The organism is Burkholderia plantarii (assembly GCF_001411805.1).
GTDB classification, from domain to species: Bacteria; Pseudomonadota; Gammaproteobacteria; order Burkholderiales; family Burkholderiaceae; genus Burkholderia; species Burkholderia plantarii.
Map to the genome: position 1 here is coordinate 744934 of NZ_CP007213.1, position 57671 is coordinate 802604.

Sequence of the window (57671 nt, forward strand, 5' to 3'; positions counted from 1 at the left end):
TCGGCGCCGCCGTCGCCGAACTTGGTGAAGAAGCCCATCACCGATTCGGCCGCGTGATCGGTGCCGATCACGATGCCGCGCCGCGCGCCGGCCACCGCGTACTGCGCGATCATCCGCTCGCGCGCCTTGACGTTGCCGTGGACGAAATCCTGCTGCGCCTCGTCGCGGAACGCCTGGCCGGCGGCCGTCACGGCGCCGAGCATCGCGTCGGCGGCGGGCTTGACGTCGATCGTCAGGTTCTCGTCGGCGGCCACGAAGGCGAGCGCGCGCTGCGCGTCTTCCTCGTCGCGCTGCACGCCGTAGGGCAGCCGCACGGCGATGAAGCGCGCGTCGTAGCCGCTCGCGCGCAGCCGCTCGACGGCCAGCTGCGCGAGGCGGCCGGCCGTCGACGAATCGACGCCGCCGCTGATGCCGAGCACGTAGGTGGCCAGGCCGGTCGAGCGCAGATAGTCGGCCAGGAAGGCGACGCGGCGCTCGGCCTCGGCGGCGGCGTCGAAGCTCGGCGCCACCAGCAGTTCGGCGGCGATCGCGCGTTGCCGCGCGGCGTAGTCAGGGCGGGTCATCTCGGGGTAGCTCCGGAACGGATCAGGTCAGATCGCGCATCATAAGCGCAAACGCGCGGCTCGGCGCGCCCGCGCCAGCGTGACCCCGGCCAGCGCCACCGCGAAGCCGGCCAGCTGCAGCGCGCCGAGCGTCTCGCCGAACAGCAGGTAGCCCTGCAGCGCGGCCAGCGGCGGCGCGAGGAACATCAGCGAGGTCGCGCGCGCGGCGCCGCCACGGCGCAGCAGCCAGACCAGCAGCACGATCGCGCTGCCCGAGAGCATTGCCACGCCCCACGCGAGCGAGAACCACAGCGTGGGCGAGGCGATCCAGCGCGTCTCGCCGAGCGCGAGCGCGAAGCCGGCCGCCACGGCCGCCGCGCCGGCGTTCTGCACGGCCACGGTGGTGCGCAGGTCGGTCCGCGCGACGGCGGTTTTCTGGTAGAGCGAGCCGGCCGTGATCGAGGCGATCGCCAGCAGCGCGACGAGCACCGTGAGCGCCGACAGCCCCGACGCCGCCGCCGGCGCGGCCAGCTTCGGCGCGAGCACCAGCGCGACGCCGGCCAGGCCGAGCGCCATGCCGGCCCAGCCGCGCGCGGGCAGCCGCTCGTCGAACAGCGGCACCGCCAGCGCGGCGGTGGCGAGCGGCTGCAGCGCGCCGAGCAGCGCCATCACGCCGGCCGGCAGGCCCTGCGCGACGGCCCAGTAGCTCGCGCCGAGATAGACACCCTGCAGCAGCGCGCCCGCCAGCAGATGGCGGCCCCACTCGCGGCCGGCGGGCCAGCGCGCGCGCGTGGCGAGCGCGATCACGCCGAACAGCAGCGCGGTGCCGCCGAAGCGGGCCAGCAGATAGAGATTGGGATCGGCGTAGGGGTGGATCGCGCGGGCGACGACGAAGCCGGTGGACCAGAGCGCGACGAACGCGGCGGCGGCGAGCAAGGCGGACATGCGGGGCGGGCCGCGACGGCGGCGGAACGGGAAAGCGCGCAGTATCTGCGCAGCGGCGCCGCGCGTCTTGTCAAAACCTGCACTCGCTCGCGGGCGGCGCGATGGCGTGTCGCCGGGGCCGGGCGCGATGGCGCCGGAGCGAGGCGCCGGCGCGGCCGGGCCGAGGTGGATGAGGCGCTGGCGAGGGCGGGCGCCGCCGGCCCATCCCGTCCCGGCCGCGTGGGACTGCCCGCTTCAGCCCAGCACGAAGGTCTCGCGCGACGCCACCGCCGCGAAGCGGCCGGCCGCCTCGTCGAGCCGCGCGGCCAGTTGCGCGTGCAGCCGGCGCGCCTCGTCGAGCGTCAGGTCGATCCAGTACGGATCACCCGCGCCGTCGTTGAGGCGGTTGGCGGAAAAGCGGATTTCGAGGGCGGTACTGGCTTCGGACATCGCGGGGGCTCCACGGCTGCGGTTGCTGACGAGCCGCGAGTGTAGCAACGGCGCGGCACGCGATTCGCGTCGGCGCGTGCAACAGACCGTTACGCGCCGCGTCGCGGGCGGACGTCTCGCGCACCTTGCCGAACGCTCACGGTCCTGTCAAGGAGCCGTACTACAATAGGCCGCCCGTGCCTTCGATGCACCCCGGATCGCTTCATGCTCGCAGAACAACGTCACCAGTACATCCTGTCCGAACTGTCCCGCTCGGGCGCCCTGTCGGTCGCCGAACTCGTGCGCACGCTCGGCGTGTCGCGCGAAACCATCCGGCGCGACCTGAACGCGCTTGCCACGCGCGGGCTGGTCGTCACCACCCACGGCGGCGCGCTGGCCGCCGACCGCCGCGAGCCGAGCCTGTCCGAACGCGAGGCCGCCAACGCCGATGCCAAGCAGTCGATCGGCCGGCGCGCGGCCGACCTGGTGCCCGACGGCGCGTCGGTGCTGCTCGATTCGGGCAGCACGACCCATGCCGTCGCGCTGGCGCTGACCGACCGCCACCGCCTCACGATCTACACCAACGACTGGCGCATCGCGTTCGCGCTCGCGCGCCGCAACGAGAACCGCGTGACGCTGCTGGGCGGCGAGCTGTCCGACGACGAGGACGCCACCTTCGGCCTCGACACGATCCAGCAGCTCGCGCAGTACCACGTCGATTTCGCGTTCGTGGGCGCCGGCGGCGTGACGCAGGACGGCGACCTGACCGACTACACGCGGATCGCCGCCGAGGTGCGCAGCCGGATGCTGGCGTCGGCCGCGACGGCCGTGGTGGTGGCCGATCATTCGAAGTTCGGTCGCGTCACGCCGGTGCGCATCAACGGCACCGAGAACACGCGCTATCTCGTCACCGACCGCATGCCCGAGAGGGCGGTGCGCCGCGCCGTGGCCTCGCGCGGGATCGAGCTGATCGTCTGCGAGGCGTGAGTCTCGTGCGCCGGAGGCGGGGCTGACCCGATCCGGCGGATGGCCCTGGCGGACTTGCCGCGCGCCTGAACCGGGTGCGCGCCGAGTCCACCGCCGATGGCGGCGGCGCCGCGAATCGCCATGCGCTTTCATGTCGACGACACGAAAACGTCACGTCCGCGTCATCCCGCTGGCAAGCGCGCCGCCGACACTGGACGCTCCACCCGAGCCGAGGAGCGAGCCGATGTCCGTCACCGTGCGCAGTTACCTGTCCCCGACCCTGGTCCTGCTGGCGTTCGACTGGCCGCCGGCGGCGAGCCGCGACGATTTCCTCGGCTTCGCGATCCGCCGCACGCCGGGCTTCCACAGTGCCGACGGCAAGACGCGCGCGGCCAGCAGCTGGCTGCCGAACCGGCTGACCTTCGACGGCCCGGTGGCCGACCCGCAGCGCGACGCGCCCACCGATCAGGCGCCGATCCAGAAGTTCATGTGGTGGGACGCGCGCATCGATCCGCCCGATCGCGGCCAGTCGTTCCGCTACGACGTGCTCCCGGTGGTCGGCCGTCCCGACTCACTGCAGGTGCTCGACGGCGAGGCCGGTCATTGCGCGCTGACGCTGCCCGATCACGTGGTGGACGGCGTGGGCACCTGGTTCAACCGCGCGGTGGTCAGCTCGCAGGCGTTCGCGCGGCAGGTGGCGGCATTCGGCATCGGCGAGCACGACACGCCCACCGCCGCGCAGGCGCTCGCGCTGCGCACCTGGCTCGCCAACGACCTGCAGCAGGTGTTCGACCTGATGCTCGCGCCGGCCACGCGCGCGGTGTCGGCCGTCTACCACCTGACCGACACGCTGTGGGCGCTGCCTGCCTTCGAGGCGTTCGGCAGGCGGCACGGCGCCGATGCGCTCGCGATCGTCTACGACTCGCACGAGACCCGACGCACCGGCAAGCCGCCGCTGCCCTCGCCGAACCAGCCGGCCGTGGACGCGCTGCAGGGCCTCGCCACGCTCGCGCCGCGCGACCGCACGCGGATCATGCACGACAAGTTCATCGTGACCGACGACCAGGCCGTCGATCCGCATCCGGCCGTGCTGCTGACCGGCTCGGCGAACTTCACGACCGAGGGCCTCACCGAGCAGGCCAACGTGCTGCACAGCTTCGACTCGGCGATCCTCGCTGGGCTCTACAACGATCGCGCCCGCGCGCTGGCCGCGAACCCGTCGATCGCCGACACCGCGAAGCTCGCGAGCGGCTGGTCGGAACCGGTGCGGGTCGGCAGCGCGAGCGTGCGCGTGGCGTTCTCGCCCGAGCCCGGCAAGCGCCGCATCGAGATCGACACGATCGTCGCGGCGATCCAGGCGGCCCGGCATTCGGTGGTGTTCTGCCTGTTCATGCCGACCGACGCGGAACTGCGCGAGGCCTGCTTCGCGGCCGGCGACGCGGGGCGCATGATGTTCGGGCTGGTGAACCGGATCAGCGTGAAGCGCGCCGGGCAGGCCGACGCGGACCGGCGCAACGGCAAGCCGATCAACACCACGCAGCTGGCGAACCTCGAGCTCTATCACCGCAGCCGCGACAACCGCGACGTGATCGACGCCGAGTACTTCTCGCCGGCCACCGTGCCGAAGGGTTTCGAACCGGAGCTGCGGCTGTTTCCGGGCGAGCCCGCGCCGTCGTATCCGCCCGTCGTGATCCACCACAAGTTCATCGTGATCGACGCGGAAGGCGAGAACCCGATCGTCTATACGGGCTCGGCGAACATGAGCGCGAATTCCGAGCACGACAACGACGAGAACCTGCTCGAGATCCGCGACCGGCGCCTGGCCGGCACCTATCTCGCCGAGTTCCTGCGGCTCTACGAGCACTATCGCGCGCGGGCGCTCGCGATCGAGGCCGCGCGCGGCGGCAAGGTCAATGCCGACGCGCATCCGGCGCTCGCGCTGCGGCCCGATTCGCGCTGGACGAAGAAGTATTTCGTGGCGGGCAGCCCCGAGGAGAAGGCGCGCGTTGCGCTGGCGACGCCGGAGCCGCGGGCCTGACGAAGCGGGAAGGCGGGAGGGCGGGAGGGCGGGAACCCGGAAGACGGGCGCGCGCGGAACGGGGCCCGGGCGCGGCGCCCCGGCCCCGTTCAGCGCGCGATGTAGCCGAGCACGCTGTCGGCGATCATGGTCCGGTGGCGCACGCGCAGACGCGGCGCCGACGGATCGCGGCCGAACGCGGCGCCGAACGTGTAGCGGTTCGACACGCGGTGGAAGCAGAACGAGCTGATCATCAGGTGCAGGTCGAACGCGTCGATGTCGGTGCGGAATTCGCCGGCCTCGGCGCCGCGCACGAGCAGTTCCTCGATCGTCTTGATGATGCTGACGTTGCGGTTCTTGAACGACTTCAGCTGTTCGAGATATTTCGCGCCGTGGATGTTCTCGATCGAGACGAGCCGCACGAAGTCGCGATGCTTGTCGTGATAGTCGAACGTGAACTCGACGAGGCGGCGCATGCCCTCGGTGGGCGTCAGCTCGCCGATGTTCAGCTCGAGCTCGAGCGTGCGGATGTCGCCGTACACCTTCTCCAGCACCGCCTCGTACAGCCCTTCCTTGCTGTCGAAGTAGTAATAGAGCATCCGCTTGGTGGTGTTGGTGCGCTCGGCGATCGCATCGACGCGCGCGCCCGCGAGGCCCATCGCGGAGAACTCCTGGGTCGCGACCTCCAGGATGTTGCGCTTGGTCTGCTCCGGGTCGTACTTGCGCCGCGACTCGTCGCGGCGGCTGCCTCGGGCCGGCGTCGCGCCGTCGGGCGCATCGGCGTTGCTACCTTGTTTCATGGGGTCGTGTCGGCGGCTGGATCGGCGCATTCTAGCATGCGGGTTCGGGGCTTCCGGGCACGCCGAAAGCGTGCCGCGCGCCACGCTGCGGGCCATGCCGAAAGCGCTGCCGGCCGGGCGCGGCGGCGGGCGATGCTCGGGATCCCGAAGGTCTTTTTGTTCTGCGCGACGGCGCCGCGCGCCGGTCGCGCCGATCCCGGGTTCGGCCCGATCGCGCCGGCTCTGGTATCGTCTGCCGACATGCAGCGCCATCCGGGCCGTCCGCGCGGCGTGCCGCGTACCCCGCGGCGCCGGCGGCCGCCCGCGCCGTCCCGCGTTGCGCGCCGGCCGCCCGATCGGCGGCGCCGCGCGGTCCTTCGCGAACCTTCATCCATGGCCAACCCATCATGACTTCCCCGCTGAATTCCGCGCCGACCGCCGCGTCATCCGTCTCCTCCCTGCTCGCCGGGCTCGGCGTCGATCTGGCCGCCCGGCGCGGCGAGGCGCTGACCGCGCGCTCGCCGCTCGACGGCGCCGTGCTGGCCACGCTCGCGGCCGACAGCGCCGCCGACGCGGCACGCAAGATCGACGCCGCCCACGCCGCGTTCCTGCGCTGGCGCACGGTACCCGCGCCGCTGCGCGGCGAACTGGTGCGCGGCTTCGGCAACGTGCTGCGCGAGCACAAGGCCGCGCTCGGCCGCCTCGTCACGCTGGAGGCCGGCAAGATCGCCTCGGAGGGGCTCGGCGAGGTGCAGGAGATGATCGACATCTGCGACTTCGCGGTCGGGCTGTCGCGCCAGCTGTACGGCCTGACCATCGCGTCCGAGCGCCCTGGCCACCGGATGATGGAGACCTGGCATCCGCTCGGCGTCTGCGGCGTGATCTCGGCGTTCAACTTCCCGGTGGCGGTGTGGTCGTGGAACGCGGCGCTCGCGCTGGTGTGCGGCGATCCGGTGGTGTGGAAGCCGTCCGAGAAGACGCCGCTCACGGCGCTGGCCTGCGATGCGCTGCTCGCCAGGGCGATCCGCGCGTTCGACGCGGCCCACCCCGGCGTGGCGCCGGCCGAACTGAACCAGCTGCTGATCGGCGGGCGCGAGCTGGGCGAGGCGCTGGCCGCGTCGCCGCGGGTGCCGCTCGTCAGCGCGACGGGCAGCGTGCGGATGGGCGTCGAGGTGGCGAAGGTGCTCGGCGCGCGGCTCGCGCGCGGCATCCTCGAACTGGGCGGCAACAACGGCATGATCGTCGCGCCGAGCGCGGACCTCGACCTGGTGGTGCGCGCCGTCACGTTCGCGGCGGTCGGCACGGCCGGCCAGCGCTGCACCACGCTGCGCCGGCTGATCGTGCAGCGCGGCGTGAGCGCGGCGCTGCTGCCGCGCCTGGAGACGGCGTTCGCGTCGGTGAAGGTCGGCGATCCGCTCGAAGCCGACACGCTGGTCGGCCCGCTGATCGACCGCGCCGCGTTCGAGGCGATGCAGGCCGCGCTGGCCGACGCGCGCGCGCAGGGCGGCACGGTGACGGGCGGCGAGCGCGTGGCGACGGGCGGCGCGGACGCGTTCTACGTGCGTCCGGCGATCGTGCGCATGCCGGCGCAGACGGCGGTGGTGACGCGCGAAACCTTCGCGCCGATCCTCTACGTGCTCGAATACGACACGCTCGACGAGGCGATCGCGCTGCACAACGGCGTGCCGCAGGGGCTCTCGTCGTCGATCTTCACCAACGACCTGCGCGAGGCCGAGCAGTTCATGTCGGCGGCCGGCAGCGACTGCGGGATCGTCAACGTCAACATCGGCACCAGCGGCGCCGAGATCGGCGGCGCGTTCGGCGGCGAGAAGGAGACGGGCGGCGGGCGCGAATCGGGCTCGGATGCCTGGAGGAACTACATGCGCCGCGCCACCAACACCATCAACTACAGCCGCGAGCTGCCGCTCGCGCAGGGCGTGAAGTTCGACGTCTGACGCGCGGCAACGGGCGCGGCACGCGGCCCGTTCGACGCCGGGCGTCGACGGAACCCACGCAGGGCGCTCAGGCGGACGCGGCCGCCGCGTGCGCGGCGTAATCGGTGTAGCCGCGCGCGCCGCCGCCGTAGAACGTCGAGCGGTCGTAGCCGCTGAGCGGCGCGCCGTGGCGCAGCCGCGCCGGCAGGTCCGGGTTCGAGATGAACAGCCGGCCGAACGCGACCAGATCGGCCGCGCGCCCGGCCACGGCCTGCTGCGCGCCGTGCGCGTCGAAGCCGCCGGCGGTGATCAGCGTGCCGGTGTACCAGCCGCGCACGTCGGCGGTCGAGACCGCGGCGGCGCTGCCGTCGGCATCCTCGTTGCCGCGGATGCGAGGCTCGATCGTGTGCAGGTAGGCGAGCCGGTAGTGGTCGAGCCGGCGCACGACGTGGCCGTAGGTGGCGAGCGGATCGCTGTCCGACATGGTCCCGTAGGTGCCGCTCGGCGAGAGCCGCACGCCCACGCGATTCGCGCCCCACTCGGCGACCACCGCGTCGAGCACATCGAACAGGAAGCGCGCGCGATTCTCGATCGGGCCGCCGTAGAGGTCGGTGCGATGGTTCGAGCCGTCGAGCAGGAACTGGTCGAGCAGGTAGCCGTTGGCCGCGTGCAGTTCGACGCCGTCGAAGCCGGCCAGCCGCGCGAGCGCCGCGCCGCGCCGGAATTCGTCGATCACGGCGGGAATCTCGTCGAGCGTGAGCGCGCGGGGCATCACCTGCTCGGCGTCGATCACCTGGCCGTCGCCGTCGAGGATCGCGGCCTGTTCATAGGCACGGATCGCCGACGGCGCCACCGGCGCGGCGCCGCCGATGTTGGCCGGATGCGCCTGGCGCCCCGCATGCCAGAGCTGCAGGAAGATGCGTCCGCCCTTCGCGTGGACGGCCGCCGTCACGCGCTGCCAGCCGCGCACCTGGGCGTGGCTGAAGATGCCGGGCGCGCCGGCGTAGGCGATGCCGAGCGGCGAGACGGCGGTGGCGTCGCTGATCAGCAGGCCGCCTTCGGTCGCGCGCTGCGCGTAGTACTCGACCATCAGGTCGCCGGGCACGTTGTGCGCGTCGGTGCGCATGCGCGTGAGCGGGGCGAGCACGACGCGATGTTCGAGCGGATAGGGGCCGACGCGGGTGGGAGTGAAAAGGGGGTTCATGGCGATGGCGTCACGAGTGGGTCAGGGATGCGCCATCATCGGCGCCGGGCCGCCCGCCCGGAAGCCGGCCCCGGGCGATAACTGCCATTCCGCGCGGGAATGGCGGCGGTGCCGCGCGGCCATCGGCGCCGCAATCGCGCGTTGCAGCGAGGCCATGAAACGCCGACACGAGCGAAACGACATCACGACGCCAGCCGCGCGAAATCGAAGCGTGCATCGACGCCATGCAATCTCGGCCGCGCGACCCGCCATGCCGCAAGAGCGGCGCGGCAGGCGCAGGCCGGCCCGGTACAATGCGCGACGAACCTGCCGCCGTGCCGCGCGGCGGCGGGCTCGCCGCGACAGCACATCACGACAAAACAGATGGAGACAGCCGACATGGCCACCGAAGACCGACTCACGACCGCTGCCGACGCCGCGCCGCCCGATGCCGGCGCGATCGCGGCGCGCCTGGACCGCCTGCCGCCGACCCGCACCGTCTGGAAGCTCGTGGTGCTGCTGAGCCTCGGCTTCTTCTTCGAACTCTACGACCTGCTTTACAGCGGTTACGTGGCGCCGGGCCTCGTGAAGGGCGGCATCCTGAGCGCGACCACGCACGGGCTGTTCGGCACCACCGGCGTGGCGAGCTTCATCGCCGCGCTGTTCGCGGGCCTGTTCATCGGCACGCTCGCCTGCGGGTTCCTCGCCGACCGCTTCGGGCGGCGCGGCGTGTTCACCTGGTCGCTGCTCTGGTACACGGCGGCCAACGTCGTGATGGCGTTCCAGGACACGGCGGGCGGCCTCAACTTCTGGCGCTTCGTGGTGGGCCTCGGGCTCGGCGTCGAGATGGTGACGATCGGCACGTACATCTCGGAGCTGGTGCCCAAGCAGATCCGCGGCCGCGCGTTCGCCTGCGAGCAGGCGGTGGGCTTCTGCGCGGTGCCGGTGGTCGCGTTCCTGGCCTACCTGCTGGTGCCGCGCGCGCCGTTCGGCCTCGACGGCTGGCGCTGGGTGGTGCTGATCGGCGCGCATGGCGCGATCTTCGTCTGGTGGATTCGCCGCGCGCTGCCGGAGAGCCCGCGCTGGCTCGCGCAGCAGGGCCGGCTCGACGAGGCGGACCGCGTGATGCGCGCGCTCGAGGCCAAGGTGGCCGCCGAATACGGCCGGCCGCTGCCGCCGCCGGGGCCGGCCGAGCCGGTGGCCGCGCGCGGCCGCTTCGCCGACATGTGGGTGGCGCCGTACCGCAAGCGCGCCGTGATGATGACGATCTTCAACGTGTTCCAGACGGTGGGCTTCTACGGCTTCGCGAACTGGGTGCCGACGCTGCTGATCAAGCAGGGCATCACGATCACCACCAGCCTGATGTATTCGAGCGTGATCGCGCTGGCCGCGCCGGTCGGGCCGCTGATCGGCCTCGCGATCGGCGACCGCTTCGAGCGCAAGAGCGTGATCGTGGCGATGGCGGGCGCGGCGATCGTCTGCGGGCTGCTGTTCAGCCGCAGCGGCTCCGCCACGCTGCTGGTGCTGCTGGGCATCGGCCTCACGCTCGCCAACAACATCATGTCGTACAGCTTCCACGCCTATCAGGCCGAGCTGTTCCCCACCGCGATCCGCGCCCGCGCGATCGGCTTCGTCTATTCATGGAGCCGCTTCTCGGCGATCTTCACGTCGTTCGTGATCGCCTCGGTGCTGAACGGCTTCGGCACGGCGGGCGTGTTCGCGTTCATCTCGGCCGCGATGCTGATCGTGATGGCGTCGATCGGGCTGATGGGGCCGCGCACGCGCGGCATCGCGCTGGAGAAGATCTCGCACTGAGGCCGGCGCGGGCGCCGCCCGCCGGGTTCTTGCGGTTGCGCTTCACCAACGACGACGCGCCCGGGGTTGCCCCCCGGGCGCGTCGTCGTTTACCGCTCGATTCCTGCCGCCGCGCGGCCGTCACCCGGGCTTCGAGCTGAGGCCCTTGAGCCCCTGGATCACCACCATCAGCGCGCGGCCGTGTTCGTCCGAGCCGTCCCAGGCATCGACGATCGCGTCACGCAGGCGCTCGTCGTAGCTGCCGCCGCGCGCGGGCGCGACAGGGACTTCCATTCCATAGAAAGTGCATAGCTTGATGAATGGGTCACTGCGCCTGAGCCGCTGCCCGCCGGACAGCCGAAGACGCGACACGGTGGGCTGGCTGATGCCGCAAAGCCTTGCTATTTCGCTGGACGAGCGCGGATCTGCCCGCAGCCGGTCGAGCAGGTCCTGAACCGAAAAATTGGCGTTCGGGGCTTCCATGTCATGCATTATAACTATACAGTAGCGATTATTGAAATGCCCCTCGCAAGATCGGGTGGCCGCACCCGAGAGAGTCGATGACACTGAAACACCTGCCCCCGACGTTTTGCTGGACCCGGATCGGCGCCGAGTCCGGCGAGGATCTTTCGACCACCGTGCTGCGCAAGGAGTGGGAGCGGCGGCTCGGCGGCGGGCGGTTCCTGTGGGGCATCGGGCAGTCGCTCGGCAGCAGCGTGCAGGTGGCGGCACACCGGGCGGGCTCGCTGATGGCGCTGTTCACGCCGCTGGCCGGCCGCGCGCGCGTGATGGAGCCCGGCCCGCGCGGCCTGCTGCTCTGGAACGCCTGGGTGGATGCGCTCGGGCAGGTGCGGCAGCTGCCGCCGTACACGTTCATCACGAGCCGCGCCACGCTGCCCTCGGGGCGGCGGCGCGAGCAGCACCACGCGCTGGTCTGCGCGTCGCCGGCGCCGCTCGGCGTCGGCACGCGCCTGCGCGTCGCGCCCGCGAACCTGCGCAGCGCCGGCACCGGCCGGCCGCTCGGCGCGGCTCAGGCGGCGGTGGTGGTCGACTGCGTCGCTCGCGCGGCGGAGCCGGGCGCGCGCAGCTATCCGGTGGCGCTCGCCGTCGAGCTCGACGCGCCCTACACGGTGCGGCTCGCGCAGCCGTCGGTGCTGAAGCTGCGCGACCTCGCTCGGATCGGCAAGGCCGCCCGCGAGGGCGATTTCGAAACCTACGTCGAGCTGGTCGAACGCCTGCGCGGGCGCTCGGCCGGCGCACAGTCGCGCGGCTTCACGCGCGATCTGTTCGACTTGCCGGCGGTCGAGCCGGTGGCCGTCTACACGGATTTCGTGAAGCGGCTGCGCGGCCGGCCGTCCCCCGAACATGCGCGCGGCTTCACGCGCGACCTGTTCGAACTTTCCGCGCCCGAGCCGGGGCCGGCGCCCGGCACGGCAGCCAACCCGCAAGGCAGCCTGCTGCCGTAGCGTCGGGCGGCGTGCTGGCCGCACGATCGACTCATGGCCCGGCTCGGAGGGCGTTCGCCGTGTCGCCGCGTGATGCGGCGCGGCGGCGAACGCGATTCTTGTCCGCGGGCGTTCCTTTCGTGAACGCCCGCCCCTGGCGTGCCGGGAGGCAGGCCCGAGGAGGAAGGTGCATGGCGAACATCGGTCATTCACGCGAGGCGCTGGCCGCCCAGCGTTTCTTCGAAGCGGCGCGCAACGTCGATCGCGCGTTTCGCGCGGTGCGCGGCGATCATGACGAGAGCGTCGATTCCGCCGGGCGCGCGGCCGCGCAGTCGCGGCTCGATCACGCGCTCGACGAGCTGGCGCGGGCACAGGAATTGTTCGATACCGCCGTCAGCGTGCGCGGCACCCGGCACTACTGAATCGGGCGCGGCGCGCCGTGCGTGACCATCCATGACAATTCCGGCGCGGCAGGTCGGTTAGACTGCGGCCGATGATTCATGCCGTCCGCGCGGCCGGCCTCCGCCACGGCGGCGCGGCCCCGGTGTTCCCCCGGTTCTTTCTTGCGTGAACCCACGATGACTGCCCCTGTCGATTTGAACGGCCTGCGTATCGGCGTCACCATCGGCCTGCACGAGCCGAACGAAAGCCTCTGGATCAACGGCATCAAGCAGAACGCGCTGTTCCTCGCGAAGCTGCTGATGAAATCGCCGCACGCGTACCGCGTGACGCTCGTCAACACCACCGACACGCCGCTCACCGACGCGCTGCCGTGGGACCGCCGCATCTTCGACACGCGCCCGTTCGTCGAGATGAAGGATTCGCTCGACGTGATGATCGAGCTGGGCGGCCAGATCGACGGCGAGCAGACGGCCTACCTGAAATCGCGCGGCGTGAAGATCGTCAGCTATTGCTGCGGCTTCGAGTACATCCACGCCACGCAGTCGATCCTGTTCGGCCGCAAGCTGTGGGACACGCTGTTCATCAACCGCGGCTACGACGAGATCTGGGCGATTCCGCAGATCGCACCGTCCTCGCTGCCGTTCCTGCAGTCGCTGCGGCGCTGCCCGGGCCGCGTGGTGCCGTTCGTCTGGGATCCGATGTTCCTGACCGAGCGCGCGCGGCCGCTGCGCGAGAACGGCGAGTACCGCCCCAACGGCCAGCCCGCCAAGCGGCTCACCGTGATGGAGCCGAACCACGACGTCGTGAAGTTCTGCCTCTATCCGATGCTGATCATCGACGAGGTGTTCCGCCGCGAGCCCGACGCGATCGCGTTCGCGCACGTCACGAACGCGGAGCACCTCGCGCATCACAGCCGCGAGTTCGTGCTGCTGATGAATTACCTCGAGATCGTGCGCGCCAGCAAGGCGAGCTTCGTCGGCCGCTACGACACGCCGGTGTTCCTGTCGGAATTCACCGACGTGGTGGTCTCGCACCAGTGGGAGAACCCGCTCAACTATTTCTATTTCGACGTGTGCTGGCAGGGCTATCCGCTGGTCCACAACGCGCATCTGGTGCCCGACATCGGCTATTACTACCCGGAGAACGACGTGCAGGCCGGCGCGAACGTGCTGGCGCGCGTGCTGCGCGAACACGATGCCGACTGGGAGCACTACACGAGCCGGCAGCGCGAGCTGCTGCGCCGCTATACGTCGAAGAATCCGGCGCTGGTGGCCGACTACGACCTGCTGATCGCGAACCTGGTCAACGGCGCGCGATGATGCGCGCGGCGGCGGGGCGTGCGGCGTGCCTCGTGCGTGCGGGCGCCCTGGCGATGCCGCGTCGGTTCCCTCCTTCTCCTCAAGCCCGCGTCTCGATCCCGCCCGCCCCGCGCCCCGCATCGCTGGCCGGCGGCGCGCCGAACAGGCGCTTGTAGTCGCGGCTGAACTGCGACTGGCTTTCGTACCCGACCTTCAGCCCGATCGCGCCGGCGCCTTCGCCGTCCGAGATCAGCATGCGGCGCGCCTCGCGCAGCCGGACCTGGGTGCGGTACTGGATCGGCGTCATCGAGGTCAGGTTCTTGAAGTGCCGATGGAACGAGGTCAGGCTCATGCCGGCCAGTTCGGCCAGCGCGTCGATGCGCATCGGCTCGGCGTAGTGCGCCTTGATCCACTCCGTGACGCGGCCGATCTTCGCGACGTGCGAGCTGTTCAGCGCGAATTGCGTCAGCGTCGGGCCGACGCCGCCGCGCAGCAGCCGGTAGTAGAGCTCGCGCACGATCAGCGGCGCGACGAAGCCGATGTCGGCCGGCGTGTCGAGCAGCCGGAGCAGGCGCGCGAACGGATCGAGCAGGTCGGCCGTCAGCGGCGCGGCGTCGAGCGCGGCCGGCGAGGCCGTGGCCACCGGCTCGGCCACCACGCGCGGCAGTACCTCGGCAAGCAGCGCGCGGTCCAGGCTCAGCGTCAGCGCCATGTGCGGGCGGCCGTCGGGCGTGGTCTCGATCTGGGTGGTGACGGGGATGTCGACGGTCACCACGAGGAAGTTGCCGGTCGTGACGCGAAACGCCAGATCGCCGAACCCCACCTGCTTGCCGCCCTGCACCACCAGCACCAGGCGCGGATTGTAGAGCGCGTGATTGGGCGGCGCGGCGCTGGCGATCCGGAACAGCGTCAGGCCGTCGATCGCGGTGGGTTGATACGGCGCCGCGCAATGCCGCTCGATCACGTCGCGCATCGCGTCGCGCAGCGCGTCGCCGTTCGGGTCGAAGGGGGCGGGCATCGACATCTCCGTTGAACTGAAAAAGGGAATGCGGCTGGCGCGCGAAGGCGCGGCCCGGGCGCCGCTCGCGCCCGCCTAGCGTAGGGCAGGCGGCAGGATCGTGCAATCGAACGGGCCGCTTCACCGAGGCCGGGCCAGAAGAATGGCAGGATCGCGCAAAACTTTGGCGGGATGTTGCTGGCCCGGGCCATCCTGCGACGCAACAATATCGGCAGGGCAGCAGCGGCCGCCACGCGGCCCGGCTGTCGAACCGATTTCTCCCGAGGAGTGACGATGAAGAAAGAGCGAGTCTGGTTTATCACGGGATGTTCGACCGGCTTCGGCCACGAACTGGCGCGGCTGGTGCTGGAGCAGGGCGACCGCGCGGTGCTGACGGCGCGCGACCCGGCCAAGCTGGCGGCGCTCGTGGCGCCGCACGCGGGCCGCGCGCTCGCGCTGCCGCTCGACGTGACCGACGAGGCGATGATCCGCAAGGCGGTCGCCGATGCCGAGGCGCATTTCGGCCGCATCGATGTGCTCGTCAACAACGCCGGCTACGGCTATTTCTCGGCGATCGAGGAAGGCGAGGACGAGGAAATCCGCCGCCAGTTCGAGACCAACGTGTTCGGGCTGTTCTCGCTGACGCGCCACGTGCTGCCCGGCATGCGGGCGCGCCGTGCGGGGCACGTGATCAACGTGTCGTCGATCGGCGGGCTGATGGCGTTCGCGGCCACGGGCTATTACCACGCGTCGAAACACGCCGTGGAGGGCTTCTCGGAGTCGCTGGCGGCCGAGGTGAAGCCGCTCGGCATCCACGTGACGATCGTCGAGCCGGGGCGCTTCCGCACCGACTGGGCGGGGCGCTCGGTGATCGAATCGAAGATCGTCATCGACGACTACGCCGAGACGGCCGGCAAGCGCCGCGAGCAGGCGCGCGCCTATTCGGGCACGCAGCCGGGCGATCCGGCGCGCGGCGCGGCGGCGATCATCCGCGTGGTGGAGGCCGATGCGCCGCCGCTGCGCCTGCTGCTCGGCTCCGATGCCTACCAGCTGCTGCAGACCAAGCTCGACTCGCTGCGCCGCGAAGTCGAGCAATGGAAGGAACTGACCTGCAGCACGGATTTCCCGAACGGCTGAGCGGGCATCGGGCCCGATACCGGGGCATCACGAACGGGCCGGCATGCGATTTCCGCATGCCGGCCCGTGCTTTTGCCGGTGCCGTCGCGCGTGATTTTTGCCGGTAGCCGGCGCGCGGCTTGCTACGCCTTCGGCTCGAACGGTTGCGGCACGCGGCCGGCCGACTGGCGGCTCAGCATCCAGCCCGGGTATTCGGGCGCCAGCGCGCTGACCGCGTCGAGCTGCTCGAGATCGTCGGCATCGAGCTTCAGGCTGGCCGCGCCGAGGTTCTGCTCGATCTGCTCGAGCCGCTTGCCGCCGACGATCACCGTCGTCACGAACGGCTTGGCGAGCAGGTAGGCGAGCGCGACGGCCGCCACGCTCGCGCCGTGCTTCCCGGCGATCGGCCGCATCGCCGCCACGCAGGCCCAGGCGCGATCCTTGTCGACCGGCGGGAAGTCGAAGGTGGCGCGGCGCCCGCCGGCATCGGTCGAGCCGGGGCCGTACTTGCCCGACAGCAGGCCGCCCGCGAGCGGCGACCACACCATCAGCCCGATCTTTTCCTCCTTCATCATCGGCACGAGTTCGCGTTCGAGGTCGCGGCCGGCGATCGAGTAATAGGCCTGCACCGTTTCGAAGCGCGCGAAACCGCGCCGCTCTGCGATGCCGAGCGCCTTCGCGATGCGCCAGGCCTGCCAGTTCGACACGCCGATGTAGCGCACCAGGCCGCGCGAGACCAGATCGTCGAGCGCGCGCAGCGTTTCGTCGATCGGCGTGACCGGGTCGTTCGCATGGACCTGGTAAAGATCGATGTAGTCGGTCTGCAGGCGTTGCAGGCTGGCCTCGACCGATGCCAGAATGTGGCCGCGCGACGAACCGCGATCGTTCGGGCCGCTGCCCATCGGCGCGAACACCTTGGTGGCGATCACCACCTCGGTGCGCGGCACCGCCAGGTTTTTCAGCGACTGGCCGAGCATCCGCTCCGATTCGCCGAACGAATAGACGTTGGCCGTATCGATGAAGTTGACGCCGGCCTCCAGGCTGCGCCGCACGATCGTGTCGGCCGTCGGCTGGTCCACGCCCGCGATGTCGCTCCAGATTCCGCCCTGTCCGGCATGGCCGAAGGTCATGGTGCCGAGACAGATCTCGGATACGAAGAGGCCGGTGTTGCCAAGTTGGTTGTAACGCATCGTGATCTCCGTCGGTGGGCCGACTGCGCCGGCCAGGAATCGCGTACTATGCGCTGCCGGCGCGATGCGATAAAGGGCGCCGGCTTGAATGGACCGTTATTTTCCGGCGGCACAATGCGGGCAGCCCGATTGCGATTGCGACGATCATGGTTTGCCGCCGCTCGCGGTTCGGCGGACGGGCGTATCATCGCCGTGTCGGTGCCGATTGCGGTCGGGCGTTGCAGTCGGGCATGCCGAAACGGCAATTGCCACATCGGCGTGTTTCACGGATCATTGCGCGATGAATGCCGAACCCGCACGGGTTCGAATCGCCGGGCGAAGCAACTTCGCTTGCCGAAGCGCGGCGCCGGAGCGGCAGCTGCAGCGAGCCTCAACGGTTTTCATTGACCGGATACGGGAATCAAGGGTTTATTCCGCTTCTCGAAAGGCATGCGCCGATGGTTTGAGCGCGTGTACGCGGCCTGCGCCGAATTCCGCGCGGCCATCGCACGCGATCCACCGATCGCCGCCGAGCCTGTTTCGCCGCGGGATTTCGCCGTTTTCAAACGCGATCCGGTTTCGAGTGTCGGGATATCGGCGGTAAAAAGCCGTGGCCTGTCCGCTGCGCCAACCCGGTAATGCCAGCCTTGCAGTGTATTGCGCCAGGCCGATTTTCAAGGCGATCGCCGTTCGAGCGCGCGCATTCATCACGATGATGCGCCGCGAGCGGCGTCGCCCAAATGAACAGAAATCCATGCCGGCCCATGCCGGCAACCAGCGCCGACCCGATCGGCTTCAAGGAAATGTGTTGGTGAAAGGTCTCATGAAGCAAGGGAAACCGAAACTTACCCGTCAGGACGCCGAGCGTCTGTTCTCCGGACTGCCGGCCGCGGGGGGCAGCAGTGCGAGCCGGCCGGTCAATCCGTTCGAAGCCAGCCCGTTCGACATGACGCGCCGCGCCGACGAAAAGGCCACGCTGTGGAAGGACAACCTCGTCACGCTGCCGATCGCGTTCGTGGTGCCGGCCGCGTATGCGTCGCTGGCCGTGCTGAGCCGGGCGATCGTGCAGGCCTGGCGCGTGAGGTGGGTGCGGGAGGCCGGCCACGAAATCGTGGCGGAATTCCCCGAGGGATGGAAGGCGGTGCGCCCCGCCTCCGGGCCGATCGAGCTTCGCGACCCGTCGAACGTGGTGCGGGCCGTCTACGGCTGGGCCGAGGACGCCGAGCTGCGGCTGCTGACGCGCTACCTGGTCGAAACCCAGTCGAACAGCTCGACCGGCATGAGCAGCCTGCTGATCCGCGATCGCGCCAGCGGGCAGATCCTCGAACGCTCGTCGATCTGGTCCTCGCTGTCGGGCGCCAGTCATCCGGACTGGGCGCGGCTTTCCGGCTGGCTCAACAGCCATTTCCCGCAGCATCAGGACCCGCTGCGCTACTGGGAAGACTGCGAGCGGAACCTGCGGGCCGCCGAGGCCTGAGCCGGCGGCGCGCTCGCCCGAGCGGCGGGCGCGGCATGGATTCGTTCCGCATGAAAACAGGGCGGGGATGCATGTGCATGCATCCGCCACACCGGATGGCGGCCGGCTAATCCGACAGTCGCCATGCCGCCTTGACGCCGGCTTCGAGCAGGTGCCGCGAGAGCGCCGGGTCGTCCACCGCGCGGGCCAGCACCAGCGAGCCCACCGCCAGCGCCACGGCGGCCAGCGCCGCATCGTGCCGGCGCGCGGCGTCGGCCGCCCCGTCGTCGGCCGCTCCGTGTTCGCCCTCCTTGTCGTTCACTGTATCTCTGTTCACCACGGCCTTGTTCCCCGCCGCGTCGTCCGCCACGAACCGCGCGCAGTCGATCAGCGAGGCCAGGTGTTCGGTGAAGACGCGCCGCACGGCCGCGTCGCCGCGGCCGATCTCGACGCCGAGCGCGGCCGCGGCGCAGCCGGTCTCGGGGTGATCGCGGTGCCGCTCGTTGAGGTAGGCGGCCATGAACGCGACCGGCCCCGGCAGCGAGGCGTGCCGGGCCATCCGTTCGCGCAGCCGTTTCGTGGTCTGGTCGAAGCCGATCGCGATCGCCGCGGCGATCAGCGTGTCCTTCGACTTGAAATGCGCGTAGAAGCCGCCGTGCGTGAGGCCCGCCGTTTCCATCAGGCTGGCCACGCCGACCGCGTCGATGCCTTCGCGGCGAAAGCGCGCCGAGGCCACCGCCTCGATGCGGGCGCGCGTTCTTGCTTTGTGCTCCGAATCGTATCGCATCGCCTCTCCGTCTTGCCGAGGCGCGCCGGCCGCGCGATCCGTCACGCGCGCGGTATTCAGCCGGCCAGCGCCTCCGTCAATTGATAGACCTCGTTGCTGAACGCCTGCAGGTCGCCCTTGCCGCTATGGCGCGCCAGCTCGCCCTGAGCCGCTTCCCAGTCGGGCAGGCAGACTTCGTAGAGCTTCTCGCCGGTGCGCGTGAGGCTCCACAGCCGCACGCGCTTGTCCTCGCGATCGGGCTGCGAGCGCACCAGCTTGCGCGCGCGCAGCGTGGCGAGCGTGCGGCTGAGCGTGGTCTGATCGAGCAGCAGGGCGTCCGACAGCGCGCGCATCGACACCGCGTCGACCCCGTACAGCGCCATCAGGATCGTGAACTGCGTGATGCGGATGCCGTGGGGCGCGAGCCGGGCGTCGTAGATCGACGTGACCGCGCGCGCGGCCTGTCGAAGGGTGCCGCAATGGCACGGCAGTTTCAGCGGGCCCAGGCTCATGGCTTGCTCTCCTCGTCGGATGGGGGGCGGAATATGTTGAACATATTCTATGACAAGGAAAATCCCGGAAAATCATGGTTTCGACCTGCCTGGTACCGGTTCGGACTGATTTTTCACGGCGCCTTCGCGGCCTCGCGAGGCGCCGCGGCGAGTGCGGTCGGCTGCGCCCCGGGCGGGCTCCAGCCGCCGCCGAGCGAGCGGAACGTCGCCACCGCCGCGCGCGCGTAGTCGGCATCGAGGCGGGCCTGCTCGCCGCGTGCCTCGAGCCACTGCTGGTTTTCGAGCAATACCTCTACCAGGCTCGCGTCGCCCTGTTCGTAGGCGTCGCGCGCGGCGCGGCGCGCCTGCGCCTCGGCCTCCACCTGGCGCGCGACTTCGGCGCGCTGCGCGCCGATCTGGGCCCAGTCGGTCACCGCGTTCTCGACGTCCTCGGCCGCGCGCAGCACGGTCTGCCGGTACGACGCGAGCGCCTCGGCATAGCGCCCCCTGGCCTGCGCCACCTCGGCGTCGACGCGCCCGAAATCGAACAGCCGCCAGCGCAGCCCCGCCAGCGCGCCGGGCTGGAACGCGGTCGACTTGAACAGCGGCCCGTCGAGCGCCTCGAAGCCGAGGATGCCCGACAGCGACACCTTGGGGTAATACTCGGCCAGCGCCTCGCCGATCCCGGCGTTGCCGGCCGCGAGCCGCCGCTCGGCGGCCACCACGTCGGGGCGGCGGCGCAGCAGCGCTTCGGGCAGGATCTCCGCGGGCAGCCCCGGCACCCCGAAATGCGCGCCCGGCGCCGCCAGCTCGGCGGAATAGGTGCCGGGCGCGGCGCCCATCAGGACGTCGAGCCGGTTGGTCTGGCGTGCGCTCTCGGCCACGAGCGGCGGGCGCTGCGCGCGCGTCCTGGCGAGCCGCGCCTCGGCCTCGGCCAGCTCGCGCCGCGTCGCCACGCCGTTGTGGACGCGGTCGCGCACCAGCGAGGCCAGCCGGCCGTCGGCCTCGACCTGCTGGTCGACGATGGCGATGCGCGCCTGCAGGCCGCGCAGCCGGAAGTACGCGTCGGCCGCCTCGGCCGCCACCGACACGCGCGAGCCCGCATGCAGCGCCTCGGCCGCCTGCGCCTCGGCGCTCGCGGCCTGCGCGCGGCGATGCAGGCCGCCCGCCAGGTCGATCTCCCAGCTCGCGCCGAGCCCGAGTTGCGTATAGCTCTGGTTGCGCTCGTAGCCGGGCAGCGCCGAGCCGATCCGGCCGAGCGGCGATTCGAGCGACTGCCGCTGGCGCGCGGCCGTGCCGCTGACGTCGAGCCGCGGCAGCATCTGCGCGCCGGCATCGGCGGCCGTCGCGCGCGCCTGCGCGACGCGTGCCTCGGCGGCGGCCAGATCGAGGTTCTGCGCGAGCACGCGATCGATCAGCCGCGTGAGCACCGGATCGTCGAAGCCGAGCCACCAGCTGTCGAGCGCGACCGGCGCGCCCGCGGGCTGCGCCTGCACGGTGTGGAGCGCGTCCTGGCTCGCATAGGCGGGCGCGAGCGGCGAGGCTACCGGGTGATAGTCCGGGCCGACCGTGCAGCCGCCCAGCGCGAGCAGGCCGGGCACGGCCAGCAGCGCGGTACACGAACGCGCGGCGCGCAGCGGCCGGCTCGGGGAGAGGAAAAGCTTACGGAACATGGTGGGCGCCTCAGTTGGCTGGCTTCGACGAATCGGGGGGCGGCGGCGGCACGACCTTGCGCATCAGCGGCACGATCAGCGTGGCGAACATGAAGCCGATCATGATGACGGTCAGCGCGTCGCCGTAGGCCATGGTCTGCGCCTCGCGAAACGCGATGTCGTGCAGCTCGCGCAGCGAGGCGGCGGCGCCCGCCTGCGCGGAGCCGAGCGCCGGGCCGAGCTGCGCCTGCAGCGTGCCGAGCATCTTCTGCATCGGCTGGTTGGCGGCGGTGAGCCGCGAGGCGATGTCGGTGAAATGCTCGTTGGTGCGGTTGTTGAGAATCGCGCCGACGATCGCGATGCCGACCGCGCCGCCCAGATTGCGCATCATGTTGAACAGGCCGCTCGCGTACTTGAGCCGTTCCGGCGGCAGGCTGCCGAGCCCGAGCGTGACGGCCGGCGCGATCGCGAACACCTGCGGGAAGCCGCGGATCAGCTGCGGCCAGAGCAGCTGCTGGTTGCCCCAGTCGTGCGTGATGAAGCGGAAGTCCCACATCGACAGTCCGAACATCGCCATGCCGAACATCATCAGCCAGCGCAGGTCGGTCTTGCGCGCGAAGATCACGTAGACCGGCACGCCCACCAGCGCGGCGATGCCGGTGGGCACCATCGCCACGCCGGTCTGCCAGGCGTCGTAGCCGCGCACGTAGCCGAGGAACAGCGGCGTCAGGTAGATCGACGAGAACGCGCCCACGCCGGTCAGGAACGACAGGATGCAGCCGATCGTGAAGTTGCGGTTGGCGAGCGCGCGCAGGTCGACGATCGGGTTGTCGACGCTCAGGCAGCGCGCGATGAACACGCTGCCGGCGCAGGCCGAGATCACGGCGCAGCGTCGGATCGTCGGATCGTCGAGCCAGTTCCAGCGCGCGCCTTCCTCCAGCACGTATTCGAGCGTGCCGAGGAACACCGCCATCAACGCGATGCCGAGATAGTCGGCGCCCTTGAGCAGCGACAGGTCGGGCCGGTCGATGTCGGCGCTCAGCGACACGCCGAACGCGACCAGCAGGCCCGGCACCAGGTTCACGTAGAACAGCCAGCGCCAGTTCAGGGTATCGGTGATGAAGCCGCCCACGATCGGCCCGAGCGCCGGCGCGAGCGAGGCGATGGTGCCGATCACGGCGGCCGCGATCACGCGCCGCTTGCCGTCGAAGTAGTGGAACGACGAGGTGAACACGGTGGGCACCATCGACGCGCCGAGCACGCCCTGGATCGCGCGGAACACGATCATGCTCTCGATGTTCCAGGCGAAGCCGCACATCAGGCTGGCGGCCGTGAAGCCGAGCGCCGAGCCGGTGAACAGGCGCCGCGTGGAGAACACGCGGGTGAGCCAGCCCGACATCGGGATCACGGTGATCTCGGCGATCAGGTAGGCGGTCTGCACCCAGCCGATCTGGTCCTGCGCCGCGCTCAGGCCGCCGCCGATCTCCTGCAGCGACGAAGCCACGATCTGGATGTCGAGCAGCGCGATGAACATGCCGACGCACATCACGGCGAACGGCCAGGCGGGCGGATGCGCGGCGGCCGGCGCGGCGCCCGCCGGCGCACCCGGCGGCGGCGCCGCGGGCGTGGCGTTGACGGGTTCGCTCATTGCGCGGCCCCGTGCGTGTCGACCGTCACGGTGGTGGACAGGCCAGGGCGCAGCACGCCGAGCACGCCGTCGGCCGCGTCGAACGCGATCCGTACCGGCACGCGCTGCACGATGCGCGTGAAGTTGCCGGTGGCGTTCTGCGGCGGGATCACGCTGAACACGGCGCCGGTGGCCGGCGCGAGCAGGTGGACGTGGCCCTGGAAGCACTGCGAGGCGCGCACGTCGGCACAGATCTTCGCGCTCTGCCCGGCGCGCATCCGCGCGAGCTGGTCCTCCTTGAAGTTGGCGTCGACCCACAGGCCGCTGGCCGCCACCACCGACATCAGCTGGGTGCCCGGCGTGACGTAGCTGCCGACGTGGATCGAGCGATTGCCGACGTAGCCGTCGATCGGCGCGCGCAACTCGGTGTAGCCGCTGTTCAGCTCGGCCGTGCGCCGCGTCGCGGCGGCCTGCAGGATGGTGGCGTCGGCGCCGGCGACCTCGCTGTCGAGCACCGCCACCTGCTGGCGGGCCTCGCGCAGCTTCGCCGTGGCCGCGTCGAGCTGGGCCTGGGCCTGCTTGAGCGCCGCGTTGGTGCGCTCCTCGCTCTGGCGCGTGCCGGCCTCGGTGTTGAGCAGGTTGCGGTAGCGCGTGGCGTCGATCCTCGCGAACGCCAGCGCGGCCGATTTCCCGGCCACTTCGGCACTGGCCTGGTCGATCAGGGTCTGCTGCAGCGCGCGGCGCGCCACCAGCTGCGCGCGCGCGGCCTGCATCGCGGCCTCGTTGGCCCTGGCCGCGTCGAGCGCCGCCGCGAAGTCGCCGGGCTGCAGGCGCAGCAGCGGCTGGCCGGCATGCACGCGCTGGTTGTCCTCCACCAGCAGCTCGGACACGTAGCCGGCCACGTGCGGGGAGATCACGGTGATGTTGCCGCCCACGTAGGCGTCGTCGGTGCTTTCGTAGAAGCGCGCGTGCAGCCACCAGTAGATCGCATAGCCCAGCAACACGACGATCAAGACGATCAGCACCAGCAGCACGGGCTTGCGCTTGCGTTTCGGTTTCGCGTCGGCGGTGGGCGGCAGCGCCGGCGCGCCCGATTGGTTGTCGCTCAAGTTGAGGTTCTCCTTCGCATTGGCATTGAGAGCCGTGGTGGCGTGGTTCGGATATCGCGGTCGCAACGATCGACACGATTCATGCCGGTTTCACATGCTCACCGTCATATGAAATACCCGCGATCCGGCACGCCCGAGGCGCGGGCGTGCCGGTCGTCGCGGGCCGGCGCGATCGCGCGCGGCGCCCGACGAAGCGCGGGGTGGCGCGGCGGCTCGCGCCGCGTGCCTTACCAGGTCCCGAGCAGCGAATCGACGCCGCGCAGCGCGTTGTTGCGGCGATACGGCAGCGCGTCGAGGTTGGTCAGGTGCAGGTTCGGCAGGCGCGTGTAGACCGTCTCCAGCGCGGCCGCGATCTCCAGCAGCGCGAGCCGCGCGCCGAGGCAGTAGTGCAGGCCGCCGCCGAACGAGAGCGGACGCACGTTCTCGCGGTCGATGTCGAGCGCGTTCGGGTTCTCGAACTTCTCCGGATCGCGGTTGCCGCCGCCGAGGAACACGCAGATCAGGTCGCCGCGCTGGATCGTCTGGCCTTCGAGTTCGACTTCCTCGAGCGCGACGCGCTGCGCGATCTGCACCGAGCTGTCGTAGCGCAGCGCCTCGGTGACCACCTTCGGCATGATCGAGAGGTCGGCCTTGACGCGCTCGCGCTGCTCGGGATGGTGCTGCAGCGCGATCAGCGTGTTGCCGATCATGTTCTCGGTGGTCTCGTGACCGGCCACGAACAGGAAGCAGAGGTTGGCGACGATCTCGTCGTCGGTCAGGCGCTGGCCGTCTTCCTCGGCCAGGATCATTTGCGAGATCAGGTCGTCGCCCGGCTCCTTGCGGCGCTCGGCCAGCACCTTGGCGAAGTAGGTTTCGAGTTCGATCGCCGACTTGCGCGATTCCTCGAGCTGCTCGGCGTTGAGCGGCGTGACGTTGAGCGCGCCGGCGGCACGGTCGGCGGCGCGCTTGAACATCGCGCCGTCCGACAGCGGCACGCCGAGGATCGTACACATGGTCTGCATCGGCAGCAGGAACGCGAAGCCGGTGACGAGGTCGCCTTGCGGCTCCTTCACGAGCTTGTCGATGAGCTGGTTCGAGATGGTGTAGGACGCCTCGCGGAACTTCTCGACCTGGCGCGCGTTGAACGACTTCATCAGCAGCGCGCGCAGGTTGGTGTGCTTGGGCGGGTTCAGGCCCGGCAGCATCGAGCGGAAGGTGCGGAACGGCGGCTGGTCGATCACGCCCTCGCCGTAGCGCGCCTTGACGGCCTCGACGATGCCCTTGCCGAAGCGGCGGTCGAGCAGCAGCTTCTCGCCGAACGCGTAGTGCGAGGTCGCGTAGAGCTTGGGTGCGAGCTTGACCAGCTGGCCCTCGGCGCGCATCGCCTCGAACACCGGATACGGATTCTTCAGGAATTCTGGAGTGGCAAGATCGCTGTATTGCATGATGGGGAGTCCTTGGTTCTAGGTAGATGGCAGCCGGGCTGCCGCGAAACGAAGGTCAGATCGAAACCATTTCGAAGTCGAGCTTCGGCACGTCGCATTCGGGGCAGCGCCAGTCTTCGGGCACGTCTTCCCAGCGCGTGCCGGCGGCGATGCCGGCCTTCGGATCGCCGCTGCGTTCGTCGTAGAGGTAACCGCAGATCAGGCACATCCAGGTGCGGTATTCGACAGTGAGTTCGGTCATCGTGGGCGTTCTCCGGATCAATGCTCCAGGGCGGCCGCCGCATCCGCGCCGGCGCCCTCCAGGCTCTGGTGCAGCTGCTTGCGCAGCTTGTGAAGGTCCTTGACGGTCAGCAGCGGCCGTTCCAGCAGCAGCGACAGGTTGTGCAGGATCCGTTCGGCCACGCGGTTTTCCCAGGCGCGGTCGAAGCGGATCTGCGAGTCGAGCCAGCGGCCCAGCCACTCGGGATCGGGCAGGCGGCTCTGCACCGTGTCGTTCGGAAACAGGCCGCGGTTCACGTGCAGGTTGGTCGGATGGATCGCCTTGGCGGCGCGGTTCGCGCTCGCCATCAGCGTGCCGATCTTGGCGAACGCGAGCCGCGCCTCGTCGCCGTGCCGCGCCAGCGCGCGCCGCATGTACTTCAGGTAGGCGGCCGCGTGGCGCGCCTCGTCGCGCGAGATCAGCTCGTAGATCTGCCGGATCACGGGCTCGGTGTGCCAGTGCGCGGCGCAGCGATACCAGTGGTTGAGGCGGATCTCGCCGCCGAAGTGCAGCGTCAGCGTTTCGAGCGCCGGCGCCGGATCGAACGGGAAGCGCACCGCGTGCAGCTCGTCCTCGGTGGGCGCGAGTTCGGGCCGGAAGCGCCGCAGGTACTCGATCAGCACCAGCGAGTGCTTCTGCTCCTCGTAGAACCAGATCGACATGAACGCGGAGAAGTCGCTGTCGTCGACGTTGTCGCGCAGGAACATCTCGGTGGCCGGCAGCGCCGCCCACTCCGTGATCGCGTTCATCTTGATCGACAGCGCCTGCTCGTCGGACAGCAGCGAGGCGTCGAAGCGCGACCAGTCCACGTCGTCCTGCATGTCCCAGCGCGCGCGCTCCAGGCTTCGGTACAGTTCGGGATAGAGCATGATGGTCGGCTCCTCAGTGCGTGCCAGGCTGAACGGGCCGGAGCGCCGCCGCCGGCTCGCCGCCGATCGCGAGGAACTGCGTGGCGCTTTCGATCACGCGCGCGTCCGACAGGATCCGCACGTGGCCGACCTTCTCGACGCGCTCGAAACGCACGTTCGGCAGTGCCGCCGCGATGTTCTCCGATTCGCAGATCGGCACGATCTTGTCGTTCGGCCCGTGCATCACGAAGATCCGCGTCTGCAGCCCGCGGCCCAGCGCGCCGATGTCCCAGTGCTGGGGCGGCACGCCGTTGCGGCGATGCAGCTCGGCGTACATCGCGTCCATCACGCTCGGCGTGAGCTGCAGGAAATCGCCCGACCAGCGGTCGATCACGGCCGGCAGCGTGCAGGGCGGCGCCAGCATCACCATGCCGTCGACGCTGGTCGGGCCGAGTTCGGCGATCGCGCCGGTCGAGGCGATGCTGCCCAGCGAGTGCGAAACGATGCCATGCACGCCGCCCAGCGATTCGATCGCGCCTTTCACGGCGTTCTTGAAGGCCGTCATGGTGGTGACGGTGCCGGGCGAGACGCCGTGCGCCGGCGCGTCGAACGCCGCGACGCGGAAGCCCGCCTTCTGCAGCTTCGGCACGAACGAGAACATGGTGGCGCTGTCGGCGCCCCAGCCGTGCACTAGCAGCACGGTGCGTTCGCCCTTGCCCCACAGATGCCCGTGCTTGACGCCCTCGACGCCGCGAATTTCGAAGCGGTGCGCGCCGAGCGGCGACATGTCCTTCGGCGGCGTCTTGCGGAACGTGCGCGTGTAGCCGAACAGGTCGGTGGCGCGGCGCGCGGCGGCCGCCGGCGAGACCGCGCCGAGCGTGCCGATATAGCCCTTCAGCACGCGCTTGCCGAACGACATCGGCGCGCTCGCGGCGCGGGCCGGCGCGGACGCGGCGGCTGCCGCCGCCGTGCCGTGCGGGAGGGATGATTCGGAGGTATTGGACATCGTCGGTCTCCTGGCAGGGTGGCCGATGGGTTCGTCAGATCGCCGTGTCGGCGCGCGGAGGGGTGGGCGCGGGCGGCGTCGCGACGGCCTCGAACGAGCGGTAGTAGCCATGCACCGGATCGTAGAGATGGCAGGCGCGAATCACCTTCCAGACCTCGCCGAGCGTGAACGGCTTCTGCCGGATCGCGCCGGGGTAGGCGCGCTTGAGCGCCTCACGCGCCTTGGGCAGGTTGTAGAACGGAATCACCGGCACCACGTGGTGGGCGGCGTGGACCGAGATGTTGTGCGTGAAGAAGTGCAGCCACTTCGGGTACTCGTAGTCGGTCGTCATCATCAGGCGGCTGCCGTTCAGGGTCCAGTGCTCGCGCGTGAGGAACGGGATGTCGTCCGAGATGTGATGCATCATCGTGGTGGTGCTGAACCACGCGTGGATGCCGAGCCAGGGGCCGAGGAAGTAGATCAGGAAGCCCTGCCAGCCGGTGAAGTAGATCAGCGTGGGCAGATAGATCGCCGCGAACAGCACGGTGATGATCACCGAGCGGCGCACGTCGTTGCGGGCCTCGAGCTTCGGGAACATGCTCGGCTTGAAGCCCGAGTGGCGCTGGTAGTTCACGGTGCCGAGCCAGAACAGCCAGCTGCGCGTGCTGCGATAGACGAACTTCTCCCACAGGCCCATGCGGCGGTACTGCTCCGGCAGCACGGGGCGCCAGTCGGTATCCATCTCCAGGCTGTTGGTGTTGGCGTGATGCAGGTTGTGCATGTGGCGCCAGCCATGAAACGGGTAGAGCAGCGGGAACAGCGCGATCTGGCCGAGCGCGAAGTTGAAGCGCCGGCTCCTCGAGAACGAGTTGTGCCCGCAGTCGTGCGCGATGCAGAACAGCCCCCAGCCGCCCAGGCCGGCCAGCAGCCAGAGCGGGATCCAGAGCGACCAGTGCGGCGCGTAATGGACGCCGACCACGGCGCCCACGTACAGCGCGGTGCTCGCGAAGAAGCCGAGCAGGCCGCGCGCGAGGCGCGGTTCGTAAAGCTCGCGCGGAATCGCGTCGGCCAGCCGTTCGCCCTCGATCGACTTCAGCGACTGGACGTACTCGCGAAAGCCCGGGGTTTGCTGCTGCGGTAGTTGAATCGTTGCCATCGGTTCGCTCCTTGGTGGCGTGGCGCTCAGGCCTTGATCTCGCCGGCGGCGAGTTCGGTGGCGAGGTAGCTCGCCAGGTCGTCGATGTTCTGGTGTTCGAACAGCAGCGCCGGCGAGAGGCGCTGTTCGAGCAGTTTCTCGAGGTCGCCGGCCACTTGCAGCGCGACCAGCGAATCGAGCCCGTAGGACTCGAAGCTGCGGGCCGAATCGATCTGCGCGACCGGCACGTTGAGCTGCCGGGCGAGCCGTTCGACCAGCCATTGGTGGATGCCGGCTTCGGTCAGCGGGGTGGACGAACGTTTTTCTTCCATGAAGCCGATCTTGTTGAACAGGCTCGACATGAACGCCATGATGTGTACTCCCACGTCAGGGTTGAAAGGGTGAAACGAAACGGTGCGGGCCGTGGCGGCGCGGGCGGCGGGGCCGCCTCAGGCGTTGCCGGACTCGCGCTTGCGGATGCGCTCGATCACCTCGCGGCTGGGCGAGCGCAGCTCCGAGACGATGCCGAGCCGGCCCAGCAGCGTCAGCATCCAGCCCGACAGGTCGGGCTCCCACCAGTTCACGCCATGCCGGTACCAGGCCGGAAACGCGTGATGGTTGTTCTGCAGGCCTTCGCCGAAGGTCAGGAAGGCCACGATCCAGTTGTTGGTGCTGTGGTCGCGCGTCTCGAACGGGCGGCTGCCGTAGCGGTGGCAGATCGAGCCCACGCACCAGGCGAACTGGTTGGCGATGAACATGCGCGCGAAGCCGCCGAACATCAGCCCGCACAGCGCGCCCATCCAGCTCGCGGTGAGCAGGCCGCCGGCCACCGTGGGGATCAGCAGGCCGAGCAGGACCCAGTAGAAATAGGTGCGGTTGAAGAACAGCAGCGTGCGGTCCTTCAGGATGTCCTGCGCGAAGTAGCTCCAGCTCGACATCTCGGGCGACATCATCCACGGCATGTGGGCGTGCCACAGCCCGCGCAGGCGCTCGCCGCGGCTGTCGCCGAGCAGGTTCGGCGAATGCGGGTCGCCCGGGCGGTCGCTGTAGGTGTGGTGGCGGCGATGCGTGGTGACCCAGAACAGGATCGGGCCTTGTGCCGCCATCGAGCCGCAGATCAGGATCAGCGCGCGGAACAGCGGCGAGGTCTTGAACGCGCGATGGGCGAGGAAGCGGTGATAGCCGATCGAGACGCCCGCCATGTGCAACACGTACATCACGCCGAACAGCCAGGCGTCGACGCGCGTGGCGTAGCCGGCCCATGCGAGCCATGCGGCCGCCAGCGTGCCGGCGAGCGGGATCGTCATCACGCCGAACGCGGTCCGCGCCTTGATGCGGGCGCCGCGTGCGTCGAGCACGCTGACGCCGCGCACCGGCTGGTCGTCGGGGATGATCGGTGCGGATGGGAGATCGAGGTGCGTCATGAAGAATTCTCCGGATGGCTTGCGAGGGCGCTCAGGACTGGGTGGCATCGGCGCGGCCGCGGGCGGGGCGCCGCACGTCCCACACCAGACCGAACACGGCCAGCAGTTCGATCAGGCCGCCCGACAGGTCGAGCTGCCAGAAACGCTGGCTGGTACGGGCCAAGGCGGGGAACGCGTGATGGTTGTTGTGCCAGCCGCCGCCCACCGCCGGCAGCGCCAGCCAGAACACGTTGCGGCTCTGGTCGCGCGTGGTGTTCGGGCGCGGCCCGAAGCTGTGCGCGAAGGAATTGATCGCCCAGGTGGCCTGGTCGACCAGGAAGATCCGCAGCAGGCCGCCCCACAGCAGGCCCATCAGCGCCGCGTAGGGCGTGCCGCCGATCAGCCAGCCGGCCAGCGTCGGCAACGCCAGGCCGAGCCCGATCCAGACGAAATAGAGGCGGTTCAGGCGCACGATCCAGCGATCGCGCAGCAGGTCCGGCGTGAACTGGCTCCAGTTCTGCCGGCGCAGCGTGAACAGCCAGCCGACGTGCGCATGCCAGATGCCGCGCAGGCGCCCGGAGAAATCCTCGCCGTGCAGGCGCGGCGAATGCGGATCGCCCTCCTGGTCGGTGAAGGCGTGGTGCATGCGATGCGTGGCGGCCCAGAACAGGATCGGGCCCTGCGCGGCCATCGAGCCGCAGATCGCGAACAGCGCCGTGACGATCGGGCCGGCCTTGAACGCCTGATGCGAGAAGAAGCGGTGCAGTCCGGCCTCGACGCCGAGCGCCGTGATCAGGTACATGACGGCGAGCAGGCCGATCTCGAGACGGCCGATGCCGTTGACGATCGCCAACGTCACGGCCGCGACCGCGCCGACGGCCGGGATGCCGACCGTGAGCCAGGCCAGGCGCCGCTCGGTGGCGCCGGTGCGGTCGGCGGTGGGCGCGGGCCGCGAGGGGGAGGTTTGGGTCTGGATGTCCATGATGTCCTTCGCGGGCTCAGGCGCGTGCGTTGGGGTAGCTGGCCAACGACTGCGCAAGCAGCGCCTGGCGCGTCGCATAGCGCTGGATCTTGCCGCTCGTCGTCAGGGGGATCGCGCCCATCGGCGCGAAGTGGATCAGGTGGGGCGCCGCGCCGAGCTGGCGCGTGACGCGCTCGACGATCGCCTCGCGCAGCAGCTGCAGCTCGCTCTCGGCCACGCGCTCGCCGCGCCGGAACTCGGCCACCACGGCGATCCGCTCGCTCTGGCCGTCGTCGATCGAGAACGCGGCCACCCCGTTCGGGCGGATGCGCGCGTCGGTTTCCTCGACCAGTAGTTCGATATCCTGAGGATAGAGATTGCGGCCCGCGTGGATGATCAGGTCCTTGATGCGGCCGGTCACGTAGAGCTCGCCGTCGCGCAGGAAGCCGAGATCGCCGGTGCGCATGTAGCGCTGCGGCGAGCCGGCCAGGCGCGCCTGGAACGTCTCCTCGCTGTGCCGCGGCTGGTTCCAGTAGCCGATGCCGATGTTCGGGCCGCCCACCCAGATCTCGCCGATGGCGCCGTCGGGCAGCGCGCGGCCGTCGGGGCCGACGATCCTGACGTCGTGGCCCGGCGCCGGCGCGCCGCACGAGGCCAGCGTGCGGGCCTGCGGATGATCGGCCGCGATCTCCTGCACCTCGCCGCGCGCCAGCGCCTCCTGATCGACCTCGACGAACGCGGGCGGCACGCCGTCCACCTTGCCCGACACGAACACGGTGGCTTCGGCCAGCCCGTAGCACGGGCCGAACGCGTCGGCACGGAAGCCGCAGGACGCGAAGCGCTCGGCGAAACGCTCGAAGGTGCGCCGGCGCACCGGTTCGGCGCCGCAATAGACCGCCTCGACCGAGGACAGGTCGAGCAGCGGCAGCACCTCGTCGCCGATCGAGTTGCAACACAGGTCGAACGCGAAGTTCGGCGCGATGGTGGTGGTGACGCGGTACTGCGAGAGCGCCGCGAGCCAGCGCAGCGGCTGCTGGACGAAGTGCCCCGGCGCCAGGATCACGGTGGGGAAGCCTTCGTAGATCGGCTGCAGGATGCCGCCCATCAGCCCCATGTCGTGGTACGGCGGCAACCAGGTGCAACCGACCCGCTCGCGCTGGCCGCCCATCCAGCGGCTCGCGCCGTGGCAGTTGCTAAGCAGGTTGCCGTGCGTGAGCATCACGCCCTTCGGGTCGGAGGTCGAGCCGGACGTGTACTGGAGCAGCGCGAGGGCACCCTGATCGAGCGCCGCCAGCGCTTCCGGTACCCCGTCCGGATTGCATGCATATGCATGCATGTCGGTTTGAAAAAGACCGTCGATTTCGGTCCAGGCCTGCTCCGGAAAGCCGTCGGGCAACAGTGCGAGCACCCGCTCGCGCAGCTTCGAGAAGCGCGCGTTGGTCAGGATCACCTCGGGCTGCGAATCGCGCGCGATCGCGCCGAGGCGGCCCAGCGCACGCGTGCCGACCGGCGGGAACGAGGGTACCGCCACCGCGCCGGCCATCCAGACCCCGAACAGCGCGGCGATGTAGTCGACGCCGGCCTCGAACAGCATCAGCACGCGCTTGCCGGCCACGTCGACCGACGCGAGATGGCGTGCGATGGCGGTGGCCTGCAGTTGCAACTCCGCATAGGTCACGGTACGGCTTTCGGTTTCACCGTCCACCAGGTGGATGAAGGCGGTCTGGTCCGGCAGCGTCGCGGCGCGCAGGCGCAGCACGTCGACCAGCGTGTCGACGGCGTGATCGGCCAGTGTCGCGCCCGCGCGGTGGCGCGAATCGGCGACGAGCGGTCCGGCGGCCGGCGGCTGAGCCGTTTGGTGCTCCGGCATTGCGAGTTCGGGATCTATCATGGGGTCGGCGTCCTTTCCATGTAACGCTTTGCATCGATTCGTGCCGCGCCGACTAATCACGGCAACGCACTGAACCGCTCCGTGCCACTGAAATCTAATTTCCAAACCAGTAAAACCAATACGGGTTCGATTTCCGAATTGCGTAGAATTACGTAGACGGAAATGGAAACGCTCGTTCTTCTTAATGAAACTCCCCGATTTGGCAATCGATTAACAAACCGGTTACCTCGGGAGTTCGTTTCGGCAGGCAAGCCTCGCCCATTCCGGCCGGCATCCGCAACGCCGGCACGGCGATGCAAAGCGCTGGCGATCCGGTGAAGGATCGTCAGCGTCATGAGCCCAGCTTTTTTTTCGTCAAGCCACAACAGCAGATGAGACAGGTACAACGGCCGCGTTCAAGCTTCTGCGCGCTATAGTGGGTATCAGGCCGCGCTCCTTGCACGAATGGATGAAGCGGACACGCGTGGTTCGCCGACACCAGCGAGCCGCATGCCCCGGTTCCCGCTCGGAACGGGTAGTTGAGCGTGTTGCTTAAGTGTTGCTACGCTCGGCTACTTAGTTTGCATGTATATGCACGAATGTTTGATCAATAGAAAAATATTGTCAAGCGCTTTGCAACCAACTTATCGATATTCCAATATCGAAAAGAAAATCGTCGCGCGCGGCGCGAAATGTTATCGGTAATCACAAAAAAGCGCCTGTCATTGCCGTGTATTAATTGGTTCATCGGGAATTGAATATCATCAGCTTTTTGGATTACGTCTGATGATTGCACCGAATGATGGGACAGTTTCCACGGTGCCGCTGTCATGGAAAAGCGCGACACGCGGCGGGCGCGTGATGGGAAAGAGGGAGAAAGATGCTTGCGCACACAACTGGATCGGGTCGTGGCGTAGTCGTGATGCGTTTGAGGGGAGGGTGCCGGGCGCGAGGTGAGTCGATGCCTGTCGCGCCCGGCAGCCAGGCCGCCCGGTGCCGGCAGGGCGCCGCATTGCGCGGCGCGTGGGTGACGCGTGGGTGGCGTATGGACGGCGCGTGGGCGCCGCCGGCGCGATGATTCGCCGGGCCGCCGTGTGTACCGTCAGTTGCCGGGAATCGTGCCCTGCGCGACGCGCGGCACGTAGCCGGTCAGGTGCCAGCGGCCGTCGCTCTCGAGCCGGAAGCTGACCTTTTCGTAGACGACCTTGCCCGAGGTCTGCGTGGTCGCGTAGTCGACGTTCGCGTAGAGGCCGTCCGGCACGTCCTTCGCGCCGCTGTAGATGATCCGCGTGACGGCGGCCCAGCCACGGCTCTTGATCGCGCCCACGGCCTCGCGCGACATCCGCGTGTCGTCCGCGAAGCGCTTCGGATCGTAGCGCTGCTTGACGAACGGCGCCGCGTCGTTCCACAGATCCTGATAGCGGCCCGCGTCGAGCAGTTGCAGCGCGTAGTCGGCGTCGCGCAGCAGTTCGTCGGCCGAGGTGCCGGAGTTGACGGGCGCCAGCGAGAGCGTCGGCGCGGCGGGGGCCGCCGGCGCCGGCGTCTGGGCTTGCGCGAGGCTCGCTGCGCCGGCGGCGACGCATGCGGCCGCGTATCGTGTCAGGGTCGATTTCATGTGGCCTCCTGGCTCGTTCGAAGGGAGTGGGAGCGGCGGCAGGGCCGCGCGTCAGCGATAGACGGCGGCGAGCGCTTCGGTGTAGGCCGCGACGTTGTCCGGGTTGTAGATGTCGACCGAGTGCAGCAGGCGGGCGGCGTGCCCGCGATAGGCATCGAGGTTCGCGTCGTGCTCGCGAAACGCGCGCAGCAGCTGCCGGCCGCCTTCCTGGCAGTCGAAGTCCGGATAGTAGTAGCCGCATTCGCCGAGATAGGGCGAGTTGTGGACGAGCGGATAGCCGCCGTATAGCAGCTCGTAATAGAGGTAGTTCTGCGCGTTCTCCCACGTATGCGAGACCACCGCGTCGCCGTATTGCGACATGAACTCGTAGATCGCGAAGCGGCCTTCGAAGCTCGCGAGGCTGTGATTGACGATGTCGAGGCTGCGCGCGAAATGCACGAAGGTGGTGTGGTCCTTCAGGTGCAGCGTGTTGCACACGCGCACGAACTCCACGAACGACGGCTGCGCGCGATAGGCTTCCTCGGCCACCAGCATCGGGATGATGCTCGTCTTCACCATGCAGATGTTCGGCTCGAACATCGCGATGCGCCAGCGCGACCGGCCCGGGCGATAGCCGAACGAGCGGCCTTCCTCGAGTGCGTCGCGCGCCTTGTCGAACAGCATCGGATGCCAGATGTGCGGAACGATCGTCACCTTCTGGCGCAGCCCCGTTTCGAGGTAGTGGCGGCACGAGTGCTCGAATTCCGGAATCGTCCAGACGCCGTCGTACCGCGCGCCCGAGAACAGGAAGCCCGACGGCTTGTCGAACATCGCGCGCTCGATGTCGATCACGTAGTCGTTGCCCACGCGCATCGTGACCACCTTGCCGCCGCGCTTGCGGAACACCGCGAGCCAGTCGGCGTTGAACAGTGCGCTCATCTCGATCAGCACGTCGCAGCGCGCCATCGCCTCGTCCATCGAGATCAGCGGCACGTTCCATTCGTCCAGCATCATCTGCGGATCGGCCGGCTCGGTGCCGCCGCCGTTCACCATCACCGCCTCGGCCACCAGCGGCGACTGCCGCAGCAGCAGCACCAGCAGCAGGCAGTTCTGGAAGATGCCGTTTTCCCACAGCGACTGGCCCGCGCCGCGCACGTAAAGCGAGACGCCCACCACGAGACGCTTGCCGCCGTTCTGGACGTCACGGACGGGGATATCGGACATGCAGGTTCTCCGCTGAAATCGGTCAGGCAAACAGGCGCTCGACGTAGGCGTCGAGGTTCGCCGGATTATCGATCGAGACACGCCGCAGCATCGCGTCCGCCTTCTCGCGGTAGCCGGCCAGATTCGCGTCGTGTTCGCGCCACGCTTCCAGCAGCACGCGGCCGCCCGTGGCCGAATCGAATTCCGGGTAGTAGTAGCCGGCGTCGCCGAGCATCGGCGAATTGTGGATCAGCGGATAGCCGCCGTAGAGCGCGTCGTAGTAGAGGTAGTTCTGCGGGTTCTCCCACTGGTGCGAGATCACCGCGTCCACGTGCTGCGAGAGGAACGACGGCACCTCCACGCGCGGCTCGAAGGTGGCCTTGTGGTGGCGCACCAGGTCGAGGCTGTTCGCGAAGTGCAGGAAGGTGCGATGGTCCTTCATGTGCATCGTGTTGACCACGTACAGGTGCTGCACCGAGGCCGGCTCCGCGCGATAGCATTCCTCGGCCACCAGCATCGGGTAATGGCAGCTCTTGACCACCGAGATGTTCGGTTCGAGGATCGCCAGCCGCCACGCGCCGCGGCCCGGCTGGTAGCCGAAGCGGATGCCTTGGCCGGCGAGCGCCGCGATGCGCCGGTCGATGAAGCGCGGCGACCAGATGTGCGGCATCGAATGGACCGGCACGCGCATCAGCGTGCGCAGTAGCGGCTTGGCCGTCTTGTCGTCCTTCGGCAGCATCCAGACTTCGTCGTAGGGGCCGCCGTTGAAGATGTGGCCCGAGGGCTGGTTGAAGATCGGCGTTTCGCAAAGGCCCGCGTAGACGTTGCCGACGAAGCACATGATCAGCTTCTTGCCGAGCGTCTTCATGTAGCGCAGCCAGTCCACCGGCAGCTGCGCGCCCATTTCGATCACCACGTCGAGCTCGTGCGAGACGTCGCGCGGATTCACCAGCGCGATGTCCAGATCGGCGAAATCGAGGCCGGCGGGGATCTGCTGCGCGTCCCCGCCGTTCAGGAAGACGATCCGGGCGATGCGTCCGGACTGTTTGAGCATCATCGCGAGGAACGCGATGTTCTGATGGATGCCGTTTTCCCAGATCGCCTGGCCGTCCCTCGCGAACAGCGAGATCCCGACGGTCAGGCGTCTGTCATTGCCATGGCGTGGCGTGGCATGAGAAGTATCGATCACCAGCTGTATCCATATCCGACACCATACGTCTTGTTTTGGCCCGAGACGCCGATGCCCAGTTTCAGAATGCCGTTGGTTGTCACGTGCGCGCTTGCGCCGAATGCCATGCCCGATTGGCCCGCGAACCGCGCGACGCCGACCGCGACGTTGATCGTCTTGCCCGGTTCGACCTGCGGCAGCATCGTCAGCGCGGTGGCTGCGGCGATCCCCTGGCGCGCCATCGTGTCCGTCTGCTGCAGGGCTTGCTGGGTCTGCGTGAGTTGCGTACCCAGCGTGTTGATCTGGCTCTGCTGGCCGGCGAACGATTGTGACATAGAAGTCGACAGCGCACTCAACTGGTTGACGTTGACCGCGTCCGTGCCTTCCGTGCCCGGCGCCACGTTGGTGACCTGGCGCTGCTGCGTCGAGCTGCCCACCGACACCACGTTCGAGCGCCCGTCGTCGGTCGAGCCCTGGCCGAGCGCGACCGAGTTCGAGCCGGCCGTGACCGCCGGCGCCTGGGCGCCCGGCTTCGACATGTCCGCCGCGTAGCCGCCCGAGCTGAGCGAGCGCGTGGTGTTGTTGTCGGCTGCGGAAGACAGCGAGGCCACCGCGGTGCTGACCGTGCCGAGCCCCGAGGACAGCGAGGCCACCGAGGTGTTGGTCGACGACAGGCTGGTGGACAGCGAGCCGAGGCCGGACGAGGTGGAGGTCGACAGCGACGCCACGCTGCTGCTCGTCGTGGAGAGGCCGGTGGACAGCGAGCCGGTGGTCGTCGAGGTCGAGGTGGACAGCGACGCCACGCTGCTGGTGGTGGCCGAGGCGCCCGTGGACAGCGAGCCGACCGCCGTCGAGGTGGACGACGACAGCGAACTCATCGCCGTGGACGTCGAGGTGGACAGCGAGGCCACCGAGCTCGACATGGAGTTTGCCGCGTTGTTGATGCTGGTGGACAGCGAGGCCACCGCCGCGTTGGTCTGGAACAGCTGGCTGCCGTTCACCGCGTCGGTGCTCGTTGCGGAGACGCGGCCCGCCGCGAGGCCCGTCAACTGGCGCTCGAGGCCCGGGCCGCCGATGTTGAACGTGCCGACCGGGTTGTTGCCCGCGAAGCTGCCGAACGTCATGCCGCCGACCGTGGCCGAACCCACCGGCGTGGCCACGGTGGCGACCGAGCCGCTGCCGATCGCGATCGAGTTGTCGATGTTGGCGACCGCGTTCGGGCCGATCGCGACGCTGTCCACCCCGGTGGCGATCGAATCGAGGCCCGCCGAATTGGTGTGGAAGTACCTGGCGCCGCTCGAGTTGATGCTGTCGAGCGCGGCGCCGACGTTGTCGACGTTCGCCGTGGTGCCGTTCGCCTTGTAGGTCGTGTAGCTCGGCGGTGTGATCGTGCCGGTGGCCGGATCGTAGGTCGCGCCGCCGCCGAGCGCGGCCGCCATGCCGTTGCCGACCTTGCCCGACGAGTTCGCGATCGAGCTGACCGAGGTGGACAGCGAGCTGACGCTGGACGACGTGGACGTGGACAGCGACGTCAGGTTGCTGTTCGTCGTCACCAGGCCGGTGGAGAGCGAGCCGGTGATGGTGGAAAGCGACGAGATGCTGCTGGTGGTAGTCGACAGGCCGGTGGAGAGCGAGGCGACGTTGCTGTTGGTGGTGGCCAGGCCGGTGGACAGGGAGCCGACGCTGGTGGAAGTCGAGGACGACAGCGAGCTGACGTTGCTGTTCGTGGTCGAGAGGCCGGTGGATAGCGAACCGACGCTACTGGTGGTGGTGCTCAGTCCGCTCGACAGCGACGCGACGTTGCTGTTGGTCGACGACAGTCCGGTGGACAGTGAGCCGACACTGCTGGTGGTGGTGCTCAGGCCACTCGAGAGCGAAGTGACGCTGCTGTTCGTGGTCGAAAGACCGGTAGACAGCGATCCAACGCTGGTCGAAGTCGAGGACGACAGGGACGAAATGTTGCTGTTCGTCGTGGACAGACCCGATGAGAGGGATCCCACGCTACTGTTGGTGGCGCTCAGTCCGCTCGACAGCGAGGAGACATTGCTGTTGGTCGAAGACAATCCAGTGGACAGTGAGCCGACACTGCTGTTGGTGGTGCTCAGTCCGGTGGACAGCGAAGACACGTTGCTATTTGTCGTGGACAGCCCGGTCGATACCGACGACGACAACGAGCCGACATTGCTGTCGGTAGTGCTGAGGCCTGACGACAACGACGACACGTTGCTGTTGGTTGTCGAGAGTCCAGTGGACAGCGAACCCGTTGCGGTGGAGAGCGACGAGACGCTGCTGTTGGTGGTGCTGAGGCCGGACGACAGCGACGACACGTTGCTGTTTGTCGAAGACAGACCCGTGGACAGCGAGCCAACGCTGCTGTTGGTCGTGCTCAATCCGCTCGACAGCGACGTGACGCTGCTATTCGTGGTCGAAAGACCGGTAGACAGCGATCCGACAGTGGTCGAAGTCGAGGACGACAGCGACGAGATATTGCTGTTCGTCGTAGACAATCCGGTCGATACCGACGACGACAACGAGCCGACGCTGCTATTGGTCGTGCTGAGGCCTGACGACAACGACGACACGTTGCTGTTCGTGGTCGAGAGGCCAGTGGATAGCGAACCGACGCTACTGTTGGTGGCGCTCAGTCCGCTCGAAAGCGACGTGACGCTGCTATTCGTGGTCGAAAGACCGGTAGATAGCGATCCGACGCTGGTCGAAGTCGAGGACGACAGAGACGAAACGTTGCTGTTCGTCGTGGACAGACCCGATGAGAGGGATCCCACGCTACTGTTGGTGGTACTCAGCCCGGTGGACAGCGAAGACACGTTGCTATTTGTCGTGGATAGCCCGGTCGATACCGACGACGACAACGAGCCGACATTGCTGTCGGTAGTGCTGAGGCCCGACGACAACGACGAAACGTTGCTGTTCGTGGACGAGAGGCCAGTGGACAGAGAACCGACGCTACTGTTGGTGGTGCTCAATCCGCTCGACAGCGACGTGACACTGCTATTCGTGGTCGAAAGACCGGTAGACAGCGATTCAACGCTGGTCGAAGTCGAGGACGACAAAGACGAGACGTTGCTATTGGTGCTTGAAAGCCCCGTAGACAATGAACCGACGCTACTGTTCGCGGTGCTGAGGCCGGACGACAGCGACGTGACATTGCTGTTGGTCGAAGACAGTCCGGTCGACAGCGAGCCAACACTGCTGTTGGTGGTACTCAAACCACTCGACAGCGAGGTGACGCTGCTACTCGTGGTCGAAAGACCGGTGGACAGAGATTCAACGCTGGTGGAAGTCGAGGACGACAGTGAACCAACGCTGCTGTTGGTGCTGCTGAGGCCAGAGGACAGCGACGAGACGTTGCTGTTTGTTGTCGAAAGCCCAGTCGACAACGATCCGACGCTGCTATTGGTCGTGCTGAGGCCTGAGGATAGCGACGACACATTGCTGTTGGTCGTCGAGAGTCCAGTCGACAGCGAATCCGTGGCGGTAGAGAGCGACGAGACGTTACTGTTGGTAGTGCTGAGGCCACTCGACAGCGAAGTGACGTTGCTGTTGGTGGTCGAGAGGCCGGTGGACAGCGAGCCGACGTTACTGTTGGTCGTACTGAGACCGGACGATAGCGACGAGACATTGCTGTTGGTCGTGGACAGGCCGGTGGACACCGACGATGACAGCGAACCGACACTGCTGTTGGTGGTGCTCAAGCCGCTCGACAGTGAAGAAACGTTGCTATTGGCCGTCGAAAGGCCGGTGGACAACGAGCCAACACTGGTCGACGTCGAAGACGACAGCGATGAGACATTGCTGTTGGCCGTCGACAATCCGGACGACACCGACGAGGATAGCGAACCGACATTGCTGTTTGTGGTCGATAGGCCCGTCGACAGGGATCCAACGCTGCTATTGGTGGTGCTCAACCCGCTCGACAACGAAGTGACGTTGCTGTTCGTGGTCGAGAGGCCGGTAGACAACGAGCCAACGCTGCTGTTGGTCGTGCTCAGCCCGCTCGACAGCGACGTAACGTTGCTGTTGGCCGTCGAAAGGCCAGTGGACAACGAGCCAACACTGGTCGATGTCGAAGACGACAACGACGAAACATTGCTGTTCGTTGTTGATAGGCCAGTAGAGAGTGAACCAACATTGCTGTTGGTGGTCGAGAGCCCTGTGGACAGCGAGCCAAGATTGCTGTTGGTGGTGCTCAGCCCGCTGGATAGCGACGAGACATTGCTGTTGGTCGTCGACAAGCCGGTGGACACCGACGAAGACAGCGAGGTGACGTTGCTGTTGGTCGTCGAGAGTCCGGTGGAAAGCGACCCGACGCTGGTCGAAGTTGACGACGACAGCGACGAGACGTTGCTATTGGTAGTGCTTAGCCCGCTGGAAAGAGACGACACATTGCTGTTGGTCGTCGACAAGCCGGTGGACACTGACGAAGACAGCGAAGTGACGTTGCTGTTTGTGGTGCTCAGACCGGACGACAGCGACGAAACATTGCTATTGGTCGTGGACAGTCCCGTCGACACGGAAGAGGACAGCGAGCCGACATTGCTATTGGTCGTGCTCAGGCCGCTCGACAATGATGTGACATTGCTGTTCGTGGTGGACAGCCCGGTGGACAGGGAGCCAACGCTGGTTGACGTCGATGACGACAGCGAAGAGACGTTGCTATTAGTCGTCGAGAGGCCGGTGGACAACGAACCGACGCTCGTAGAAGTTGATGACGACAGCGATGTGATGTTGCTATTCGCCGTGGAAAGACCGGTGGATAGCGAACCCACGCTGGTCGAGGTCGAGGACGACAGCGACGAGACGTTGCTGTTGGTGGTGCTCAACCCCGACGACAAGGACGAGACGTTGCTGTTGGTTGTCGAGAGCCCCGTCGACAGCGAGTCGACGTTGCTATTGGTTGTGCTGAGACCCGAGGACAGCGACGTGACGTTGCTATTTGTGGAACTGAGTCCACTGGACAGCGAGGCGACACTGCTGTTGGTCGTACTCAGTCCCGACGACAGCGACGAGACGTTGCTATTCGTCGTCGAAAGCCCGGAGGAAAGCGAGGCGACGCTGGTCGAAGCGGAGGACGAGAGCGACGAGACGTTGCTGTTCGTGGTCGAGAGCCCCGTGGACAGCGAACCGACGCTGGTCGAAGTCGAGGACGATAGCGACGAGACCGTGCTGTTGGTGGAACTGAGGCCGGTTGAAAGTGATCCGATACCTGTCGAGAGCGAGCCGACGCCTGTCGACAGGGAGCCAATGCTTGTCGAAAGCGAGCTGATGCCGGTCGATGCCGAGGACGACAGCGAAGTGACATTGCTGTTTGTTGTCGAAAGCCCGGTGGACAATGAACCCACGCTGGTTGAGGTCGACGAGGACAACGATGAGACGTTGCTATTGGTCGTACTCAATCCCGACGACAGCGACGAGACATTGCTGTTGGTCGTCGATAGTCCGGTCGAGAGCGATCCGACGCTGGTCGAGGTCGAGGACGACAATGACGAGACGTTGCTGTTCGTGGTCGAGAGCCCGGTGGACAGCGAACCGACGCTGGTCGAAGTCGAGGACGATAGCGACGAGACCGTGCTGTTGGTGGAACTGAGGCCGGTTGAAAGTGAGCCGATACCTGTCGAGAGTGAGCCGACGCCTGTCGACAAGGAGCCGATGCTTGTCGAGAGCGAGCTGATGCCGGTCGATGCCGAGGACGACAGCGAAGTAACATTGCTGTTTGTTGTCGAAAGCCCGCTGGACAATGAATCCACGCTGGTCGAAGTCGAGGACGACAGCGACGTGATCGTGCTGTTGGTGGAACTGAGGCCGGTCGACAGTGAACCGATGCCGGTCGACGTGGAAGACGACAACGATGTGACGTTGCTATTGGTCGTCGCGAGCCCGGTGGACAGCGATCCGACGCTGGTCGAGGTCGAGGACGAGAGCGACGAGACATTGCTGTTGGTGGTGCTCAGCCCTGACGACAAAGACGAGACATTACTGTTCGTCGTGGAAAGACCCGTGGAGAGCGAGCCCACACTAGTCGAGGTCGAAGAGGACAGCGACGAGACATTGCTGTTCGTAGTGCTGAGCCCGCTCGACAGCGACGTGACGCCAGACGACAAGGACGAAACAGAGCTAGTTGTTGATGAGAGCCCGGACGAGAGCGAAGAAACGCTGCTGTTTGTCGAGGAAAGTCCTGCCGACAGTGACGTCACGCTGCTGTTTGTGGTTGATAGTCCAGTGGACAGCGAGCCGATGCCGGTCGATGTTGATGAAGACAGCGACGCGACGTTGCTGTTCGTGCTGGCTAGGCCGGTAGACAGGGATCCGACACTTGTCGACGTCGATGTGGACAGCGACGAGACATTGCTGTTGGTCGTCGACAACCCGGTCGATACCGAAGAAGACAGCGACGTGACGTTGCTGTTGGTCGTCGAGAGTCCAGTGGAAAGCGAGCCAACGCTGGTCGAGGTCGAAGACGACAGCGACGAGACGTTGCTGTTGGTCGTCGACAGGCCAGTCGACACCGAAGAAGATAGCGAAGTGACGTTGCTGTTCGTTGTCGAGAGTCCAGTGGAAAGCGAGCCAACGCTGGTCGAAGTCGAAGAGGACAGCGACGAGATATTGCTGTTGGTCGTCGACAGGCCAGTCGACACCGAAGAAGACAGCGAAGCGACGTTGCTGTTCGTTGTCGAGAGTCCAGTGGAAAGCGAGCCAACGCTGGTCGAGGTCGAAGACGACAGCGACGAGACGTTGCTGTTGGTCGTCGACAGGCCAGTCGATACTGAAGAAGACAGCGAAGTGACGTTGCTGTTCGTGGTGGCCAGGCCAGTGGAAAGCGAGCCAACGCTGGTCGAAGTCGACGAAGACAGCGACGAGACGTTGCTATTGGTGGTGCTAAGCCCGCTGGATAGCGACGTAACGCCGGACGATAGTGACGAAATCGAACTGGTCGTCGTGGAGAGCCCTGACGACAGTGAAGACACGTTGCTGTTTGTAGTCGAAAGGCCAGTGGAGAGCGAGCCGACGCTGGTCGAAGCCGACGTTGATAGCGACGAGACGTTGCTGTTGGCGGTGCTGAGTCCGGTCGACAACGATGCGGCACTGGTGGAAAGCGAACCAATACTGGTTGATGTCGACGAGGAAAGCGATGCGACATTGCTGTTCGTTGACGAAAGTCCAGACGACAACGATGTCACGTTGCTGTTAACGGTCGACAGCCCCGTGGAAAGTGACCCGACGCTGGTTGAAGTCGAAGACGACAGCGAGCCGACGCTGCTATTCGTAGTCGACAGGCCGGACGAGAGCGAGGTCACCGAGCTGCTCGCGGTCGAGAGCCCGGTGGAGAGCGAACCCACACTGGTCGAAGTCGACGACGACAGCGAACCGACGCTGCTGTTGGTGGTCGACAGGCCGGACGAAAGCGAAGTCACCGAACTGCTCGTGGTCGACAAGCCGGTGGACAGCGACGCCACGCTGGTCGAGGTGGACGACGACAGCGAAGAGACGTTGCTATTGGTCGTGCTGAGTCCACTGGACAGCGATGCGGCGCCAGTCGACAGGGACGAAATGGAACTGCTCGTCGTGGAGATGCCGGAAGACAGCGACGCCACGTTACTGTTGGTCGTCGAGAGTCCGGTGGAGAGCGATCCCACGCTGGTTGAAGTCGACGACGACAGCGATGAGACATTACTGTTGGTGGTCGACAAGCCGCTGGAAATCGAGGTCACGCCAGTCGAAAGCGACGAAACAGTGCTGTTGGTGGTCGAAAGTCCAGTTGAGAGTGAGCCGACACTGCTGTTCGTCGTCGACAAGCCGGTCGAAATCGAACCGACGCTTGTCGAAGCCGAAGACGAGAGTGAGGAGACGTTGCTATTGGTCGTGCTGAGTCCACTGGACAGTGACGCAGCACCAGTCGACAGCGACGAAATGGAACTGCTCGTCGTGGAGATGCCGGAGGAAAGCGACGCCACGTTGCTATTGGTAGTCGACAGTCCGGTGGAAAGCGACCCGACGCTCGTCGAAGTTGACGACGAGAGTGAAGAGACATTGCTATTGGTCGTACTGAGGCCGCTCGACAACGATGTCACGCCAGACGACAGCGACGAAATGGAGCTGGTCGTCGTGGAGATGCCGGAGGAAAGCGACGCCACGTTGCTATTGGTAGTCGACAGTCCGGTGGACAGCGACCCGACGCTCGTTGAAGTCGACGACGACAGCGAACCGACGCTGCTATTGGTGGTCGACAGGCCGGACGAAAGCGAGGTCACCGAGCTGCTCGTGGTCGAAAGTCCGGTGGACAGTGATCCCACGCTGGTCGAGGTCGACGATGATAGCGAAAAGACGTTGCTATTGGTCGTGCTGAGTCCACTGGACAGCGATGCGGCGCCAGTCGACAACGACGAAATGGAACTGCTCGTCGTGGAGATGCCGGAAGACAGCGACGCCACGTTACTGTTGGTCGTCGAGAGTCCGGTGGAGAGCGAACCCACGCTGGTTGAAGTCGACGACGACAGCGAGCCGACGCTGCTGTTCGTAGTCGACAGGCCGGACGAGAGCGAGGTCACCGAACTGCTCGCGGTCGAGAGTCCGGTGGAAAGCGATCCCACACTGGTCGAAGTCGACGACGACAGCGATGAGACATTACTGTTGGTGGTCGACAAGCCACTGGAAATCGAGGTTACGCCAGTCGAAAGCGACGAAACAGTGCTGTTGGTGGTCGAAAGTCCAGTTGAGAGTGAGCCGACGCTGCTGTTCGTCGTCGACAAGCCGGTCGAAATCGAACCGACGCTGCTGTTGGTGGTCGACAGGCCGGACGAAAGCGAGGTCACCGAGCTGCTCGTGGTCGACAAGCCGGTGGACAGTGATCCCACGCTGGTCGAGGTCGACGATGATAGCGACAAGACATTGCTATTGGTCGTGCTGAGTCCACTGGACAGCGATGCGGCGCCAGTCGACAGGGACGAAATGGAACTGCTCGTCGTGGAGATGCCGGAAGACAGCGATGCCACGTTGCTGTTGGTCGTCGAGAGTCCGGTAGAGAGCGAACCCACACTGGCCGAAGTCGACGACGACAGCGATGAAACATTACTGTTGGTGGTCGACAAGCCACTGGAAATCGAGGTCACGCCAGTCGAAAGCGACGAAACAGTGCTGTTGGTGGACGACAGTCCCGACGAGAGCGAGCTTACCGAACTGCTCGCGGTTGCCAGGCCGGTGGAGAGCGAGCCGACGCTGGTCGAGGTCGATGACGATAGCGACGAGACGTTGCTATTGGTCGTCGACAGGCCACTGGAAATCGACGTTACACCAGTCGAAAGCGACGAAACGGTACTGTTGGTAGTCGACAGCCCGGTTGAAAGCGAGCCGACGCTTGTCGAAGCCGAAGACGAGAGTGAGGAGACGTTGCTATTGGTCGTGCTGAGTCCACTGGACAGCGATGCAGCACCAGTCGACAGCGACGAAATGGAACTGCTCGTCGTGGAGATGCCGGAGGAAAGCGACGCCACGTTGCTGTTGGTCGTCGACAAACCCGTGGAAAGCGAGCCAACGCTGGTCGAAGCCGATGTCGACAGCGACGAAACATTGCTGTTGGTCGTGCTGAGCCCGCTGGACAGCGACGTGGCGCCTGTCGACAGCGAAGCCACCGAACTATTGGTCGTGCTCAGCCCACTCGAAATCGAAGTCACCCCGGTCGACAGCGAAGCCACCGTACTACTGGTCGTCGACAACCCCGTAGACAACGACCCCACACTCGTCGAAGTGGAAGACGACAACGAAGCCACATTGCTGTTCGCGGTGCTCAACCCGCTCGAAATCGAAGTCACCCCCGTCGAGAGCGACGCCACCGAACTATTGGCGGTCGACAGCCCGGTGGAAATCGACGTCACGCGGCTGTTGGCGGTCGACAGGCCGCTCGAGGTGGCCGTCGACAGGCTCGTGATCGAACTCGTGGTGGTGCTCAGGCCGGTGCTGAGCTGCGAGACCGTCACGGCGTCGGTGCCGGCCGAGCCGTCGGCGACGTTGGTGATGCGGCGCAGCGTGGACGCCGAGCCGACCGATACCTCGGAGCCCGGCGCGGCCTGGTCGGTCAGGAAGCCGGTGGTGGTGGGCGCGGTGGCGGCGGTGGTGCTGCCGGCGCCGAGCGCGACGCTGTTGGCGTATTGCGCGCTGGCGTTCGGGCCGACGGCCGTTGCGAACGATGCCGAGGCCGTCGCGCCGGCGCCGGCCGCGAGCGACGAGGTTGCCGTGGCCACCGAGAAGCGCCCGATCGCGACCGAGGTGGCGCCGGACGCGGTGGCACCGCCGGTGCCCGAACTGTCGCCGCCGCCGATGGCGATGGAACTGGTGCCGGTCGCGCGCGTGTCGTTGCCGAGCGCGCTGGCGCCCAGGCCGGTCGCGCCGGAACCGGAGCCGAGCGCGACGGCGCTCGAGGCGGTGGCGAACGAATTGTGACCGAACACGGTCGAGTAGATGCCGGTGGCGGTCGCGCCGTTGCCGAGCGCCATCGAGGTCGTGCCGGTGGCCGTCGATCCGTAGCCGAGCGTGATCGAGGCGGCGCCGGTCGAGGTCGAATTCGATCCGATGGCGATCGTGCCGGTGCCGGTGGCAATCGTGTTGCTGGGCGTATACACGCCCAGCACGGCCGCGTTGCCGCCGATGGCGATCGCGGAAGTGCTGGTGGTCGCGCCACCGCCGGTCGCGTATTGCGCCTCCACCACGTTGTTGCCGGCACCCGCCACCAGCACCGCGGTCGTCACCGCCTTGGCCACTGCCGATTTATTCGGCTTGCCCTTCGCTGAATCGATTTCCGACGCGGCCACCCACGCGCCGAGAGATTCATTCCAGATCGATCGGTAGTTACGATTCATGATGGCGGTTCTCCACGGGGCCGCGCGCACGCCATGAAATCATTGGCGCTTGTCCATGATGTGCGGGGAAATCGGTCAATGGCGCAGATCTTATTGGAGGCAGCTAATATCTAATGAAAACAACTGCAAACTGAAAGTTCACAACTGCAAACCATTGTGTTGGATCGCGGTTTGGCAGGGTGTTAAATTTGTTCAACTTCTCCACCTGACGCTTGCTGGCAAGCACGCAGATACCATTGGTGCGACTTGAGAAGGCGTGCTATGTGTTGATATAAAAGGATTTTATCAGTACTTTACAAATTTGTTACATGTGAGGTGGCGCGGCGGGATTTGACAAATAGTCAATTTTCGACGTGATGGCGTGGTTGCTGGATTTGTAAAAATGATAAATACGGTTTCGTGGCTTTCCGATTAATCGTGGAATCGGAAACTATTTTATTGTCAATTTAATTAATGTGAACGGATTGCCGTAAATCGACAATTGGGGAGCGGTTGAAATGGAATTTGGTGCCTGATTCGAGGTTGGATGCAGTCGAAATTTCCGGGTAAGCCGATGCCGAAGACGGCGATATTTCCGGATGGTCGATGAAATTATCGGGAAAACCCGGCATGAATTCCCGGCGGCGCCGTCGTCCTCCGGCGGCCTTGATTCGCGGCCGGCGCCGCCGCCGGGATGCATGAAGGGGGACGATCGATATCCGCCGCCGCACGCGGGGTGCAAGGCCGCCGACGTAGGAGAGGAGCGCTCGGCGTCACGCCTTGTGGCGGTTCGGAATCAGGGTGCGGTGTCCGCGCCGGGAACCCGGCGCCGGCGTGAAGCGGGCAGCGTGCGAGGCATGCCGCGCCGCTTCGCGGTGGCGGTCACTTCCGGATGAACTTCAGCGCGAGCCGCGCCATGCGCGGCACGAACTTCGGGCGCAGCAGGCGCGGATCGTAGCCGGCCATGCGCCGTTCGTTTTCGGCGAGGCACAGCTCGATCAGGTCGCGTGGCTTCAGCGAGTTGCTCACGGTGGCGGCGGCGTTGGCCGGAAAGTTCGCGTCGTGGGCCACGCCGTCGGGGTCGATGCCGCGCGCGATGCCGATGCGATCGCGAATCAGCGTGATCCAGATGGCGGCGACGCGCAGGAAGAACCACGGCCGCTTCCACCACGGCAGGTTGCGCCAGTACCACGCGTACCAGTTCACGAAGAACAGGATGTGACGGCCTTCCTCCTGGATCACCGGCTCGAAGGTATCGACGAGTGCCTCGGGGAAGAAGCCGGACTGCTGGGCCGAGCGGAACAAGCCGAACGCGAAGAAGCTGTCGATGCACTCGCTGAAGCCGGTCAGCACCCAGGCCCATTCGGGATCGGCGGGCGGCGGGTAGGGCGGCTCTGCCGCCAGCTCGATGCCGTAGGTGGCGACCAGCTTCGACAGCACGACCTTGTGGCGCGCCTCTTCCTCGCCGTCCATGGTCAGTGCGGCGCGCAGCAGCGGATCGTCGAGGGTGGCCGCGAAGGTGGCGACGCGGATCGATGCGCGGCCTTCGGTCTGCACCGCGATGTCCCAGATCGGCAGCGAGGTGAGCCGCTTCAGTTCGGCCGCGGACAGCGGCGGCCAGTCGATGACGGCGGGCTTGTAAGGGTTGTGGGTGTCGAGCAGCATCCGGCAGAACATCTGCTTGTGGGCTTCCGAGCCCAGGCGGATCGGGCCGGCGCTGTCATGCGCCCAGTTACGCATGGCGTGGTCGGCCGCCTGCTCGTGCTGTAGCGTGTCGGACATGAGAATCGTCTTGCTGTCTGGCTTGAAATCATGATCGGCCCATTGTTGCATAGGCAGTCGATTTCGGTATTTTTCGGGCCAGGTCGATCGTTCCCGTCCGGCACGGGTTGTTCAGCTGTGGTCATCGATCCAGATGCGTCCCCAGCGCGAGGCGTAGGCGAGCGCGTGCGCTTCGTCGAAGAAGAAGTCGATCGCGTCGAACGAATAGGCGCGGGGCGGCCCGGCCGTCGTCCTCTCGATCGTCAGGTTCGCGGCGAATAGCCCGTTCGGCTGCCGGGCGGCCGCGGGCGCCATTTCGTAGCCTTTGTAGCGGATCGGACGAATCATTGCGTGTGAAGGAAAACGTGGAGTTCGCAGCGTAAGCGCGCCGGCCGCGCGGCGGAACCAATCTTTCCGGCGAAGCATATGCGCGGCGATCGGCGAATGCATATCGCGCAAGCAGGCGGCGCAAACGATGCGGCCGGCGCAATCGAGGCGGCTGCACGCGTTCGGTACGGAGGCAAGGGGATCGCGCGGGGGGGCAAGGTCGCCAGGCAGATCGGCGTGGGCCGCGAGCCGGCGCGAACGGGCGAAAGCGATGAGGCAGCCGGGCGCGAAAACCGCACCCGGCCCGGTGATTCAATGGTTCAGCGGCGGCTCAGTTCGACGCGAACTTCAGCACCGGCGCGAAGTCGCCGCCAGCGGCCACGGCGGTGGCGGCCCGGTGCGAGGCGAACGCGAGCGCGAATTCGGCCGCCTGCGCGCCGACCGTTTCCAGCTGGCCGGCCACCTTGGTGTCGGTGCAGGTGTCGGCGGTTTCGAAGCGCGTTTCGAGCGTGTTGACGGTGGCGCCGAACGGCGTGGGCCAGCCGCGCAGCGCGTGGACGATCGAGCGCAGCGAGGTCAGCACGGTGCCGGCGGCCTGCCAGCCGTAGGCCGTGACGATGCAGCCGACGGCACGGCCGTCGAGGTAGGGGCGCGGGTCGGCGCGCAGTTCCTCCAGCGTGTCGAGCGCGTTCTTGACGAGGCCGGACACGCCGCCGTGGTAGCCGGGCGTCGCGATGATCACGGCATCGGCGTCGCGCACGGCCTCGATCAGCTCGATCTGCGCGGCGCTGAGGCTGTTGTGTTCCGGCGCGTAGTGCGGCAGCGAATGCAGGAACGGGCCGTCGAACAGCCGGGTGCGTGCCCCGGCGGCCTGGGCACCGCGCAGCGCGAAGTTCAGCGCGCGCTCGGTGGACGAGGCCGCGCGGGTCGTCCCGCCGATACCGACGATGAACGGCCGGCGATGTTGGTCGAATGCAGTCAAGATGCGCTCCCGGGGATGCGGTGCCTGATCTCCAGGCTCGAACTGGCATGGTAACGAGGCCGAAGCGGGGCGGGAAACGACTTTTCGTTCTATCGATATGCCCGCCGGCGAGGCAAGCGGCGCCGGGCCGGCGCCGGCAGCCCGGCGGCCGCGGGCGCGTCGCACAGGTTGGGCCCGCCCCCCGGCCGTATCGGCGGAGCCTGTCGATGGAATCGCGTCGCGTCTTTTCGTTACGGAGGCGGGGCGCGTTCGCGCCTCGTCACCAGCCGGTGATCGATCGGTAATCCTCATGAAACAAGCGGACATGTGCGTGCGCAACGATATCGCCGGCATGCCGGCGGCCTGCTCGCGCGGCGGTGCATCGCGCCGCCCGATGCCGGTGCGACCGGGTTGCACCTCGCTTCACGCCCGGCATCGCAACGGCATCGCAACGGCATCGCAACGGCATCGAACGATCGTGCGCCGAACGCCCGCATGCCCGCATCGGCGAACGGACATGATCTTGTCGAATTGCGACTTCGCGTTTTGTGGTTTTCCGTAGCGTGGCAGCGCCGCATCACGCGTTGACGCGGCGCATGATCCGGCACCGAAAGTCGCGCCGGCCGCAAGCTTTGGCGTGATGCGCTGCCGCAACGGCCCTGCCGGCGGCGGTCGGGCCGCGCCGGTGCTGGCGGAGCAGGACAAATGCCGGTGTCGTATTTGCGCAAGCGTCTGTCGGAATTCGTCGGCCCATGGCAGTTTTTTCTGGCAACCATTGAGGCACGCTCTGATGGTGTGAGCCCCTGCTACACGAGGAGAAGGTTTCGATGGATGCCCCCAAGGTCGTAGTCGAAGGTCTGTGCAAGGTTTTTGGAAACAACCCGAAGCAGGCGCTCGACTTGCTCGCAGCCGGGTCGACGAAGGATGAGATTTTCAGGCGCACCGGCCAGGTGGTCGGCGTACACGACGTGTCGTTCGAGGTGCAGGAAGGCGAGATCTTCGTGCTGATGGGCCTGTCCGGTTCGGGCAAGTCCACGTTGATCCGCCTCGTGAACCGGCTGGTCGAGCCGACCGCCGGCAAGGTGCTGATCGACGGCCGCGACGTGGCCGCCGTGCGCCGCGCGGAGCTGACGGCGCTGCGCCGCACCGACATGAGCATGGTGTTCCAGTCGTTCGCGTTGATGCCGCAGCGCACGGTGCTGTCGAACGCCGCGTTCGGCCTGGAAGTGGCCGGCGTGGGCCGCAAGGACCGCGAGCGCCGCGCGATGGACGTGCTCGAGCAGGTGGGCCTCGCCGCGTTTGCGAAGAAGCTGCCGTCGGAGCTGTCGGGCGGCATGCAGCAGCGCGTCGGGCTGGCCCGCGCGCTGGCCGTGAACCCGTCGCTGATGATCATGGACGAGGCGTTCTCGGCGCTCGATCCGTTGAAGCGCAAGGAAATGCAGAACGTGCTGCTGCAACTGCAGAAGGAGCAGCGCCGCACCATCATGTTCGTCTCGCACGACCTGGAGGAAGCGCTGCGCATCGGCACGCGCATCGCGATCATGGAAGGCGGCCGGCTGGTGCAGGTGGGCACGCCGCAGGACATCATCGCGAACCCGGCCGACGACTACGTGCGCGCGTTCTTCGAGGGCATCGACACGAGTCGCTACCTGACGGCGGGCGACCTGATGCAGACGGGCGCGGTGCCCACCATGTCGCGCCTGGACGCGGCCAACGTCGCGGCCACGCTGAACGGCAGCGCCGAATATGCATTCGTGCTCGACGAGTCGCGCAAGATCCGCGGCTTCGTCACGCGCGAGGCGATCGGCGCGAGCGCACCGAGCGTGCGCCACGTCGAATGCATTCCTCACGACGCCACGCTCGATCACGTGGTCGAGCGTGTCGTCGCGAGCCCGAATGCGCTGCCCGTCGTCGACGGCGACGGCTGTTACTGCGGCTCCGTCGATCGGGCCGTGCTCCTGAAGGCCATTACGCGTTCGCGAGGCTCCCATGTCTGAACTGATTCCGCTCGGAAGCTGGGTCGACCAGTCGGTCCGTTACCTGCTCGACCACGACGCGAAAACCTTCGACGCGATCGGCCGGGCGATCGAAAGCCTCGCCGCGCTGGTCGAGCACGGCCTGCAGGCGATCCCGATGTGGCTGCTGATGGCGATCTTCATCGGCATCGGGCTATGGCGCGTGGGCTGGCGCTTCGCGATCTTCACGACGCTGTCGATGCTGCTGATCTTCGCCACCGGCTTCTGGGACCAGACGGTGGTCACGCTCGGCCTGACGCTGTCGTCCACCATCATCAGCCTCGTGCTCGGCATTCCGCTCGGCGTGTGGGCGGCCAAGAGCAAGTGGGTGTCCACCATCGTGCGGCCGATCCTCGACCTGATGCAGACCATGCCGGCGTTCGTCTACCTGATTCCGGCCGCGATGCTGTTCGGCCTCGGCCGCGTGCCGGGGATCCTCTCCACGGTGATCTTCGCGATGCCGCCGGCGGTGCGCCTGACGAGCCTCGGCATCCGCCACGTCAACCGCGAGATCGTCGAGGCGGGCCAGGCGTTCGGCTGCACGCCGTGGCAGCTGCTCTACAAGGTGCAGTTCCCGAACGCGCTGCCGTCGATCATGCAGGGCGTGAACCAGACCATCATGATGGCGCTGTCGATGGTGATCATTGCCTCGATGGTGGGCGCGGGCGGCCTCGGCAACGACGTGCTGGCCAGCATCCAGCGGCTGGACATCGGCCTCGGTTTCGAGAGCGGGCTGTCGGTGGTGCTGCTCGCGATCATCCTCGACCGCATCACGGAAAGCTTCGGTCGCGCTCCCGGTGCCGCGCGTGCGCCGCTGTTCTCGGGCTTCCGTCAGCTGTTCGGCGGCAAGGCCGCCGTGCAGGCCTGAGCCTGCCGCCCGGGTTCGCCTGAGCCGTTTCGTTCCTGTTGCCGGTGCCGGCGGCCATCCGTCGCCGGCACCGGCTTCGTGCAACCTGCTCATGTCGGGAGAGCGATCGTGAGTAGCCTCGCAGTCGAGCCCGCGCCCGCCGCCCGAGCGGCGGCCGCGCCGCCGCTCGCGCATTTCGGATTCCTGACGCTGCCGCATTTCTCGATGATCGCGTTCACCAGCGCGGTCGAGGTGCTGCGGATGGCGAACTACGTCGGCCGCGCCGAGCATTACCGCTGGTCGATCCATTCGCTCGACGGCGGCCCCGTGCAGGCGAGCAACGGTATCGCGGTGCGGCCCACCGAGCCGCTCGATCCCGACGGCCCGCTGCCCGACGTGATGATCGTCTGCGGCGGGATCCGGATTCGCGACGTGGTGGACGCGCGCACGCGCGAGGCGCTGGCGGCGCTGGCCGCGCGCGGGGTGCCGCTCGGCGGGATCTGCACCGGCGCCTACGCGCTGATGTCGGCCGGCCTGCTCGACGGCTATCGCTGCACGGTCCACTGGGAGAATCTTTCGGTGCTGCATGCGGAATTCCCGCGGGTGGCCTTCGCCGACGAGCTGTTCGTGGTCGATCGCGACCGGCTCACCTGTACCGGCGGCACCGCGCCGCTCGACCTGATGCTGAACCTGGTGGGCGCGCGGCTCGGCCAGTCGCTGGCCGCGCAGGTCTCCGAGCAGTTCATCCTCGAACGGATCCGCGGCGCGAGTGATCCGCAGCCGATCCCGGTCGACGCGCGCGTCGGCTTCTCACGCGCGGAACTGGTCGAGGTGGTGCGGCTGATGGAGGCCAACATCGAGGAACCGCTCTCGCTCGACGAACTCGCGCGGCTCGTGCGGCTCTCGCAGCGGCACCTGCAGCGCATGTTCAAGATCTACCTGAACGTTTCGCCCACCCACTATTACCTGACGCTCAGGCTCAAGCGCGCGCGCGACCTGCTGCGCACCACCGACGCGTCGATCGCGCGCGTGACGACCGTCTGCGGCTTCCACTCGCCGTGTCATTTCAGCAAGGCGTACCGCGCGCAGTTCGGCCACGCGCCGAGCTACGAGCGCCGCACGCCGGGGCGCTGAAACCCGGGCATCGAATCGGGCGAGGGAAACCGGCCCGCGCGAAGCCGGCCGTCGATGCCGGCACCGGGCCGCGCCGCTCCGTGCCGAACCCTGTCTTGTCCTGTGTATTGAACCCAGCTGAGAGGAGAGAAGAACATGAAACGATTCCTGATCACGGCGGCCTGCGGGCTCGGGATGGCCGTGACGCCCTGGACGGCCGCGCGCGCGGCCGACCCGCAGGCCTGCAAGACGGTGCGCTTCGCCGACGTCGGCTGGAGCGACATCGCGGCCACCACCGGGCTCGCCTCGACGATGCTGGCCGGGCTCGGCTATACGCCGACCAAGACCATCGCCTCGGTGCCGATCACGTTCGCGGGAATCAGGAGCAAGCAGATCGACGTGTTCCTCGGCTACTGGTCGCCGACCATGGACCCGATCATCGCGCCGTTCACCAAGGCAGGCACGATCAAGGTGCTCGCCACGCCGAACCTGACCGGCGCGAAGTACACGCTGGCGGTGCCCGACTACGTCTACCAGGGCGGCCTGAAGTCGTTCGCCGACATCCAGAAGTACGCCGACAGGCTCGATGGCAAGATCTACGGCATCGAGCCCGGCAACGACGGCAACGCGCTGATCCGCAAGATGATCGACGGCAACCAGTACGGGCTCGGCAAGTTCAAGCTGGTGGAGTCGAGCGAGGCGGGCATGCTGGTGGAGGTGAGCCGCGCGATCCGCAACAAGCAGTGGATCGTGTTCCTCGGCTGGGAACCGCATCCGATGAACGTGCAGTTCAAGATGGACTACCTGACGGGCGGCGACGACGTGTTCGGCCCGAACTTCGGCGAAGCGCGCGTGCTGACGGCCACGCCGCCCGACTACGCGGCGCGCTGCCCGAACGTGGCGAAGTTCGTGTCGAACCTGCAGTTCAGCACCGAGATCGAGAACCACGTGATGGTGCCGATCATGAACAAGGAGGATCCGAACAAGGCCGCGAACGCATGGCTGAAGGCGAACCCGCAGGTGCTCGACAAGTGGCTGGCCGGCGTGACGACGTTCGACGGCAAGCCGGGGCTGCCGGCCGTGAAGCAGTATCTGAGCGCGCATTGAGCGCGGGCCGGCGCGTCGCCCGAGGCGCGCCGGTGCGGGGTTCAGGTCGGGTTCAGACCGGGATCGAGCCGCCGCGCAGCCGGATGCCCAGCCGGATCACCTGCACGATCGCGGCCGACAGCAGCTGCAGGCCCACCGGCAGGTCGCGGCGGCGGATGTCGAGCAGCAGCACGATCCGCACGCTGTCGCTGTCGTTCCAGACCTCGTGTTCGAAGGTGTCGTCCCACAGCAGGAACTGGCCGTCCTCGAGCCGGTAATCGCGGCCGTCCACCTTCAGCACGGCGGCGGGCGTGCCGTCGTCGCGCTTCGGCATCGACAGCACCAGGTACCCGCGCAGCACGCCGCGGAACGGCCCGCGATGCGGCGGGATGTGCTTGCCCGGCGCGAGGAACGACAGCGAGGCAGACAGCACGTCGGGAGAGGCGTCGACGATCTCGGTGAGCCGCGGGCAGCGCGCGCGGTTCTTCGCGAAGCGCACGCCGTAGGCCTGCATGATGAACATGCGCCAGTCGCGATTGTCGTTCGCGGAGATGTCGGCCTGCTCGCTCATGATGTCGTGGAAGCGCGGGATGCGCGGCAGGTCGCGCGCCACCTCGAGCGCTTCCGCGCGAATCTCGCGCCACGCGCCGGCAAAGCGCGCCGCGTCGGGGAACGCGGTGCTCTCGAGCACCGCACCGTTTTCGATGTGGCGGTCGTACAACGAACGAAGCAGATCGGTGGCGTAGTCGTAGACGGCGGACATGATTCTGTAGCGTCGGGGCAATCCCGGACATACTGCCCGATTCCGGGCAGCCATCGGGTTACGTCAGGTTACACCCGCTGACGAAAAGGTGACTGACGCCGGCCGGCCCGCTTCGGCGGTGCGAAGGAATGTCGTATCCGCGTGGCGCGGTTCGTGGACTAGAGTCGAGGGGCGGCGCGCCAGATGCCGCCGGACCACCACGGACGACACTCACCATGGCCAAGAAATTCCCCCTGCATCCCCTGCATCCGGAACGGGTCTGCTGGGGATGCGACAACTATTGCCCCACCCACGCGATGCGCTGCGGTAACGGTTCCAGCCGCACCCAGCACCCGTGCGAACTGCTCGGCGACGACTGGTATCGCTTCGGCGACTGGGGCATCGAGGTCGACGACGGCGAAACCGCGACCGAGACCGCCGGCGCGCAGGCCGGGGAACGCGGCCAGTCCTGAACCCGCGCGAGGCGGCGCGGCGTATCTCTTTCCTTAACCTGCATCAAAACGGCAAGCCCGACCGCGAAACATCATAAAAAAGATGCATGAAGCACGCATCTTGAAGCGGGCGAGATGCCCCGGTGGCTGGACACATCGTTCGCCGCCGCTCGCGCCGACCCGCACCCCACGATCGAACAAGGAGAGCAACGTGTTTTGCTACCAATGCGAGCAGACCGACCGGACCGGCGCGCGGCCCGGATGCGCGTCGGCGAAAGGCAACTGCGGCAAGGATGCGACGACGGCCGACCTGCAGGACCTGCTGGTCCATGCGGTGAAGGGCATCGCCCAGTATGGGGCGCTCGCGCGCCGGCTCGGCGAACCCGATCGCGAGGCCGAGCGCTTCATGCTGTACGCGATGTTCACGACGCTGACCAATGTGAATTTCCATGCGGCGCGCTTCGTCGCCATGCTGCGCGAGGCGGCGCAGATCCGCGACCGCGTGAAGGCCGCCTGTGAAGCGAAGGCGCGTGCGACCGGGCAGGACGTGCCGGCGCTGCCGGGGCCAGCCGCC

49 protein-coding genes and 1 pseudogene (2 of these 50 only partly in view) are annotated in these 57671 nt (G+C 67.5%); 16 read left to right on the forward strand and 34 right to left on the reverse strand.

What is annotated here, in order from left to right:
* The 3 genes from nadE to bpln_RS20715 all read right to left on the reverse strand — a co-directional run.
* Window positions 1-563: the 5' portion of an ammonia-dependent NAD(+) synthetase gene (nadE, locus tag bpln_RS20705; protein WP_055139855.1), read on the reverse strand. Its footprint begins 301 nt before the window's first position; the window shows 563 of its 864 coding nt (coding positions 1-563); its start codon is at window positions 561-563; its stop codon lies beyond the left edge, outside the window.
* 39 nt (window positions 564-602) lie between these two features.
* Window positions 603-1487 carry a DMT family transporter gene (locus tag bpln_RS20710; protein WP_042627226.1) on the reverse strand — a complete coding sequence of 295 codons (885 nt, stop codon included), beginning with the start codon at window positions 1485-1487 and terminating at the stop codon, window positions 603-605.
* A 234-nt stretch (window positions 1488-1721) separates the two neighbouring features.
* Window positions 1722-1916 (reverse strand): hypothetical protein, encoded by a 195-nt coding sequence (locus tag bpln_RS20715; RefSeq protein WP_042627227.1) that lies wholly within the window; start codon window positions 1914-1916, stop codon window positions 1722-1724.
* Between the two features lie 204 nt (window positions 1917-2120).
* Here bpln_RS20715 and bpln_RS20720 point away from each other — a divergent pair, with 204 nt between their 5' ends.
* Complete coding sequence (locus bpln_RS20720) at window positions 2121-2882, forward strand: DeoR/GlpR family DNA-binding transcription regulator (RefSeq protein ID WP_042627228.1); 762 nt, start codon at window positions 2121-2123, stop codon at window positions 2880-2882.
* A 223-nt stretch (window positions 2883-3105) separates the two neighbouring features.
* Window positions 3106-4899, forward strand: coding sequence for a phospholipase D-like domain-containing protein (locus tag bpln_RS20725; RefSeq protein ID WP_055139856.1), 1794 nt, complete (start codon window positions 3106-3108; stop codon window positions 4897-4899).
* A gap of 89 nt (window positions 4900-4988) precedes the next feature.
* On the opposite strand, the gene bpln_RS20730 is transcribed toward bpln_RS20725, so the two are convergent.
* On the reverse strand, window positions 4989-5678 hold the full coding sequence (locus tag bpln_RS20730) for a TetR/AcrR family transcriptional regulator (RefSeq protein ID WP_042627230.1): 690 nt from the start codon (window positions 5676-5678) through the stop codon (window positions 4989-4991).
* A 386-nt stretch (window positions 5679-6064) separates the two neighbouring features.
* Between bpln_RS20730 and amaB the strand changes: the two genes are divergently transcribed.
* Window positions 6065-7612 carry an L-piperidine-6-carboxylate dehydrogenase gene (gene amaB, locus bpln_RS20735; RefSeq protein ID WP_042627231.1) on the forward strand — a complete coding sequence of 516 codons (1548 nt, stop codon included), beginning with the start codon at window positions 6065-6067 and terminating at the stop codon, window positions 7610-7612.
* Between the two features lie 67 nt (window positions 7613-7679).
* Here the strand turns inward: amaB and bpln_RS20740 are convergent, their stop codons facing one another.
* Complete coding sequence (locus bpln_RS20740) at window positions 7680-8795, reverse strand: alkene reductase (RefSeq protein WP_042627232.1); 1116 nt, start codon at window positions 8793-8795, stop codon at window positions 7680-7682.
* Between the two features lie 378 nt (window positions 8796-9173).
* Here bpln_RS20740 and bpln_RS20745 point away from each other — a divergent pair, with 378 nt between their 5' ends.
* Window positions 9174-10589 carry an MFS transporter gene (locus bpln_RS20745; protein ID WP_055139857.1) on the forward strand — a complete coding sequence of 472 codons (1416 nt, stop codon included), beginning with the start codon at window positions 9174-9176 and terminating at the stop codon, window positions 10587-10589.
* A gap of 120 nt (window positions 10590-10709) precedes the next feature.
* On the opposite strand, the gene bpln_RS20750 is transcribed toward bpln_RS20745, so the two are convergent.
* A complete protein-coding gene (locus tag bpln_RS20750; protein ID WP_042629267.1) occupies window positions 10710-11051 on the reverse strand; it encodes a DNA-binding protein in 342 nt (113 codons plus the stop codon).
* 77 nt (window positions 11052-11128) lie between these two features.
* Here bpln_RS20750 and bpln_RS20755 point away from each other — a divergent pair, with 77 nt between their 5' ends.
* From bpln_RS20755 to bpln_RS20765, 3 genes are all read left to right on the forward strand, one after another.
* A complete protein-coding gene (locus tag bpln_RS20755) occupies window positions 11129-12034 on the forward strand; it encodes a hypothetical protein (protein WP_055139858.1) in 906 nt (301 codons plus the stop codon).
* Window positions 12035-12204: 170 nt separating this feature from the next.
* Window positions 12205-12435, forward strand: coding sequence for a hypothetical protein (locus tag bpln_RS20760; protein WP_042627235.1), 231 nt, complete (start codon window positions 12205-12207; stop codon window positions 12433-12435).
* Between the two features lie 156 nt (window positions 12436-12591).
* Entirely contained in the window at window positions 12592-13734 is a 1143-nt protein-coding gene (locus bpln_RS20765) for a DUF2827 domain-containing protein (protein WP_055139859.1), read from the forward strand.
* 79 nt (window positions 13735-13813) lie between these two features.
* Here the strand turns inward: bpln_RS20765 and bpln_RS20770 are convergent, their stop codons facing one another.
* On the reverse strand, window positions 13814-14731 hold the full coding sequence (locus bpln_RS20770; RefSeq protein ID WP_055141156.1) for an AraC family transcriptional regulator: 918 nt from the start codon (window positions 14729-14731) through the stop codon (window positions 13814-13816).
* Window positions 14732-14998: 267 nt separating this feature from the next.
* Here bpln_RS20770 and bpln_RS20775 point away from each other — a divergent pair, with 267 nt between their 5' ends.
* Window positions 14999-15847, forward strand: coding sequence for an oxidoreductase (locus tag bpln_RS20775; RefSeq protein WP_404991033.1), 849 nt, complete (start codon window positions 14999-15001; stop codon window positions 15845-15847).
* A 122-nt stretch (window positions 15848-15969) separates the two neighbouring features.
* Here bpln_RS20775 and bpln_RS20780 read toward each other — a convergent pair whose 3' ends face one another.
* Complete coding sequence (locus bpln_RS20780) at window positions 15970-17016, reverse strand: aldo/keto reductase (protein WP_042627238.1); 1047 nt, start codon at window positions 17014-17016, stop codon at window positions 15970-15972.
* Window positions 17017-17424: 408 nt separating this feature from the next.
* A complete protein-coding gene (locus tag bpln_RS35835) occupies window positions 17425-17751 on the reverse strand; it encodes a hypothetical protein (protein WP_148654109.1) in 327 nt (108 codons plus the stop codon).
* A gap of 67 nt (window positions 17752-17818) precedes the next feature.
* Here bpln_RS35835 and bpln_RS20785 point away from each other — a divergent pair, with 67 nt between their 5' ends.
* Window positions 17819-18472, forward strand: coding sequence for a hypothetical protein (locus tag bpln_RS20785; protein ID WP_055139860.1), 654 nt, complete (start codon window positions 17819-17821; stop codon window positions 18470-18472).
* A 106-nt stretch (window positions 18473-18578) separates the two neighbouring features.
* Here the strand turns inward: bpln_RS20785 and bpln_RS20790 are convergent, their stop codons facing one another.
* From bpln_RS20790 to bpln_RS20900, 24 genes and pseudogenes are all read right to left on the reverse strand, one after another.
* The gene (locus bpln_RS20790) at window positions 18579-19238 is read right to left on the reverse strand and encodes a TetR/AcrR family transcriptional regulator (RefSeq protein WP_055139861.1); all 660 of its coding nucleotides are present in this window, start codon (window positions 19236-19238) and stop codon (window positions 18579-18581) included.
* 56 nt (window positions 19239-19294) lie between these two features.
* Window positions 19295-19714 (reverse strand): MarR family winged helix-turn-helix transcriptional regulator, encoded by a 420-nt coding sequence (locus bpln_RS20795; protein WP_042629269.1) that lies wholly within the window; start codon window positions 19712-19714, stop codon window positions 19295-19297.
* Window positions 19715-19842: 128 nt separating this feature from the next.
* Window positions 19843-21381 (reverse strand): efflux transporter outer membrane subunit, encoded by a 1539-nt coding sequence (locus bpln_RS20800; protein ID WP_055139862.1) that lies wholly within the window; start codon window positions 21379-21381, stop codon window positions 19843-19845.
* Between the two features lie 10 nt (window positions 21382-21391).
* Window positions 21392-23008 (reverse strand): DHA2 family efflux MFS transporter permease subunit, encoded by a 1617-nt coding sequence (locus bpln_RS20805; protein WP_226993747.1) that lies wholly within the window; start codon window positions 23006-23008, stop codon window positions 21392-21394.
* Window positions 23005-24096, reverse strand: coding sequence for an HlyD family secretion protein (locus bpln_RS20810; RefSeq protein ID WP_052498538.1), 1092 nt, complete (start codon window positions 24094-24096; stop codon window positions 23005-23007). Before bpln_RS20810 ends, bpln_RS20805 begins: the two co-directional genes overlap by 4 nt.
* A gap of 227 nt (window positions 24097-24323) precedes the next feature.
* Window positions 24324-25520, reverse strand: a complete 1197-nt coding sequence (locus bpln_RS20815; protein WP_042627242.1) for a cytochrome P450 — start codon at window positions 25518-25520, stop codon at window positions 24324-24326.
* Between the two features lie 55 nt (window positions 25521-25575).
* Entirely contained in the window at window positions 25576-25761 is a 186-nt protein-coding gene (locus bpln_RS20820) for a rubredoxin (RefSeq protein ID WP_042627243.1), read from the reverse strand.
* A gap of 17 nt (window positions 25762-25778) precedes the next feature.
* On the reverse strand, window positions 25779-26648 hold the full coding sequence (locus bpln_RS20825; protein WP_042627244.1) for a ferritin family protein: 870 nt from the start codon (window positions 26646-26648) through the stop codon (window positions 25779-25781).
* Between the two features lie 13 nt (window positions 26649-26661).
* On the reverse strand, window positions 26662-27633 hold the full coding sequence (locus bpln_RS20830; RefSeq protein ID WP_052498400.1) for an alpha/beta fold hydrolase: 972 nt from the start codon (window positions 27631-27633) through the stop codon (window positions 26662-26664).
* 34 nt (window positions 27634-27667) lie between these two features.
* Window positions 27668-28768: a fatty acid desaturase gene (locus bpln_RS20835; RefSeq protein WP_042627245.1), complete on the reverse strand. Its 1101-nt coding sequence runs from the start codon at window positions 28766-28768 to the stop codon at window positions 27668-27670.
* A 26-nt stretch (window positions 28769-28794) separates the two neighbouring features.
* A complete protein-coding gene (locus bpln_RS20840; RefSeq protein WP_042627246.1) occupies window positions 28795-29118 on the reverse strand; it encodes an acyl carrier protein in 324 nt (107 codons plus the stop codon).
* Window positions 29119-29196: 78 nt separating this feature from the next.
* The gene (locus bpln_RS20845; protein ID WP_042627247.1) at window positions 29197-30171 is read right to left on the reverse strand and encodes an acyl-CoA desaturase; all 975 of its coding nucleotides are present in this window, start codon (window positions 30169-30171) and stop codon (window positions 29197-29199) included.
* A 31-nt stretch (window positions 30172-30202) separates the two neighbouring features.
* Window positions 30203-31132 carry an acyl-CoA desaturase gene (locus bpln_RS20850; protein WP_055139863.1) on the reverse strand — a complete coding sequence of 310 codons (930 nt, stop codon included), beginning with the start codon at window positions 31130-31132 and terminating at the stop codon, window positions 30203-30205.
* A 16-nt stretch (window positions 31133-31148) separates the two neighbouring features.
* Complete coding sequence (locus bpln_RS20855) at window positions 31149-32981, reverse strand: fatty acyl-AMP ligase (protein ID WP_055141157.1); 1833 nt, start codon at window positions 32979-32981, stop codon at window positions 31149-31151.
* 77 nt (window positions 32982-33058) lie between these two features.
* A complete protein-coding gene (locus tag bpln_RS35840; protein ID WP_123863685.1) occupies window positions 33059-33337 on the reverse strand; it encodes a hypothetical protein in 279 nt (92 codons plus the stop codon).
* A 251-nt stretch (window positions 33338-33588) separates the two neighbouring features.
* Window positions 33589-33873, reverse strand: a complete 285-nt coding sequence (locus bpln_RS35845) for a hypothetical protein (RefSeq protein ID WP_148654110.1) — start codon at window positions 33871-33873, stop codon at window positions 33589-33591.
* A gap of 210 nt (window positions 33874-34083) precedes the next feature.
* Window positions 34084-34596, reverse strand: coding sequence for a DUF4019 domain-containing protein (locus tag bpln_RS20860; RefSeq protein ID WP_042627249.1), 513 nt, complete (start codon window positions 34594-34596; stop codon window positions 34084-34086).
* A 51-nt stretch (window positions 34597-34647) separates the two neighbouring features.
* Window positions 34648-35799 (reverse strand): DUF2827 domain-containing protein, encoded by a 1152-nt coding sequence (locus bpln_RS20865; protein WP_042627250.1) that lies wholly within the window; start codon window positions 35797-35799, stop codon window positions 34648-34650.
* A 22-nt stretch (window positions 35800-35821) separates the two neighbouring features.
* Window positions 35822-36967: a DUF2827 domain-containing protein gene (locus tag bpln_RS20870; protein ID WP_055139864.1), complete on the reverse strand. Its 1146-nt coding sequence runs from the start codon at window positions 36965-36967 to the stop codon at window positions 35822-35824.
* A complete protein-coding gene (locus bpln_RS38445; RefSeq protein WP_476695659.1) occupies window positions 36964-47406 on the reverse strand; it encodes a YadA-like family protein in 10443 nt (3480 codons plus the stop codon). The genes bpln_RS20870 and bpln_RS38445 overlap by 4 nt, the downstream gene beginning before the upstream one ends.
* A 330-nt stretch (window positions 47407-47736) precedes the next feature.
* Window positions 47737-47814, reverse strand: a pseudogene (locus tag bpln_RS38300) (ESPR domain-containing protein); the annotation flags it as partial.
* Between the two features lie 861 nt (window positions 47815-48675).
* On the reverse strand, window positions 48676-49575 hold the full coding sequence (locus bpln_RS20890) for a hypothetical protein (protein ID WP_055141158.1): 900 nt from the start codon (window positions 49573-49575) through the stop codon (window positions 48676-48678).
* 111 nt (window positions 49576-49686) lie between these two features.
* Complete coding sequence (locus bpln_RS20895; protein ID WP_042627252.1) at window positions 49687-49902, reverse strand: hypothetical protein; 216 nt, start codon at window positions 49900-49902, stop codon at window positions 49687-49689.
* Window positions 49903-50212: 310 nt separating this feature from the next.
* Window positions 50213-50863, reverse strand: a complete 651-nt coding sequence (locus bpln_RS20900) for an NADPH-dependent FMN reductase (protein WP_042627253.1) — start codon at window positions 50861-50863, stop codon at window positions 50213-50215.
* A gap of 289 nt (window positions 50864-51152) precedes the next feature.
* Between bpln_RS20900 and bpln_RS36765 the strand changes: the two genes are divergently transcribed.
* The 5 genes from bpln_RS36765 (at window position 51153) to bpln_RS20920 (ending at window position 55924) form a co-directional block, all read left to right on the forward strand.
* Window positions 51153-51404 (forward strand): hypothetical protein, encoded by a 252-nt coding sequence (locus bpln_RS36765; RefSeq protein ID WP_158512052.1) that lies wholly within the window; start codon window positions 51153-51155, stop codon window positions 51402-51404.
* Window positions 51405-51669: 265 nt separating this feature from the next.
* On the forward strand, window positions 51670-52839 hold the full coding sequence (locus tag bpln_RS20905) for a quaternary amine ABC transporter ATP-binding protein (RefSeq protein WP_055139866.1): 1170 nt from the start codon (window positions 51670-51672) through the stop codon (window positions 52837-52839).
* The gene (choW, locus tag bpln_RS20910; protein WP_042627255.1) at window positions 52832-53725 is read left to right on the forward strand and encodes a choline ABC transporter permease subunit; all 894 of its coding nucleotides are present in this window, start codon (window positions 52832-52834) and stop codon (window positions 53723-53725) included. Before bpln_RS20905 ends, choW begins: the two co-directional genes overlap by 8 nt.
* Before the next feature lie 108 nt (window positions 53726-53833).
* Window positions 53834-54838 (forward strand): GlxA family transcriptional regulator, encoded by a 1005-nt coding sequence (locus bpln_RS20915; protein ID WP_123863691.1) that lies wholly within the window; start codon window positions 53834-53836, stop codon window positions 54836-54838.
* Between the two features lie 135 nt (window positions 54839-54973).
* On the forward strand, window positions 54974-55924 hold the full coding sequence (locus bpln_RS20920; protein ID WP_055139867.1) for a choline ABC transporter substrate-binding protein: 951 nt from the start codon (window positions 54974-54976) through the stop codon (window positions 55922-55924).
* Window positions 55925-55976: 52 nt separating this feature from the next.
* Here bpln_RS20920 and bpln_RS20925 read toward each other — a convergent pair whose 3' ends face one another.
* On the reverse strand, window positions 55977-56666 hold the full coding sequence (locus bpln_RS20925; protein ID WP_055139868.1) for an aspartyl/asparaginyl beta-hydroxylase domain-containing protein: 690 nt from the start codon (window positions 56664-56666) through the stop codon (window positions 55977-55979).
* Window positions 56667-56881: 215 nt separating this feature from the next.
* Here bpln_RS20925 and bpln_RS20930 point away from each other — a divergent pair, with 215 nt between their 5' ends.
* Together bpln_RS20930 and hcp are read left to right on the forward strand one after the other, a co-directional pair.
* Entirely contained in the window at window positions 56882-57118 is a 237-nt protein-coding gene (locus bpln_RS20930; protein WP_042627258.1) for a DUF3079 domain-containing protein, read from the forward strand.
* Window positions 57119-57308: 190 nt separating this feature from the next.
* Window positions 57309-57671, forward strand: partial view of a hydroxylamine reductase gene (gene hcp / locus bpln_RS20935; RefSeq protein WP_055139869.1) — the beginning only. 1305 nt of this gene lie beyond the right edge of the window; the window shows 363 of its 1668 coding nt (coding positions 1-363); it begins with the start codon at window positions 57309-57311; the stop codon falls past the right edge of the window.

Coding starts and splice junctions, on each gene's coding strand:
- bpln_RS20890 (WP_055141158.1), bottom strand. CDS start 49,575: ATGTCCGACACGCTACAGCACGAGCAGGCGGCCGACCACGCCATGCGT.
- choW (WP_042627255.1), top strand. CDS start 52,832: ATGTCTGAACTGATTCCGCTCGGAAGCTGGGTCGACCAGTCGGTCCGT.
- bpln_RS20825 (WP_042627244.1), bottom strand. CDS start 26,648: ATGCTCTATCCCGAACTGTACCGAAGCCTGGAGCGCGCGCGCTGGGAC.
- bpln_RS20820 (WP_042627243.1), bottom strand. CDS start 25,761: ATGACCGAACTCACTGTCGAATACCGCACCTGGATGTGCCTGATCTGC.
- bpln_RS20740 (WP_042627232.1), bottom strand. CDS start 8,795: ATGAACCCCCTTTTCACTCCCACCCGCGTCGGCCCCTATCCGCTCGAA.
- bpln_RS20730 (WP_042627230.1), bottom strand. CDS start 5,678: ATGAAACAAGGTAGCAACGCCGATGCGCCCGACGGCGCGACGCCGGCC.
- bpln_RS20755 (WP_055139858.1), top strand. CDS start 11,129: ATGACACTGAAACACCTGCCCCCGACGTTTTGCTGGACCCGGATCGGC.
- bpln_RS35840 (WP_123863685.1), bottom strand. CDS start 33,337: ATGACGCTGACGATCCTTCACCGGATCGCCAGCGCTTTGCATCGCCGT.
- bpln_RS20920 (WP_055139867.1), top strand. CDS start 54,974: ATGAAACGATTCCTGATCACGGCGGCCTGCGGGCTCGGGATGGCCGTG.
- bpln_RS20865 (WP_042627250.1), bottom strand. CDS start 35,799: ATGTCCGATATCCCCGTCCGTGACGTCCAGAACGGCGGCAAGCGTCTC.
- bpln_RS20790 (WP_055139861.1), bottom strand. CDS start 19,238: ATGCGATACGATTCGGAGCACAAAGCAAGAACGCGCGCCCGCATCGAG.
- bpln_RS20805 (WP_226993747.1), bottom strand. CDS start 23,008: ATGAGCGAACCCGTCAACGCCACGCCCGCGGCGCCGCCGCCGGGTGCG.
- bpln_RS35835 (WP_148654109.1), bottom strand. CDS start 17,751: ATGGATTTCTGTTCATTTGGGCGACGCCGCTCGCGGCGCATCATCGTG.
- bpln_RS20800 (WP_055139862.1), bottom strand. CDS start 21,381: ATGTTCCGTAAGCTTTTCCTCTCCCCGAGCCGGCCGCTGCGCGCCGCG.
- bpln_RS20840 (WP_042627246.1), bottom strand. CDS start 29,118: ATGGCGTTCATGTCGAGCCTGTTCAACAAGATCGGCTTCATGGAAGAA.
- bpln_RS20925 (WP_055139868.1), bottom strand. CDS start 56,666: ATGTCCGCCGTCTACGACTACGCCACCGATCTGCTTCGTTCGTTGTAC.
- bpln_RS20845 (WP_042627247.1), bottom strand. CDS start 30,171: ATGACGCACCTCGATCTCCCATCCGCACCGATCATCCCCGACGACCAG.
- bpln_RS20850 (WP_055139863.1), bottom strand. CDS start 31,132: ATGGACATCCAGACCCAAACCTCCCCCTCGCGGCCCGCGCCCACCGCC.
- bpln_RS20765 (WP_055139859.1), top strand. CDS start 12,592: ATGACTGCCCCTGTCGATTTGAACGGCCTGCGTATCGGCGTCACCATC.
- bpln_RS20905 (WP_055139866.1), top strand. CDS start 51,670: ATGGATGCCCCCAAGGTCGTAGTCGAAGGTCTGTGCAAGGTTTTTGGA.
- bpln_RS20725 (WP_055139856.1), top strand. CDS start 3,106: ATGTCCGTCACCGTGCGCAGTTACCTGTCCCCGACCCTGGTCCTGCTG.
- bpln_RS20785 (WP_055139860.1), top strand. CDS start 17,819: ATGAAGCAAGGGAAACCGAAACTTACCCGTCAGGACGCCGAGCGTCTG.
- bpln_RS20930 (WP_042627258.1), top strand. CDS start 56,882: ATGGCCAAGAAATTCCCCCTGCATCCCCTGCATCCGGAACGGGTCTGC.
- bpln_RS20710 (WP_042627226.1), bottom strand. CDS start 1,487: ATGTCCGCCTTGCTCGCCGCCGCCGCGTTCGTCGCGCTCTGGTCCACC.
- bpln_RS20760 (WP_042627235.1), top strand. CDS start 12,205: ATGGCGAACATCGGTCATTCACGCGAGGCGCTGGCCGCCCAGCGTTTC.
- bpln_RS20860 (WP_042627249.1), bottom strand. CDS start 34,596: ATGAAATCGACCCTGACACGATACGCGGCCGCATGCGTCGCCGCCGGC.
- bpln_RS20855 (WP_055141157.1), bottom strand. CDS start 32,981: ATGCCGGAGCACCAAACGGCTCAGCCGCCGGCCGCCGGACCGCTCGTC.
- bpln_RS20770 (WP_055141156.1), bottom strand. CDS start 14,731: ATGCCCGCCCCCTTCGACCCGAACGGCGACGCGCTGCGCGACGCGATG.
- bpln_RS20815 (WP_042627242.1), bottom strand. CDS start 25,520: ATGCAATACAGCGATCTTGCCACTCCAGAATTCCTGAAGAATCCGTAT.
- bpln_RS20750 (WP_042629267.1), bottom strand. CDS start 11,051: ATGGAAGCCCCGAACGCCAATTTTTCGGTTCAGGACCTGCTCGACCGG.
- bpln_RS20835 (WP_042627245.1), bottom strand. CDS start 28,768: ATGGCAACGATTCAACTACCGCAGCAGCAAACCCCGGGCTTTCGCGAG.
- bpln_RS20720 (WP_042627228.1), top strand. CDS start 2,121: ATGCTCGCAGAACAACGTCACCAGTACATCCTGTCCGAACTGTCCCGC.
- bpln_RS20830 (WP_052498400.1), bottom strand. CDS start 27,633: ATGTCCAATACCTCCGAATCATCCCTCCCGCACGGCACGGCGGCGGCA.
- bpln_RS20895 (WP_042627252.1), bottom strand. CDS start 49,902: ATGATTCGTCCGATCCGCTACAAAGGCTACGAAATGGCGCCCGCGGCC.
- amaB (WP_042627231.1), top strand. CDS start 6,065: ATGACTTCCCCGCTGAATTCCGCGCCGACCGCCGCGTCATCCGTCTCC.
- bpln_RS20715 (WP_042627227.1), bottom strand. CDS start 1,916: ATGTCCGAAGCCAGTACCGCCCTCGAAATCCGCTTTTCCGCCAACCGC.
- bpln_RS20780 (WP_042627238.1), bottom strand. CDS start 17,016: ATGCGTTACAACCAACTTGGCAACACCGGCCTCTTCGTATCCGAGATC.
- bpln_RS20745 (WP_055139857.1), top strand. CDS start 9,174: ATGGCCACCGAAGACCGACTCACGACCGCTGCCGACGCCGCGCCGCCC.
- bpln_RS36765 (WP_158512052.1), top strand. CDS start 51,153: ATGAAACAAGCGGACATGTGCGTGCGCAACGATATCGCCGGCATGCCG.